This is a genomic window from Methylobacterium sp. J-078, assembly GCF_022829285.1.
Taxonomy (GTDB): Bacteria; Pseudomonadota; Alphaproteobacteria; order Rhizobiales; family Beijerinckiaceae; genus Methylobacterium.
The window spans coordinates 1-56041 of the sequence record NZ_JAKSYI010000054.1; the positions used below are offsets into that span (position 1 = coordinate 1).

Consider the following 56041-nt stretch of genomic DNA (forward strand, 5'->3'; position numbering starts at 1 on the left):
GCAAAACCCGTCACGGACTGACGGGTCGCGTCCTCACGGGGAGGCGACGTGCTTCGTGAGGGCGGACCGGAACCGACCCGCGATCCGCATCGGAGGGCGTCGCTGGGCCGTCACGAGCCCGTTGGCGACCCGGACGTGCGGGGATGCCGGTAGTCGTCGAGGATCTCGCTTTCGAGCGCTCGGCGCTGAAGGTCCTCAAGCCCGGGGAGGATGTCGTCGTCCGAGGTGTCGTGCGCCGAGACCAGCCGGACCCCGTCGGCCATCGTCTCGAACGTGACCAGGACCTCGGCCTGGGCGTACTGGTCCTGGGGGTCGATGCAGGCGTGGCTCGGCATGGTCGATCCTCCGGTATCGCCAATGGGTCGAGGCGGTGATGCCTCGACCTGCTCAGGGTGAGCCGAAGCCCCGTCTCGTCATTTCGCGGACTTGGTGGACCCGGTGACGATGTCCTCGTCGGAGAAGCGGATCATTCCCGCGGCGATCACCAGCTTGTCGCCCTTCTCCACCGAGCGGCCGTATCCGGAACCCGCGACGCGAAGCTCGCAGCCCTCCTTGCACTCGACTTCGGCCGAGGCCCCCGCCGCCAGCTTCTGGGTCGCCTGGGCCTCGCCCTTGTCCACCGTGAGGGTGTGTTCGCCCTTGTCCTGGTTGGTCACCGTGATCGCGAGCGCCGGGGTCGCGACCAGGATCGTGCAGGCCAGGAAAGCAGCCGTGATCGGGGTAAGTCTCATGTCTCGTCTCCGTCAGTTGGCGTGATGCCGTCGTGACGGGGATGTAGGGTCCGGCTGCTGCAACCCTCCCTGCAAACACCGCCATCGGCCGGAGTGATTTCGCGGAGCGGCTATCCGAATTTGAGCAGCCTCCGTGACAAGTGTCGACGACGTTCGTTCCACGGGGATTGCGAGGCGGGCATGGAAGTCCCTCTCAACCTGAGCGTTCGTGACCGCCGTACCGCTTAAATGTCTCGACGGGACGGTCCAGACGCGCCGCCGCAATCAGCGCTCCAAGGACTTCAGGTAGGCCACCACGTCCGTGATCTGGTCGGGTTCGAGCTGGAACTCCGGCATCGTCGGATGTCCGGTGGTGATGCCCTCCGCCAGGGCCTCGCCGAGGTCTTCGACCGGATACTTCGTATGGAGGTCCCGGAACGCGGGCGCGACGGCCAGCGGGCTGACCCCGATCCGTCCGACGGCATGGCAGCTGGCGCAGTTCGCCCCGACGAAGGTCTTCCCGCGTTGGATCTGCCCCTCGGTGGCGGCTGCCAGGTTTCCCATGAGGCCGGTGAGGAGAAGCGACGACAGGGCAAGGCGTAGGGACACGGGAAGGCTCCGGGTTCGGTGGGGCACGGGATACGGCGACGGCCATCGGCACGACGGGCCGGGGCGCATGCGCCACCGAACCGCGTCGCGAGGCCTAGGACCTCTGGATCTCGGGGCCGGTCTCGTATTCCACGACATCCCTGACCATCCGCAGGTCGACCGAGGCGGTGGCCATCCTCGCCGGACCGGGCGTGAGGGGATGGTCCACCCAGGCCCAGTCGCGCACCTGCGGCAGGTCCTCCCCTGTGGCGCAGACGTGCTCGCGGTGCAGGGCCAGCAGGTCGCGCAGTTCCTCCTCGGCATGCTGCACGGCTGACCCCAATCCGGACGTCCACTTCAGGGCGGCCAGGGCAAGGTGGTAGCGGTCGAGGCCGTTCAGCACCGCCATGTCGAAGGGGGTGGTGGTGGTCCCCTCCTCGACGAAGCCGTGGACGTGGATGTTCGTATGGTTGATGCGCCGGTAGGTCAGCCGATGGATCAGCCACGGATAGCCGTGATAGGCGAACACCACTGGCTGGTCGCGGGTGAACAGGCTGTCGAAGGTGGCGTCGTCGAGCCCGTGCGGGTGCATGTCGGGCGACGGCAGTTTCATCAGGTCGACGACGTTGACGACCCTGATCCGGATCTCCGGAATGCGTCCGCGGAGCCAGGCGACGGCGGCCAGAGTCTCCATGGTGGGCACGTCCCCGGCGCAGGCCATGACCACGTCGGGCTCGGTCGTGCCGTCATTCGAGGCCCATTCCCACACGCCGATGCCGGCCGTGCAATGCCGGGCCGCCTCGTCCACGCCGAGCCACTGCAGCGCGGGCTGCTTGCCGGCGACCACCACGTTGATGCGGTCGTGGGTGCGCAGGCAGTGGTCCATCACCCAGAGCAGGCAGTTGGCGTCCGGCGGCAGGTAGACCCGCGCCGTGTCGCCCTTCTTGTTGGCGACGAAGTCGATGAAGCCCGGGTCCTGGTGGCTGAAGCCGTTCTGGTCCTGGCGCCAGACATGCGAGGTCAGCAGGATGTTGAGCGAGGCCACGGGCTTGCGCCAGGCCAGGGCGCGGGACGCCTTCAGCCACTTCGCATGCTGGTTCACCATCGAATCGACGATATGGATGAAGGCCTCGTAGCAGGCGAAGACGCCGTGGCGGCCGGTGAGAAGGTAGCCTTCGAGCCAGCCCTCGCAGAGGTGCTCGGACAGCACCTCCATCACCCGGCCCTGGCGCGCGAGATGCTCATCGGTGGGAAGGATGGCGTCGCGCCAGACGCGGTCGGTGACGTCGAACACGGCGTCGAGCCGGTTGGAAAGGGTCTCGTCCGGACCCATGACGCGGAAGTTGCGGGCGTCGGCATTGAGGGCGAGCACGTCGCGCAGGTAGCGGCCGAGCACGCGGGTACCCTCGGCGATTGCCGTGCCGTGGGACGGCATCGCGACGGCGTGGTCGGCGAGGTCCGGCAGGCGCAGCGGCCTTGGATCGCGTCCGCCATTGGCATGCGGGTTGGCGCTCAGCCTGCGGTCGCCGCGGGGATGCAGCGCCACCAGCGCCGGCACGAGACGGCCGGCATCATCGAAAAGCTCCTCCGGGCGGTATGACCGCATCCAGCGGTCCAGGATCGCGAGGTGCTCCGGGTTCTCCCTCAGGGCGGCCACGGGCACCTGATGCGACCGCCAAGTCCCTTCGACGGGCTTGCCGTCAACCATCTTCGGCCCGGTCCATCCCTTCGGGCTGCGCAGCACGATCATCGGCCAACTCGGCCGTCCGACATCGCGGTTCGGGGCAAGCTCGCGTATCTCCGCGATGCGGTCGAGGGCGTAGTCGAGGGCGGTCGCCATGGCCTGGTGCATCGGGCCGGGCTCGTCGCCCTCGACGAACAGCGGCTCGTAGCCGTAGCCGACGAGGAGGCTGCGCAGTTCGGCTACAGGCATCCGCGCCAGCAAGGTCGGGTTGGCGATCTTGTAGCCGTTGAGGTGGAGGATGGGCAGCACCGTGCCGTCGCCGACGGGGTCGAGGAACTTCGAGGCGTGCCAGGAGGCCGCCAACGGTCCGGTCTCGGCCTCGCCGTCCCCGATCACGCAGGCGACGATGAGGCCCGGGTTGTCGAGCGCCGCCCCGAAGGCATGGATCAGCGAGTAGCCGAGCTCGCCGCCCTCGTGGATCGACCCGGGCAGTTCCGGCGAGGCGTGGCTCGGGATGCCGCCGGGGAACGAGAACTGCCGGAACAGGCGGCGCATTCCGTCGGTGTCGGGGCCGACATCCGGGTAGACCTCGCCGTAGGTCCCTTCGAGCCAGGCGTTGGCCACGAGCCCGGGTGCGCCGTGCCCCGGTCCCCAGACGGCCATGATGTCGAGGTCGCGCAGGACGATGGTCCGGTTGAGGTGCGCGTAGATGAAGTTGAGGCCAGGCGTCGTGCCCCAGTGGCCGAGCAGGCGCGGCTTCACCTGCCCGAGGGACAGGGGCTCGCGCAGCAGCGGGTTGTCGAGCAGGTAGATCTGCCCGACCGAGAGGTAGTTCGCCGCCCGCCAGTAGGCGTCGATGGCGTCGAGGCCCGCCGGTCCCAATGGGCCGGGCACGAAGTCGAGATGGGCCGGCGTTTCGCCGAGATACCGGACGACGGCAGGCTTCGGATCGCTCGCGACAGGCATTCGGGATTCCCGGGCATTGCGGGACGACCCAGCGCCCCATGGAGGCCGTCGTCGCATTCCCTGGGTGGCGGTTCTTTGATCTGGATCACGTCACGCCCGACTGGGCCGTGCCACTCAGGGGCCTTCCCGGAGATGTGCGTGATCCTCGTTCTCAATGCTGGCTCGTCCAGCCTGCGCTGTGCCCTGTTCCAGGATGCCGAGGACACCGCCGTATGGCGCGCGCACGTCGCAGGGATCGGCGGTGTCGCCGAAGTGACGGTGAAGGGTGACCTCGACCTCGGTGGCGACGTTCCGCCGGATGGCGACTTGGGCGTCGTCGTGGACTGGCTCTTGGCGCGCCTGCGGGGCATGCCGAACCTTAACCTTCGGGCGTTCGGCCACCGTATCGTCCATGGCGGCGCCCGCCATATCGGCCCAGCCCGCATCGACGGCCCCTTGTTGGCCGAGTTGGAGACCCTGGTGCCGCTGGCACCCGGCCACCAACCGCAGGGTCTTGCCTGCATCGCGGCCGTCAACGAGGCGTGGCCCGGCCTGCCGCAGGTCGCCTGCTTCGACACCGCCTTCCACCGGACCCAGGACCGGTTGGCCCAGATCGAGGCGATCCCGCGCGCGCTGACGGAGGACGGGCTCCTACGCTTCGGCTTCCATGGCCTGTCGTACGCCCACATCGCACGCGCGCTGCCCCGGCTCATCGGCAAGACGGCGAAAGGTCGTATCGTCGTCGCCCATCTCGGCCACGGCGCCAGCCTCTGCGCCCTGGCCGGGGGACGCAGCGTGGCGACCACGATGGGGCTCACGACCCTGGGTGGCCTGATGATGGGGACCCGATCCGGCACCGTTGATCCCGGCCTCGTACTCCACTTGATCCAGTCGCGGGGCATGGCCGCATCTGCGGTAGCCGACCTGCTGGAACGGCGCTCCGGCCTTCTCGGCGTCTCCGGCATCAGCGACGACGTCCAGGTCCTTGAGGCGAGCTTGGCGCCCGAGGCACGCGAGGCCCTCGCCCTGTTCGCCTACCGGATCGCGCGCGAGACCGGCTCCCTTGCCGTTGCCCTGGGCGGCCTCGATGCCTTCGTCTTCACCGGCGGGATCGGCGAGAACGCCGCGGCCATCCGGGCCTCCGTCTGCGCGAGGCTCGCCTTCCTCGGTATGGACCTCGACCCGGAACGCAATGCCGAAGGTCGTTCGCGCATCGACCGGTACGGCTCGACAGTCCCGCTCCTCGTAATCCCGGCCGACGAGGAGCGCGAGATCGCCAATGAGGCGGGATGTCTCGTCGGTCCGATACCCGACGAATAGCCCGTTCACGGGCGCCATCGCCGGCAGATCCATCTCGGAATAGGTTCTACCCTGGCTGATCGTTCGGCGCGCCCGCTGGTCGATGGGGGGCTATAAAGGGTCGGTCATGACGTTCACGAGTGTGATGGTACCGTTGGACCTGGGGGCGTCTTCATCCGCGCGCCTGAGGGTCGCCGGCACCTTGGCCAAGCGCTTCGGGGCCCGGCTGATCGGCGTCGCCGCCCGACAATCCCTGCCGCAGAACCTGTATGGCCGGTGCGCCTACATCAACAGCCAGTTCGTCGATCAGGCCACCGCCCGTGCGACCGACGAGCTTTCGCAGGTCGAGGCGCGGTTCCACGAGGTCACGGCCGAGGCCGGCGAGACCGAATGGCATTCGGCGAAGGCCGATCCCATGGCGTTCCTAGTCCAGCAGGCCAGGTCCGCCGACCTCGTCGTGGTCAGTCGATACCGGAGAGCAGGCGTCGAGGACTGGTGCTCGTCCATCGAGCCCGGCGAGTTGGTGCTGCGTCTTGGCCGGCCGGTACTCATCGCCCCGCCTTCCGTCGAGACGCTCACCGCGAGGCGGATCGTCGTGGCCTGGAAGGATACCCGGGAGGCGCGTCGCGCCGTCTCCGACGGCCTGCCGTTCCTGAGGATGGCTGACGAGGTGCTCATCGTCGCTCTCGGCGACGATGCCGACTGGAAGGGCGCCGGCGAGACACAGGGCTATCTGTCCCGGCATGGCGTCACCGCTACGACCATCCTGCGCTCGCCATCGAAGCTCGGCGTGGCCGCCGAGCTGCTCGTAATCGCGCAGCAGGAAGGTGCCGACCTGATCGTCGCCGGGGCCTACGGCCACGCCCGCATGCGGGAAGTGATCTTCGGGAGCGTCACCCGCAACCTGCTGGATCACGTTCCCGTCTGTTGCCTCCTGAGCCACTGACCGTCGCTTGCGAGGAGCTCAGGTCATGCGAGTTCGACACCGGGCTTAATCCAGGTAGCGGTGTCCGCAATCCTGCGGATCAGGCGACGAACGTCCGCCTCGGGAAGCGCAAGAATTAGGCTTTCCGGCGACTTTGCTTTGAGTGCTACTAGCTGGAGCATTCGGCATACGGGAACTGAATCCGGACCGCTGGCGGTGGAAATCCGAAGGCTTCGCACCCGCCCCGAGCGTCGGCTTAGGGGCGGCGCCCTTCCGTCAGTTCTGCGACCAGGGCGGGCGGTTTCAGAACGGCCCGCTACCAAGTCGCAGTGCGATTAAAGCGGATATCGCCGTCTTGTTCGCATGACGTCTGAGCCATGCCGTGCAAATTTCTGCTTGTCGGAAGCCATCTCGTGTAAGAACCGCCATAGGTCTTTCGCACGTTACTCAGGCGATACAGACAGGCCCGCGAGAAGCGGGGCGTACGCGGCGAGCCTGCGGGATACGAACTCGGTGAAGATCCGCACACGCTTCGTCTTGCGTGCCTCTCCCTGGGTAAGAAGCCATAGCGTTCCTTGCATGTGCAGGTCGGAACCCGGCACTCTCGCCAGCAGGAGATAGGCATCTCCGATGAAGCACGGCAATGTCGTAATCCCCAGCCCTTCCCGTGCTGCAACGATCTGCGCCGCGCCGTCCGTGGTCCTGAACGGAACCCCCGTGGTCGGGACCTCACCCTGGCGGGCCCAGTCCGGGATGCCGTGAGTGCTTATGACGATCCACCGGATCGGATCCGGCTCACCTGCATGCCACGCGGCTAATCGATCACGGGACATGTAGACGCCGCTGAACAAGTCCGGCCCCTTCAGGCCGTGAAGGTTGAGCGGCAAGGTCTTGCGGTCATAGACGACGCGGATTGCGACGTCGGCTTCTCGGTTGGTCAAGTTTGCCAGCTCGCCAAAGGACAGGATCTCCATCTCGATGTCCGGATGGAGCCGCGCGAACTCGGCGAGGTCCGGCATAAGAAGGTGTGTCGCGAGGGTCGGTGTCAGCGTCACCCGTAGAAGCCCGCGCACGCTCTGGTCGCGACCGAAGACGCGCGTTTCCAGCTGGTGCGATGACGCTTCCATGAGCTCAGCGGCCTCAAGCACCTCCTCGCCGGCTGCGGTGATCCGGTAGCCGGAGGGCAGCTTCTCGAACAGATGCGCCCCCAGCCGCTCCTCGAACTGCGCGATGCGTCGCAGCACGGTCGAGTGGTTCACCCCGAGGCGCTCGGCGGCAGCCCGCACCGAGCCCCCGCGCGCGACGGCCAGAAAGTAGCGAACGTTATCCCAGTCGAACATGGTGCATTCCAGCACCGCGCGGTGCGCCTTCCATGGCCCCCATCGAACATATCCAACAGCGGTACGGACGGTCATCATAGTTCATGTCGACGGGCGTGGCGCAACTTCGAATGGGACACAACGACCGTCGTAGGTAGCGTCGATCAGCTGGCCGGATCGTTTTCGCACCACCGATGTGCGTGCCCTCTCACTCAACACCTGACCTCGGCGGACATAGCTTCAGGTCATCGGGGCCATCCCGGACAACCCAAACGGAACCTGAATGGAGAAGGCCGGGGAAGGCTTGAGTGCAAGCATTCCTTCCGCTTCCGCCCAGTCCCACAAAGGATGCATGACATGAACAGATTGAATGGAAAGACCGCCGTTGTCACCGGCGGCGCTACCGGCATCGGCCGCGCTGCGGCAAAGCGCTTCATCGAGGAGGGTGCCTTCGTGTTCCTCTTCGGCCGCCGGCAGGAAGCGCTCGACGCCGCCGTGGCAGACCTGGGGCCCAATGCCCGCGCGGTGAAGGGCTCGGTCTCCGATCAGGCCGACCTCGACCGACTCTACGCGGCGGTTAAGACCGAGCGCGGGACCCTCGACATCGTCTTCGCCAATGCCGGGGCGGGAAGCCCGCTCAAGCTCGGCGAGATCACCGCCTCGCACATCGACGAAACCTTCGACACCAACGTGAAGGGTACGATCTTTACGGTCCAGAAGGCGCTGCCGCTGATGGCCGAGGGCGGCTCGATCATCCTGACCGGTTCGAGCGCCGGCACCACGGGCGCCCCGGCGATGAGCGCCTACAGCGCGAGCAAGGCGGCCGTGCGCAATCTCGCGCGGACCTGGGCGGAGGAACTGAAGGGCACCGGCATCCGTGTCAACGTACTGTCGCCGGGTGCGACGGCAACAGACCTTGCGAAGGAAGCGCTCGGCGAGGAGGGCCAGAAGGTCTTCGCCTCGATGACCCCGCTCCAGCGCATGGCCGATCCGTCGGAGATCGGGGCGGCGGCCGCCTTTCTCGCGTCGCCGGACGGCAGCTTCATGACAGCCAGCGAGCTCGCCGTCGACGGCGGCTTGGCGCAACTCTGACGCGCCAAGCCCAGGCTTCGGGGCGAACGGTGAGAGCAATGGCGTAGATGACGCCTAGCTCGAAGGTCGCCACGCAACAAAACAATTAACCCAGGGCCTTTGAAGGCATGGGATTCAATATCGACCTCGATTGGAGATGTATGATGACCTATGCGATTATAGGTTTCGGTAAGATAGGCGAGGCTCTCGCCCACGCCTTTGCCCGTAAGAACATCGACGTGACGGTTGCAGGCCGCCGGGCGCCCGAGGCGTTGGCGCCACAGGCTCAGGCGATTGGACCAACGGTCGTGGCCAAGTCGCTGCAGGAAGCCCTCAAGGCCGACACGATCATTCTGGCGGTCCCGTTCGGGGAGCATCGCGAGGTTGCGAGGGGCTTGCCGAGTTGGGAAGGCAAGACGGTCATCGACGCCATGAATACCTATGGGGTGTCTCCTGAGGAGCTGGACGGCCTGCCGTCATCCGCCTTCGTCGCGAAGGCGTTCCCGGGCGCCAAGTTCGTGAAGGGCTTCAACCACCTGATTGCGGCGACCCTGGCGTCCGATCCGGTCATCGAGGATGGCCACCGGGTCGTCTTTCTGTCGAGTGACGACGAGGACGCGGTCGCCCCCGTGGCAGATCTAGCCAAACGGCTCGGGTTCGCACCCGTGAAGCTGGGAAAGTTCGACGAGGGTGGCGCTCTGGTGCACGCTTGCGGTCGCACCTGGGGCCCACTGATCTTCCAGGACCTGTTCAAGAAGGTTCAGTGACGGATACAATGTACAAAATCGAATGCGCCGCTTACCTGGGCCCTTCCTTGAGGGCCCAGGCGTGCTGGATCGTTTTCCGAGAAACCCCTGATCCGACACTGGACGAAGGCTAATCTACGACTGCTTATGGGAAGCGCCGACGATCCTCGTGACGCCCGGCCGGGGTCGTCGGCGGGACGACCTCTTCTAAATGAAGGGTCAAGGTCCGTCACTCAGCCGTCACGGACGTTCGGCGTGGGCACAAAGCATCGAATTTCTTCTGCTACGGCCTCACGAGGGGAACCCGGACTTCGATGCGAAGGCCGTCGGCCTCGAAGACCACGTCGACCTTGGCCGCCGCCTGGGCCGTCAGGATCCTCTTGAGGACCCGCGTGCCGAACCCCTCGCGGGTCGGCAGGCTCGGCGGTGGTCCGTCGTGCTCGTTCCAGACCCAGACGAGACATGGCCCGTCCGTTTCATCCTCGACGGTCCAGGTCACGACGATCCGTCCGCCAGGGTGGGCCAGCGCGCCGTGCCTAAGGGCATTGGTGGTCAACTCATGCAAGGCCATGCCGACCGGAACCGCCAGCTGCGAGAACAGCAGCAGGGCTGGTCCCCGAAGCGAGATCCGACCATTCTCGTTGTAGGGTTCGAGCTCCGCCCTTAGCAGACCCTCGAATGACGCGACCTGCGACTCGTCCTCCGTGATCAAGGCGTGCGTTCGCGCGAGCGAGATGATCCGCCCGCTGAAGGCCCGCCCGAACTCCGCCATGGACACGGAGGAGCGCAGGGTCGCGTTGAGGACGGCCTGCACCGTGGCCAGGGTGTTCTTCACGCGATGGTGGAGTTCCCGCACCATCATCGCCTGTCGGTCCTCGAAGGCTCGGCGCTCGGTGACGTCTCGCTGCACCGAGACCCAATGGGTGATGATACCGTCCGCATCGTGGACCGGGGTGATCAGCCACTCGACCACGTAGGTCGATCCGTCCCGGCGATAGTTCAGCGCCTCCCCCTGGAAGGATTTCCCGACCGCCAGCGCGTCGTGCATCCGGTCGATGATGCCGCGGTTGGTTCCCGAACCTTGAAGGAAGCGCGGGCTGCGTCCGATGACTTCGTGCGTCTCGTACCCCGACAGACGCGTGAAGGCCGGGTTCGCGTAGACGATCCTCGGTCCGTCCTCATGGACGTCGGCATCGGTGATGAGGATGGCCTCGCCGGTCGCATCGACCGCCGCCTTCAGCAGACGAAGCTCGATCCCCTCAAGCCCCTCCGCATCGCTACGCGTCACACGTGTTGTTTCCAGTACGGTCACGCAGACGAAACTCTTCCGATGGGGCTGAGACTGCGGCGGGCCGAAGGATGGAACCATCGGTCAACGGTGAATCGGTTTCTCGGTTGCATGAGCGGCGCACGTCTCTCAATCCCTAGTCCACTGGGGCAACAATCGGGTCGGCGAGAACGAGCCGCGGCCGAATGCGGTCACAGGGCGCGACGGCTCGAACCGCATCGAGGAGGACGGGCCCCGCTTTGTCCCAGGGCCAGTCGAGGCACAGCAGCGCCCACCCCGTCGTGGGTCCGTCCGGGTGTAGCGAAACCGGAACAGCGTTGTCGTATGCCCGAGAGTTGCGATGACATCGTCGGGACGCGGCCCTTCATTGGATGGCCGCTTGCGCTCGGCCCCGCGTGTTCAAAGGCACCATCGCACGACGGTTTTCCGTGACTGTATTTCCCATTCAATCGCCGTGCTCCGTGCTATGAATGAAGCCTAGGTTCCCGAGCGTCCGCCTTCACCCACCTTTGGGTGGCAGGGATCATGGTCTCGGCTCATGCCGGTGGTCATGGCTGGCGAACGCGGGGAACGATGGCATGACCAAGCACCTCGTAGCACGCGCAAATTTCTTGATCCTCGCGGTCCTGCTGGTCATCCTCGCCCTCGTCGGCGCGATGACCTGGGAGCGGCTCAACGCCTCCCGCGACGCGCGGCAATGGTCGCAGCACAGCTACGACGTCCTCGGCACGCTGAAGGACCTTTCCATCGCCCTGCGTGACGCCGAGACCGGCCAGCGCGGCTACGTCCTGACCGGCAAGGACGAGTACCTATCACCCTACGATGCTGCCCGTGACCGCATCGGCGTGCTCCAGGGCGAGATGCAGAAGCTTACCGCCGACAATCCGGTGCAGCAGCGGCGGTTGCGCGACCTCGCCCCCGTGATCCAGCACAAGCTGGAAGAACTCGCCCAGACCGTTCAGGCGCGCCGCGATTCTGGTTTGGAAACGGCGCTGCGCATCATCAACGCCGACACCGGCCGCGCCTACATGAGGGATGCCGAGGCATCCCTCACTGCGATGCTGGCCGACGAGGAGAAGCTGCTCACCGAACGCGTCGCCCAGAACGACGCCCGCGCCGGCTGGGTGCGCTGGATGGTCATCGGCGGCTCCGGGCTCGCCATCCTTGTCCTGTTGGCTGCGGCGCGCCTTCTGAACCAGGCATGGTCGCGCTCCTACGAGTCCGAGGCCAGCCAGCGCGATCTCGCCTTGCGCCTTCGCACCACCCTCGACAGCCTCAGTCAGGGCGTCGGGGTGTTCGGACAGGACCAAAAGCTCAAGAGCTGGAACCACTGCTTCCAGGTCCTGCTCGACCTCCCGAAGGCCATGGTGCGGCCCGGCACCGCCTACGCCGCTTTCGTGGAGCACACCGCGGAGCCGGGGCGACCCGCGCTGGAGACCGAGGATCAGATCCGACATGGTAGTCAAAGGGCTGGTGAGGCGGTCACCTACGAGCGCCAACGCGCCGACAGCCACCACCTTGAGATCCGCCGCACCCCGATGCCGGACGGTGGGTTCGTGCTGACCCTTTCCGACATGACCAAGCGCGTCCAGGCCGAGGGGGTGCTGCGGGAAGCCCAGAAGATGCAGGCCATCGGGCAGTTGACCGGGGGCATTGCGCACGACTTCAACAATCTTCTGCAGGTCATCGTCGGGAACCTTGAGTTCGTGCGCGCCAAGGCGGGCGACGATCCCAAGCTGCAGCAAAGGATCGAGCGCGCGGCCTGGGCGGCCCAGCGCGGTGCGACGCTGACCGGCCAGCTCCTGGCCTTCGCCCGCAAGCAGCCGCTGGCGCCGGCCGCCATCGACCTTGCAGCCACCATGCCCGACCTCGTGCCGCTCCTCCGCCGAACCCTCGGCGAGCACATCGACGTCCGCTACGTCGAGACCGCCGGGCTCTGGCCGGCCATGGCGGACCCGGCGCAGTTGGAGAGCGCCGTCCTCAACCTCGCCTTGAACGCCCGCGACGCGATGCCGGGCGGCGGCCGCCTCACCATCGAGCTCGGCAACAAGGTGCTGGACGAGGCGTACGCCCGCGACAACACCGAGGTGACGGCCGGCGACTACGCCATGGTGGCGGTCTCGGACACCGGCCACGGCATGACGCGCGAGGTCGTAGCGCGGGTGTTCGAGCCCTTCTTCACGACCAAGCCCGACGGCAAGGGTACCGGGCTCGGCCTCGCGATGGTGTTCGGCTTCGTCAAGCAGTCGGCTGGGCACGTGAAGATCTACTCCGAGCCCGGCCAGGGCACGACGGTGAAGATCTACCTGCCGCGCGCCATGGAAGCCGTCGCGGTCGTTGCGACCCGCACGTCCGCCCCCATCGACCTGCCCCGCGGTTCGGCGACGGTGCTGGTGGTCGAGGACGAGGCAGCGGTGCGCGAGATCGCCTGTGCGATCCTCTCCGACCTCGGCTACCGGGTGCTGGAGGCGGCCGACGGCGAGGAGGGCCTGCGGATGTTCGGGCTCCACGCTTCGCAGGTTGACCTGCTGCTGACCGACGTGGTGCTGCCGGGAAAGGTGCGCGGACGCGACCTGTCCGAGAGCATCGCCGCCATCCGCCCGGAGGTGAAGGTGATCTTCATGTCGGGCTACACCGAGAACTCCATCGTCCACCACGGTCGCCTCGACGACGGGGTCCATCTTATCGGCAAGCCGTTTAAGCGGGAGCAACTCGCCCGAAAGATCGCCGACGTTCTCGGCCCGCCTACGACCGCCGGCATCGAGGCCCCGAACATCGTGGAGTTGCGACCGCGTCGAGATGCCTAGTGGGACCGCGAGAGCTTTCGGGCAAACCGCTGAACGACCGTAAGGTTGGGTCGGTAGCCGACGGTACCTGGCGTCGGCTTCCGACCGATAGGCTATGGTCGGCCCGATCCCAGACCGAGTTTCACGAGCTCGATCACCACGAACGGCGTGAGGGCACCCAGCCCGACGACGCCCCAGTCGGCCATCGTCAACGGCACCGTATGCAGCACCTGCCTCAGGAACGGGACGTACACGGCGGCGAGTTGCAATCCGACGCATGTCGCTGTCGCCCCCCAGAGCCAAGCGTTCGTGAACAGGTTCGCGGTGAGGGCGGACCGACACCGCGAGCGGGCGCTGAAGGCATGCACGACCTGGGTCATCGCCAGGGTCATGAAGGCGACCGTCACCGCGTGCCGAAGGCCTTCCTCGCCGACGCCGTACCATTCCATCCCGACGGCGATCACGGCGAGCGTGCATCCCGCGAGCAGCAGGCCCTGCCAGACGATCAGCCAGGCGAAGGCCGGCGTCATCAGGGGCTGCTTCGGGTCGCGCGGCGGCCGCGCTATCACGTCGGGATCGGACGGCTCCAGCGCGAGCGCCATCGCCGGGAAGATATCCGTGACGAGGTTGAGCCATAGGATCTGCATCACGCCGAGCGGCATGGGCCAGCCGATCATGACGGCGGCGAACATCGTGACAATCTCGGCGAGGTTGCACGAGAACAGGTAGTGGATGAAGCGCAGGATGTTGCTGACGATCACCCGCCCCTGCTCGACCGCGCCGACGATGGTCGAGAAGTCGTCGTCGGTGATGACCATGTCGGCGGCGTCCTTGGCCACCTCGGTGCCCCTGATGCCCATGGCGATGCCGATGTCCGCCTTGCGCAAGGCGGGAGCGTCGTTGACGCCGTCGCCGGTCATGGCGACCACGTTCCCGCGCCGCTGCAGGGCGTCGACGATCCGCAGCTTGTGCTCGGGTGACACCCGGGCGAACACGGCGGCGTCGGCCACCACGGCGAGCCAGCCGGCATCGTCGAGACCGGCGAGGTCCCTGGCGTGGACGGTCCTAAGGGCGGTCCCGTCCGGGGCGACGTCCAGATCGAGTTGATGCGCGATCTCGGCCGCCGTCGCCTCCTGGTCTCCGGTGATCATGACCGTGCGGATTCCCGCCGCGCGACATGTGGCGATGGTGGCCTTGACGCCGTCCCGCAGCGGGTCGGTCGACCCGACGAGGCCTACGAAGGTCAGGTCGCGCGTGAGGTCCGCCTCGACGAACCCGTCAGGCAACACGCGATGGGCCAGCCCGAGGACGCGCAGCGCCGACGACGCCAGCACCTCGTTCGTGGTTTCTATGCGCGTGCGTTCGGCCGATGACGAAGACGCGGTGCCGCCCGCCCTCAGGACCGACACGCTGGCTTTCAGGACTTCCGCCGGCGCGCCCTTCACGTAGGCGACGTGCGTGCCTTCCGGCGTGGCGTGCACCGTCACCATCAGCTTGGTGTCGCTGTCGAACGGTATCTCCGCGATCCGCGGATAGGCACGCGCGAGGTCGGCGAGGTCCAGCCCGGCTTTCTCGGCCGCCACGATGAGCGCGGCCTCGGTGGGGTCGCCGAGGGCCGTGGCGACCTCGCCGGACCTGTCCACCCTGGCGTCGTTGCACAGGACGCCGATGCGCAAAGCGAGCCTCAGGGGTTCGTCATGCACGATGTCGACGGCTTCCCCGTCGAGGGTGAACCCACCCGCCGCCGCATACCCCGCCCCGGTGACCTCGTACCGCCGTGCGGCGACGTCGTAGGCCCGAACCGTCATCTCGTTGCGGGTGAGCGTTCCGGTCTTGTCGGTGCAGATCACCGTGGTCGACCCGAGGGACTCGACCGCCGGCAGCCGGCGGACCAACGCGTTCATGCGGGCCATGCGCTGCATGCCGATGGCGAGCGTCATCGTCGTCACCGCGAGAAGGCCCTCGGGCACGGCCGCGACGGCGAGCGAGATGCCGACCTCGACCATGTAGAGAAGCGCGTTGCCCCGGAGCCACCCGACCAGGATGATGACGAGGCAGAGGGCGAGGACGATAACGAGGAGGGCGCGGCTGAGCTGGGCGAGCTTCGCCTCCAGTGGCGTTCCGTGCTCGGCGACCCCCGCGATCAGCGCCCCGATACGGCCGATCTCGGTACGCGGGCCCGTGGCGGTGACGATGTAGCGACCGCGGCCGGCGGTGACCGCCGTGCTCCCGTGAACCATGCTCGTCCGGTCGCCCAGGGCCGCCCCGTCATCGGGAACCGGATCCGCGAACTTGGCGACGGGCAGGGACTCGCCCGTCAGCGCGGCCTCGTCGACCTGGAGGCGGGCCTGCTCGACGACCCGTCCATCGGCATGCACGCGGTCCCCCTCCGAGAGGAGCACGACGTCGCCGGCGACGAGGTCGGCCGTCTCGACCTGGTGGTCCCTGCCGTCCCGGACGACGCGGGCGAGCGAGACGGCCTGCTTGCGCAATCCGTCGAGGGCGGCGGCGGCCTTCCATTCCGTGACGAAGCCGATGGCGGCGTTGAGAAGGATCACGACGAGGATGGCCCCGGCCTCGATGCGTTCCCCGAGCGCCAGCGCGACGCCGCAGGCGGCGATGAGCAACGCCACCATCAGGCTCTGGAACTGATGCAGGAGGATTTTGACCGCGGAGGCGGGCGCCGCCTTCGGGAGCGTGTTGGGACCGTCGCGGGCCAGGCGCTCGGACACCTCCGCGCCGCTCAGCCCGTCGAGGATGTCGGTATGAAGGTCCCTTGCCGTCTCAACGGCCGAGCGGGTCGGGAACGGTATCGCCAGCGCGGTCATGCCAGTATCAGGCGGTCGACGACCGCACGCACGCCCGGTGCGGACCAGGCCGCCCGTTCGGCGACCTCACGCTCGTGCCAGGCGTTCACGAAGCCTTCGAGGGTGACCTCGTCATCGACGACGGTGACCCGGATCGCGTCGCCGTCCAGCTTGGCGTTTCGCTTCAGGGCCGCGAGGATCTTGGTCTTCACGTCGACAGCCTCGGCCGGGGGACGCACGGCGAGGAGGTTGAGCACGTCGGTCACGCCCGTCAGCCTCCGGACATCGGAGGCGGCGGCGATGCTCTGGAAGTGGTACGGGACCGACCCGTTGAGCGTGACGGCGCCCCGTTCGACCTTGACCTGGATGCCGTGCGCCTGGATGCGCGCGTCCCAGGCGAGGACGTTCAGCACGCGTCCGGCGATCTCGATGTCGCCGGTCCTCTCCGTCTCCGGTCCGCGCACTTCGAGCGCCTCGGTGATGGCGCGTACGCCGCGCACCCTCTGGACGACCTTCTCCGCCGCGATCCTCTCGGAATAGGTCCCGACGCATCCGGAGAGGCTGACGACGCCCTCGTCGACGGCGACGCCGATATGCGCCGAGCCGACGCTCGGGTCGAAGTCGAGTTCGTCGAGGATGTGCTGTCGAAGCAGGGTGTCGTCCATGGGGGTGCTCCCGGGTCGGCCGCATGCCGCGCCGAACAGGCCCCTTGATGGACCGGACGGCACCATCGAGCTTTGCGCAGGATCAAAACGCGGCGACCGCTCAAGCCGCGACAGGGTACGTCGACGGAGGGAGCGGGATGCTGATCGGGGCACCGACCCTGAGCGTCCGACGAACGTGCTCGACTGAGACAACCATCGCGTCGCCGCTCCTCAGGGTCGCGTCGAGGACGTTCCTCACGGGATCGACCGTGACGACGAGGTCCCGGCCCCGCCACTGCATCGGGAAGGAGAGCCTCGTCCAACAGGCCGGCAGCCGGGGCGCGAACGAGAGGCCGTCGTTCCGGACCACGAGACCGGCGAACCCGAAGACCGCCACCAGCCAGATGCCGCCAAGGGCCGCGATATGGACGCCGCCGGCGATGGCCACGTGGCTGTCGCCGAGATCGATGGCTGACGTCTCACGAAGGTAGCCCAGCGCCACCTCCGACCGTCCCAGCCGTGCGGCGGCGACCCCGTGCAGGGCGCGGCTGAGGGAGCTGCCGTGGCCGCAGCGCGGGGCGTAGTGGTCGAAGTTGACCATCCGCGCGTCGCCCGGGAACTCGTCGGGCAGCAGGGCAAGCAAGGCGACGACATCGGCCTGCTTGACCACCTGCGAGGCCTGGGTGCGCTCGCGCCCGAGGACGACGTCCATCGGCACGGAGCGCCCGGCGTAGGCCGACAGGTCGATGGGCTCTAGGTCGGAGTATCCCTCGAACTGCTCGAACAGGCCGGTCTCCGGATCGAGCCCGGTCGCCATTGCCGCGGCGGTCCTGCGCCAGCCTTCCAGTTCGTCGGCGGCCAGGCCGAGGCGTGTCGAGAGCGTCGCCCACTGGTCCAGCCAGCGCTCGCCCATCAGCGCCGCCACGTCCAGGCCGCGAAGGAGGTTCCACCGCGCCATCACGTTGGTGAAGGCGTTGTCGTCGACGGTCTCGTGGTACTCGTCCGGTCCGATGACGCCTCTGATGTGGTGGAGGCCATCGGCTTCGAGGCCCGCGCGGCTCCACCAGAACCGCGCCGTCTCCAGGATGATCTCGGCGCCGGCCTCCAGCAGGAACGCCGTGTCGTCGGTCGCCTGCCAATACTGCCAGATGGCGTAGGCCACGTCGGCACTGACGTGCTGCTCCTGGGTGCCGCACAGGATGTCGACGACCTTGCGGTCGGGACCGATGACCTGGGCCGGGGTCGCCTCGTCACCGGTGTCCGCGGACTCCCAGGCGTAGAGCGCACCGCGCCACCCCATCCCGGCGGCCTTGGCCCGTGCCGCGTCGAGGGTGCGGAAGCGGTACGTCAGCAGGGCGCGGGCGGCCTGCGGCCACGTCATCGCGTAGAACGGCAGCAGGAAGATCTCGGTGTCCCAGAAGACGTGGCCGAGATAGTCGTCCCCCGTCAGGGCTCGGGCGCCGATGGACACGCGCTCGTCACCGGGGTCAGCCGCGCCGTTGAGATGGAAGACGGCGAACCGCAACGCCCTCTGTGCCTCCGGGTCGCCCTTGACCACGACGTCGCTGCGGTCCCATCGCTCGCGCCAGGCGGTCTCGTGGCGTTCGAGGAGACCGCGCCACCCGAGCCCTGTCGCGATGGCGAGGTCGGAGCGAGCGCGTCCGCCCGGATCGTCCACGGGTTCGTCGCCGCGCGCCACGGCGAGGATGCGTTGGAGCACGACGGTCTGGCCGGCCTGGACGCACAGGCTCCAGGACCGCCTGCCGGCGGTTCGCACGGTGGGGAGTTGCGTCCGTCCATCGATGACTACCGCGGCATCGATGGCGATGGCCAGGGCCTTGCCGGATTGCCGCGTGTGCCAGACGCCGAGGTCGGGCTCCGCCGTGACCGGGATGAGAAGGGGTGACGCCTCCCCGGACGTCACGTCGAGGGTGATCTCACCCATACCCCGCTCGACGGCGAGCTCGACCCGTTGCAGGACGATGCCGCGCATATCCAGCGAGACAAGGCGAAGCGTGGACAGGCGGATGTCGAGGGCCGCCCCCGGAGGCTGCCGCACCTGGGTCAGCAGGAGGCCGCGTCGCATGTCGAGGGTCACGTCGCGGGACGACGGGTCGGGGCAGGCGAGGTAGGGGCCGTCCGGCAAGCCGATGCTAAGCTGGAGCCAGTCGGGGGCCGGAAGGCGTTCGGGGATTGGGGCGCCCACGAGGGCCGTGTCGAACAGCCCGGCAACGTAGGTGCGCGGGGGAAGCGTCCGGCACGCGCCGAGATCCGTCGCGAGCGCTCCCCGGAGGCCGAGGAAGCCGTTGCTGATCGCGAAGCGGGTCTCGAAGCTGCTCTCGCGCAGCGGGTCGTACCCGACCTCGCTGAGGAGCCAGGCCGGGTCGGCGGTCGGACGGAATGCATGGTTCATCGGGCGTGGTCCTGTCATGCGGCGGGCCGGTGCTTGGTGGATGCCGCCCGCTCGGGGATGAGGACCTCGTCAAGGCTCGCCACCACGCGCTCGGCGCCGACGGCGTGCAGGCCGTCGGCGTCATCGACCCTTGCCACGCCGAGGGTGGCCATGCCGCCGGCTAGCGCCGCCGCGATGCCGGCCGGCGCGTCCTCGACGACGATGCACCTGGTTGGGTCGACGCCGAGTTCAGCGGCCGCCAGCAGGAAGATCTCGGGATCGGGCTTTCCGCGCGAAAGGTCTCGGCCGCAGACCGTGACGGGGAATGCGTCGAACAGCGTCCCACCGGGGTCGAGGGTCACCGTGCGCATCATCGCTTCCGCATTCCTGGACGACGAGGCCGCGGCGATGGGCCAGCCCTCAGCCATGAGCCTGCGGACCAGGCGAAGCGCGTCCGGGAAGGCGACGACCCCTTCCGCCGCGAATATCTCCTCCAGGCGGCGCTGCTTGGCGGCGGCGTAGGCCGGACCGACACGCCCGACGTCCGCCACGCCCAGCGCTGTCAGGGCGGCGAGGGCCCCGTCCAGCCGCGAGCGGCCCGCGACGCAGGCCTGATACATCGCGGTGGTGAGGCGCGCCGGGTCGGCGATGCCATGAAGCGCCTCCCGCCAGGCGCGTTCGTGGGGCGATGCGAGCAGGACCCCGTCAACGTCGAAAATCCAGGCTTCGAGCCGCCTTGTCGGTACGGCGACGTCCGCTATGGCCCTCAGGATACGAGCCACATCAGGCATACGACGGCCGCCGATCCGACGACGGCGAGCCCCATCATGCGAAGGCTCTCGGCCAACGGGTCGAGCGGCGCCGAGATCGGCCTGACCCGGTCGTCGTCGGCGGCATCGGTCCACGGTGCGACGTGCGTGTTCATGACGGGAGAAACCCCTGATTGCCGGTCGTGCCCTGGTTCGACCGATCCCGACGCGAGGATGGCCGCATCGTCCCGACCGATCCTTGCGCTGGATCAAGGATCGGGTCCGCCTCACCGCCTACGTTGGCCGGATGTCGAAAGACCCCTCGCCGTGGACGCCGGGCAGCCCCGCCCGGCGCGGGGCCGCCAAGCCCTTCCCCATACCGTCGATTTCGGCAGCCCCAAGGAGACCGTCATGTCCTACGACACCAGCCTGCAGCACCGCGTCACGGCCGAACTCATCTGGGACCCGGCGGTGACGTCGTCGGAGATCGGCGTCACGGCCAAGGACGGCGTGGTCGCCCTGTCCGGCCAGGTCGAAACCTCCGACGAGAAGATCGCCGCCGAGTCTGCCGCCTGCCGCGTCAGGGGCGTGAGGGCCCTCGTCCAGGAAATCGAGGTGGTGGTGCGCTATGCCCGCAAGCGGTCCGACGAGGACATCGCCGCGACGGCCATCGCCCGTCTCGCCTGGAACGTCGCCGTGCCGCCGGACCGCGTCTTCGTGAAGGTCTCGAAGGGGATCGTCACCCTGACCGGCGAGGTTGACCACCGCTTCGAGGCCGAGGTCTCCGAACGGGAGATCCGACAGCTGTCGGGCGTCGTCGCGGTGAACAACCGCATCGCGGTCATGCCGCAGGTCGACGTCGAGGCCGTCAGCGACAGGATCAGCGAGGCGTTGGATCGCTCCTGGCTGTTCGACCCGAAAACCGTGACCGTCAAGGCAGATGGCGGGACCGTCTACCTCGATGGGACCGTGCGCACCATGCAGGAGCGCCGCGAGGCAATTGGGGCCGCCTGGGCTTCTTCCGGCACCACCGCGGTCGAGAACCGCATCAGCGTCGTCTGAGCGAAGCGCCGTCCCGACCGGTCCTCACGGGCCCGGCGGGGATATCAAACCGCGAAAAAGGAACTCGACCATGACGAAGCCTCACAACGAGCATCGCCAGTCCACGGACGACGAGGATACCGGCGTCGATGATGGTCGTCGCATTGAGGGGGGCGCGGACGAGATTTTTTCGCGAGCGAGCAACGCCGTCAGCGACGTCGCGGAACGGGCAACCCATCTTGCGCAGGACACCTTGGAGCGTGGGCGGGCCGGTATCCGTAAGGCCGAACGGTCAACGCGCGACGGGCACCGCGGGACGTCGCCCTTCGCCACCGCGCTTGCCGTCGGCGCCATGGGCTACGCCATCGCCACCCTGATCCAGGGCACCTTGCGGAAACGTCGTTCCACGTCGGTGGGCGCGGCGCCGGACAAGCCCCAGCCCGCGGCACCTGCCGAATGACCGCCGCAGTCCGTCCTCATCGACCATGACCCTTACGGAAATAGCGCATGCCCCCCGAGACGAGACCGACCCACGGCGAGATCCGCGACCGCGCCTTCCACCTTTGGGAGCGGCGCGACCGCCCGCATGGCCACGCGGACGAGTTCTGGCTCCAGGCCGAACGGGAACTCCACGGTGAGATGACCGGGCGGCCGGTGTTCCCCGACGGGGATTTCGTGAGGAGCGGGTCGGGGTCCGATTGCTGCTGCTGACCCAAGATCGCCATCACCCCGGTAAGAGGCGACACCCGGCATGACGACGACCATCACCTACCATGGGTCGTCACCGACGACGCGCATGGGCGGAGCCACCACGACGTCCGCGTTTCGGGACCGATGGCACGCTACGTCGAGACGTGTTTCGTCCGTCATGCCGATGCCGTGCGCTCGTCGGAGCATGACACGCCGGGTGAGATCAGGCTGGACGTCTTCGACCCTCCGACGGGATGGCTTGGCCGGCCCGCGGTGAGGGACATCCTGCTGCGGGCGAGGCTGGAGCGCCCGTGCGCCTGGAGCGTGGCCTACGTCGATCTGCGCGGCGCCCGCGATCCGTGGGACGACGTCATCGACCTGCGACGCCTCTGAGCCCTCCAAGTCATGTCCGTCGCCTTCCGAGTGCGGTCGTGCCCCCAACCGAAAGGAGACGACATGCCCCCACGACCGGACGTCTACGACCGTACCACCATCACCCTGCACTGGCTGACGGCCGGACTTGTCCTCGGTCTATGGCTGGTCGGCACCTTCCTGGAGGATGTCGTGCCGAAGGGCACGCTCCGCTCGGGGATCTGGTCGGCCCACTTCGTCCTTGGCTTCGTCTTCCTCGGGGTCATCGTCACGTCGCTGGCCTGGCGGAACACCAGGGGCCGTCAGCTTCCAGTTGAAGACCCCGGCCCGTGGCACACACTTGCCAAGGCGACCCACGCCGCCCTGTACCTGCTGCTCTTCGTCATTGCCGGACTCGGCATCGCCAACGCCTTCGTACGCGGGGTGACACTCGTCGGACCGATTGCGCTGCCGCAGGTCGGCGACCCGGAATGGCGCCGGCCACTCACGCATTGGCATGGGATCGCGGCGAACATCCTGATGGCGGTCGCCCTTTTCCATGCCTCCGCGGCCTTGGTCCACCACTACCTCTGGCACGATGTGGTCCTCGCCCGGATGCTTCCCGGACGCGCTTCCGCCACCCCCATCGAGAGACCCTGACGCCGATGCGCCCCACCCACAGGGAAAACCACCTGATCGACCGCATCGGCTGGTTGCGCGCCGCCGTACTCGGCGCCAACGATGGGCTCGTCTCTACGGCCAGCCTGATTGTTGGCGTCGCGGCGTCCTCCGCCGCCTCCGGTGAGATACTGGTCGCCGGCACGGCCGGTCTAGTGGCCGGGGCGATGTCGATGGCGGCCGGCGAGTACGTCTCGGTCAGCTCCCAGTCCGACACCGAGCAGGCCGACCTCGCACGTGAGAAGCGCGAACTCGAAGAAGACCCGGCGGCCGAGCGGGAGGAACTCGCAGGGATCTACGTGGCGCGCGGTCTTGATCGGGACCTCGCGCTGCGGGTGGCGGACCAACTCACGGCCAAGGATGCGCTCGGCGCCCATGCCAGGGACGAGCTCGGCATCTCCGAGTTCACCACCGCTCGCCCGATCCAGGCGGCGCTGACATCAGCGGCGACCTTCTCCGCCGGGGCGGCATTACCCCTGCTCGTCGCTGCGGTCTCTCCAACCAGCCTCGTCGTCTACTCGGTCTCCTCCGCCTCGCTCGTGTTCCTGGCCGTACTCGGGGCGCTCGGGGCCAAGGTCGGCGGAGCAGCGATCCCGAGAGCGACCGCGCGGGTGGCATTCTGGGGCGTTGCGGCCATGGCGGTCACCGCCGGCATCGGCCACCTCGTCGGCAAGGCCATCTAAGGCACGCTCGTCGGGTACGCTTCACCGCGGTTGATGGTCGATGCCCAACAGGCAGGCCCCCGCTGCGATGAGACCCATGCAACTCGCCCCCAGAAGCAGCCGACCGGCGACCATGAGGGCCAAGTCAAAAGCTCCCGCCGATGGTGGCGTCGCGCCATATCGATTGTCGTTCGCCGGAAGTCCGACGCAGGCGCCGTCATGGATCGTCGGGACCCAGGCCCGTGTCGGCGGTTCCCGACCCTTGGCCTGCGGGTGACGGATCGCGTTCATGACGGCATCTCCTATCGCTTGCCATGATGGTCCACCCATGCGACCCGCAACGCGACGGTTCCAGGCGTCGAAGGGAACTCCCCCAGGTCACCTCGTCCGGACCGGCCGACGCGTGGTGTCCATTTAAGCGATATGGGGGCTCATTCGATAGAATCGAACCGCTCGATGAACCGAAGCCCGTCCCATGGCTTCACGGCATGGCCGTCGATCAATGCCTTCGCCTGCGCGACAAGGGGGCTGGCCTGCGTTCCGCGTCCGAAATGCAGAAGGGCACGCCTGCATGGCGCAGGCGTGCCCTTCAACGTCAATCAGGCCCAGTCACGGACAGGAATGACGGGCGCCGTCGTAGCCCAGGTAGGTCCCTGAGCGGCGGTCATACGACTTGAAACGCTGGATGCAGTAGGCGACATCGCCGCCCTGGGGCGCAACTGCGGTTGCCCCGCCGTAATAGGTCGGCGCATATCCGCCGCCATAGTAATCATCACCGTAATAGCCGCCGCCATAGTAGTTGCTGCCGAGACCGTAGCCGATGCCGGCTCCGGCGAGGCCGAGCCCGAAGCCGAGATCCAGGCCGCCATAGCCGCGGCGATGGCCACGACCACCGTAATAACCGCTACGGTTGTTCGCCAAACCGTTCCCGTAGACGCCACGTCCGCCGTAGCCCCGGCCGCCGCCGAAGCCCGCTGCGCCGCCCAGGGCCGCACCGCGCCCCACGCCGCCAATCCCGAGCCCGCCCCGGGCCAAGCCGCCGCGCCCGCCGACACCGAAACCGCGCCCGGCCAATCCGGCGTTCCCGCCGCGGAACCCGCCGCCGGCCATGCCGCCGCGGAAGCCACCGCCGCCGCCCCGGACCCCGCCACCACCATGGAAGCCGCCGCCGCCGCCACCCGGTCGGGCCTCAGCCGAGACCGGAAGAAGGGAGAGTAAGCCGACCAAGGCGGCCGACGCGAAGAGAATGCGCTTCATGAGACATGTTCCGTCGATGAGAGGGAAAGACCGGTTCGGGCATATGCCGAGAAATCGCCCGGTCCTCCCGGATGGTCCTCCGCAGGGGCAAGGTCGGATACGCGAAGGTCCGGCATGGCTTCCTCCCTCTCCCGACCGTCAGCCTCCGCGGCATCAGGACCAGGGACCACTGACCATATCGGTCCGAGGGCCGCCTTGATCTGGATCATCGCCGAATAAGCACCTTGCCGCGGCCGATGACGCGGAGGCGGAAGGCGTCCTCACAAGTCCGGCCGACCGAACGGACGCGTGCCGGGTGCATCGGGGACACCTTTCCAGGCCGTGGCGGCGCCTTTAAGGGCACCAACACCACCGCGCCCTGGAGCAGTCTGGACTGATGCGCCGCGATGGCTTCGGCAATGGGATACGTGTGCGTACGGGTAGGGCCGAGATAGGCCATGAGCGCCTGAGGGGGTCGGGCGTCGCATCGCTTTCCAGATGGTGGCGGAAGCGCACGACTCTCTCAGTCACCGGCGCCAAGGATCGCGAGCCGATGAGGGGCAACCTAAGCCGTCTTGTATGGCAATGCACCGAGGGCGGCTTTGACACGCGATCTAAAGCCGGCCGCCAGTGTGGAGGCGCCGTCGCAAGCGGGTACAAGTTTGTGGTCTGGCCCGAATGACCATCTGCCGGGGGTGATCATGCGGCGCTACTGTTTTGTAGCGCCCACTTTTAAGAGGTCAGGGGCGGACGACCATCGGGAATTTGGCCGCCAGGGTCTGGCAGAGTACATCGCGATGGCGGACGGCCTGCCATCGTTCGAATTCCGCAGCCCCCGCGTAAAGCTCCTGGGCGCCATGGTTACTGCCGACGGCATCGAAGCAGGTACGTGCCCGATCAGCGATGGTTGGGTTGTAGGCAGTGAAGCCGCAGGCCGCCGACGCCTTGCGCAGCATCCCATGCATCCTCAGGAATCCGGCGCAATCGAAGTCCGCCGCGGACGCCGGTCGAGCACCCGGAGCGAGGATCAGGAGACCCGCGAGGGTCGTGGCCCCGATGGCGGCCCGGACGCCCTTATCCATCTGCCCTGGCCCTCTGGTCGCCTTTCGCTTCCAGCCCGGATCGCTCGTCATCGCGTCGGCGCCACGGCAGCCGCAGATGCGCCAAGTAGGGATAGACCGCCGGCAGCACGATGAGGGTGAGCAGGGTCGCGGTGACGAGGCCGCCGATCACTACCGTGGCCAGCGGGCGCTGCACCTCGGCGCCGGCACTTGTCGAGAGCGCCATGGGCAGGAACCCGAGTGCCGCCACCAGCGCCGTCATCAGAACGGGTCGCAGGCGCATCTCGGCGGCCCGGGTCGCCGCCTCGCGGGCATCGAGGCCGATCCGTTCGAGGTCGCGGATGTAGCTCGTCAGCACCACGCCATTCAGGATCGCAATGCCGAAGGTCGCGATGAAGCCGATGGCAGCCGAGATCGAGAACGGCAGGTCACGTAGGTACAGGGCGACGATGCCGCCGGTGGCGGCCACGGGCACGTTGAGGAAGATCAGCCCGGCGAGGCGGATGTCGCCGAACATCACCACGAGCAGGATCAGGATCGCCGCCATAGCGGCCGGGACGACCACGGAGAGCCGGCCCGTCGCCTCCTGCAGGTTCTGGAACTGCCCGCTCCATTGCAGCGAGTAGCGCGGCGGCAGGGTCACCTGCGCCTTCACCGCCGCTTGCGCATCGCTGACGAAGCTCTGGACGTCCCGGCCGCGAACGTTGGCCTGCACCGAGATCCGACGCTGGAGCTTCTCACGGCTGATCTGGGCAGGACCCGTCGCCACGTCGACGGAGGCAACCAACGACAGCGGCACCAGCGCCTTGCCGTTCCGGCCGACCGGTAGGTCGCGGATGCGCGCGATGTCGCTACGGTCGGCGGACTTCAGCCGGACCACGATGTCGGTGATGGAGTTGTCGTCGCCGTAGATCATCCCGGCGGTGCGCCCGCCGATGCTCTCGACCACGTCGAGGATATCGCTGACGTTGACGCCATAGCGGGCGGCCGCGCCCCGGTCGACCTGGATGGAGAGCGCCGGCATGCCGGCCTGCGCCTCGGCCTTCACGTCCGCCGCGCCGGAGACACCCGAGACCGTGCGGACGATGGCGTCGGCCGTGTCCTTCAGCACCTTGAGGTCGTCGCCGTACAGGCTGATGGCGACGTCGCCACGGATGCCCTCCAGCAGGTCGTCCATCCGCATCTGGATGGGCTGCGAGAAGGCGTAGGACACCCCCGGCACCTCCGCGCGCAGGCGCTTGTCGAGGGCGGCGACGAGCCCCTCCTGGGTGGTCGCCGTCGTCCAGGTCGACGGGTCGGTCAGCGTGATGAAGCTGTCGGTGGATTCGACCCCCATCGGGTCTGTGGGGATCTCGGCGCTGCCCGTGAGCGAGACGACCCGCTTGACCTCGGGGAAGCCCTTCAGGGTCTGCTCGATGCGGTTCATGACCTTGAGCGAGGCATCGAGGTTGATGCCGGGCAGCTTCTCGGAGGTGATGACGATGGAGCCTTCCGAGAGCTTGGGCAGGAACTCCCCCCCGAGGCGGGTCGCGAGCCAACAGCTCCCGAGGAATAGACCGAGGGTGATCAGGAGGGTAGTCCCGGTGCGGCGCTCCGCGAGCCGGAGGACCGGGGTGTAGGCGCTCCGCGCCCAGTGAACGACGCGAGTCTCGCGCTCGCCGATCCCGGGCCCGGCGAGGACGATGGCGGCGAGCGCCGGCATCAGGGTCATGGTCAGCACCAGGGAGCCGGCCAGCGCGAGGATGACGGTGAGCGCCATCGGCCGGAACATCTTGCCCGCCACCCCTTCGAGGGCGAGGATGGGCAGATAGACCATGATGATGATGGCCACCGCGAACAGGATCGGGCGCGCCACCTCCACGGTGGCCTTGCGGATGACCTCCTCGGCCGGGCGCTCGGGATGCTCGCCGCGGGCGCGCAGGACGTTCTCGATCATCACCACCGCCCCATCGACGATGAGGCCGAAGTCGATGGCGCCGAGACTCATGAGGTTGCCCGAAAGCCCGAACAGCCGCATGCCCGCGAAGGCCATCAGCATTGATAGGGGAATCGCGGCCGCCACCACGAGCCCGGCCCGGAGGTTACCCAGCAGCAGGAGCAGCACGACAATGACGAGCACAGCCCCCTCCATGAGGTTGTGCTCGACGGTGCGGATGGTTCGCGCCACGAGGGTGCTGCGGTCGTAGTACGGGACGATCTCGACGCCCGGGGGGAGCTGCTGGCGCAGGGTCTCGATGGTCTGCTTCACGGCCACGACCACGGAGCTGGCGTTCTCGCCCTGCTGCATCATTGCGATGCCGACCACCGTCTCGCCGGCGGCGTCGTGCGTCACGGCCCCGAGACGGACCTTTGGCGCCTCGACGACCTCGCCCAGGGTCGCGACCGTCACTGGAACGCCGCCGGGGCCCGTCGTCACGACGATGTTTGCGAGATCCTTCGTGTCCTTGGCGAGCCCGAGGCCACGGATGACCTCCTGCTGGTCGTTGTGCTCGATGTAGGCGCCCCCGCGCGCGGCGTTGTTCTCGGCAAGCGACGTGTAGACCTGCGCCATCGTCACGCCGTAGCGGTGAAGGCTCTCGGCGGCGATGCGCACCTCGTAGGTCGGCATCTGGCCGCCGTAGATGTTCACGTCGGCGATGCCCGGGGTCAGCTTAAGCTTCGGCGCGATGGTCCATTGCAGGATGCGCTTGAGCGCCATCGGCGAGTAGCCCGGGCCGCGCACCTCGAACTGGTAGATCTCGCCCAGCCCCGTCGCCATCGGACCCATCTCGGGATCGCCGACGCCGGCCGGCATCATGGTCTTCGCCAGCGGCAGGCGCTGGAAGACTTGGGACCGCGCCTCGGTGATCGACATGGAATCGTCGAAGGTGACGTAGACGGCCGAGACCCCGTAGCGTGAGGTCGAGCGTATCCCGGAAAGTCCCGGCGCCCCCGCCATGGCGTTCTCGACGGGGAAGCTCACGAGGCGCTCGACCTCCAACGGACCCAGCCCCGGCGATAGGGTCAGGACCATCACCTGTTTCGGCGAGACGTCCGGGACCGCGTCGATGGACAGGCCTTCGAGGTTGACGATGCCGCCGACCGCGCCGGCGAACGCGAGGATCAGCACGAGCCAGCGACGGCGGATGAGAAGGGCGAACCAGGCGTTCATCGCGGCCTCAATCCGTCGAACCGAGCAGGGCGCGCAGCATGATGGCCTTGAGTCCAAAGCTGCCCTGTGTCGCCACCGTCTCCGCCGCCGCCACGCCGGACGTCACCTCGACCCAGTCGGTGCGCTGGACCCCGAGCTTGAGGTCCCGTTTTTCGAAACGGTCGTCACCGGTGCGCACGAAGGCGATGGGGCCGCTCTCGGTCTGCTGGATCGCCGCGGCCGGAACCGTGACGCCCTCGCGCCCGAGATCGGCGGCGATCTCGACGGAGACGAACATGTTGGCGCGCAAACTTCCGTCCGGGTTGGCGATCTCAATGCGGGCCGGGGCGGTGTTGGTCATCGGGTCGATGGCCGCGTTGACCGAGCGCACCCGGCCCTCGAAGCGCGGATGCGCCGTGACGGGGGCTTCGATGGTCGCCCGGTCGCCTTCCTTCACGGTGGCGATGTCGTGGCCGTAGAGGTTGGCCAGGACCTGGATCTGCGACGGATCCGCCACGGTGAAGGCGTCGCGGTTGGTATCGACCACCTCGCCCAGGGTGATCCCCGCCATCGTCACCACGCCGTCGATGGGCGAGACGATTGCGCTGGTGCCGGGGGCCTGCCCAGGCGCGGGGGCAAGGCGCTCGTACTGCGCCCGGTAGAGGTCGACCTGCGACTTGGCGGACAGGGTGGCGGCATGGGCCTTGGCGAGGTCGACCTGGCGCCGGTCGACTTCGGCCTGGGCAACCCCGCCGAGCTTCACGAGGTCGCTGCCGCGCTTCAGGTTGGTCTCGGCGACCTTCTCCGTGGCCTGCGCCTCTCCGAGGCTGGCCTGGGCAGCTGCAAGGCCGTTACGGGCGTCGAGGACGCCGGAGGCATCGAGCGTGGCCAGCGTCTGTCCAGCCTTCACCCGGTCGCCGGGCTGGACAGCGAAGCTAAGAACCCGGCCCGAGGTCCGGGGCTTCAGCCGGGTGACCCGGCGCTCGTCGAAGGCGACCATGCCGGGCGTGCGCACGGGCAGGATGATCCGGCGCATCTCGGATTGCCCGAATGCCAGGCCAAGACGCCGTTGTCCCTCGGCATCAAGCCGCACGACGTTGTCCTCGGCCGGCTGTTCGGGAGCGGCTGCGTTCGTCGTCGTGGCCGTTTCGGTCGCGGCGGGTACCAACCCGACCGACTCCAGGATCGGCTCGATGTACGGCCTTGCGGCATCCCGATACCACCAACCGGCCAGCCCGAGCGCGACCAAGCCGATGACCACGGCCCAGATCGAACGACGCTTGATCTTCGAGGACGCTGAACTGGAATTTTGCGCCGTGCCCGATGGCACCGCATTCAGGCGCTCGCGCGCCTCTTCGCGGCCGGCCATCCCTGCCTCACCGTTCGTGGGCACGCCTGTCTCCGCCTCCAGCAGCACGATGTCGTCCATTGGTTATATTAGAGCCGTTCTAAGACATAAGCCGGGTGATGACCGGTGCCATTAAATTCGCGTTCACACTCGTGGTCGTGGGACCGGCTCCGAACCACATCACGAACGGGACAGGGGCGAGGGCCCGAGAGAGGACCGGGTGGCGAAGCTGCTTCTGATCGAGGACGATGCCGCCACGGCGGAGGAGGTCCTCGGCGACCTGCGCGGGCGCGGACACGAGGTCGCCTGGGCAGCCACGGGACCGGAAGGTGCGACCGCCGCTCGTACGGGGTCCTGGAACGCCATCATCCTCGACCGGATGCTGCCCGGCCTGGACGGACTCACCCTGCTGCGGGACCTGCGCGGCGCCGGGGACCGGACACCCGCCCTGGTCCTGAGCGCGCTCGGCGACGTCGACGAACGCATCCATGGCCTGCGCGCCGGCGGCGACGACTACCTGGGCAAGCCCTTCGTCCTCGCGGAGCTCGCAGCCCGGATCGAGGCCCTTCTGCGGCGGCCCACCGACACACGCGAGACGGTGCTCAGGGTGGGGACCCTGGAGCTCGACCTCATCTCCGGGACCGGGCGCCGGGGCTTGCGCGACCTCGATCTGCTGCCGCGCGAACTCAAGCTCCTCGAATACCTGATGCGGAGACCCGGACAGGTCGTCACCCGGGCGATGATGTTCGAGGAGGTCTGGAACTACCGGTTCACGCCGAAGTCGAACCTCATCGACGTCCATGTCGGGCGCCTGCGCAGGAAGCTGGAGGTCGGGGGCGAGCCGATCCTGATCCACAACGTCCGTGGAGAGGGCTTCACCCTGACGCCGGATGTCTAGGCTCACCCGCTCCTTCGCATTCCGGTGGGCGCTGGGCATCGCCCTGTGGTCGACCCTGCTTTCGCTGGTGCTGTTCGCCTTCGTGTACTGGCAGACCGCCGCGTTCCTGCAGGACGAGCTCTCCCAGGTCCTCCGACATGAGGTCAGGTACGCCGCCAGCGATCCCTCGAAGGTGGGTGCCCGCATCGAAACCTGGGTCAGCGAGGACCTCCACAGCGTGCATTTCGCGGGCTTGTTTAGCCCTGACGGCCGGAAGCTCGCCGGCAATCTCGATGCGCGGCCGCAGGCCCTTCCACTGGACGGCGAGGTCCATCGGATCGGCACGCAGGTCGCCATCGCGGGACGGCGGCTGCACGAGGACCTCTGGTCCGCGGGGATCGCCCTGAGCGACGGCAGCATCGTGGTGGTGGCGCACGACACCGACGAGATCGACCGCGCCCAGGCCACGGTGATCCGTGCCCTGGGTCTCGCGCTGGGACCGACCCTGGCCTTCTCCATCCTCGGTGGCGTGCTGCTCGCCGGGCGCGCCAAGCGCCGGCTTGCGTCAACGGAGGCGGCGGTCGCGCGGGTGATGCACGGGGACCTGCGCCAACGGCTTCCCGTCGGGACGGCGGGGGACGAGTTCGATCGCCTGGCACAAAACGTCAACGGCATGCTCGACGAGATCGAGCGCCTGGTCGAGGAGGTGCGAGGCGTAGGTGACGCCGTGGCCCACGACCTCCGGACCCCACTCACACGCCTGCGGCTGCGGCTGGAGCGCGGCCGCGAGCAGGCCCGCGACATCGACGAGTTGCGCGAGGCGGTAGACCAGGGGTTGGTCTGGATCGACCAGACCCTGGAAATGGTGACGGCGGTGCTACGCATCGGCGAGATCGAACATGGCCGACGCTGCGCCGCTTTCGGTCCGGTTGACCTCGGGGTCGTGGTGAGCGAGGCGGCGGAACTGTTCGAGCCCCTGGCCGAGGAGAAGGGGATCGTCCTCGCCCTGGATGTCGAGGGGACGATGCCCGTCATAGAAGGCGACTGCAGCCTGATCTTCGAGGCTGTGTCGAACCTGCTCGACAATGCCATCAAGTTCACGCCGATGAATGGCCAGGTCAGGGTCGGCCTCGGTCGACGTGGGGACCTGTCCGTGGTCTCCGTCGAGGATACCGGACCTGGAATCCCCACGGCCGAACGCGAACAGGTGTTCAGGCGGTTCTATCGCGCGGAGCGAGCCAGGCAGACGCAGGGCAATGGCCTTGGCCTCGGCCTCGTCGCGGCCATCGCCAAGCTGCATGGGTTCTCGCTGGCCGTAACGGAAGGTTCCGGTGGAGGTTGCCGCATGGAGATACTCTGCCCCGCTACGCACCCACGGTAAGCCAGGAGGGGCGTTCGACCATCGGCCGATATGCGCCCGGGTGCATCCAGGTCGTTCGATATCGTGAATGGCGAGCGAACCCTCCTTTGCATGGAGGATCTGTGCATCGCCCCGCGGTCGGGACGTGATGTCGGGCGTCACGCGTTGCCGCCGAGCACGCGCATGGCATTGAGGACGACGGCGACGTCGATGACTTCCTGGATCAGGGCGCCTTGGAGGGGTGACAGGTATCCGAAGGCCGCGGCCACCATGCCGAGGGTCGACATGCCGATGCCGGCGAACACGCATTGCAGGGCGATGGCGCGTGCCCGCTTGGCGATGTGGATCGCCTGCGCTAGTCCATCGATGCGGTCTACCAGGAGGACGACACCGGCGGCTTCCGCGGCCGCCGCTGCGCCACGCGCGCCGAGTGCCACGCCGAGATCGGCCGCGGCGAGGGCTGGGGCGTCGTTCACCCCGTCGCCGACCATCATCACGACTCCGCCCTTGCGCTCAGCCGTTATCAGGGTCGTCTTGCCACCCGGGTCGAGGTCGGCCACCACCGCATCGATTGGCAACCCCCTCACCAACCCATCGGCGATGGCCTTGCGGTCGCCGGTTGCGAGGACGATGCGGCGGATGCCGGTGGCGCGGAGGGCTTCTAGGGCTGCGCCTCCTTCCGGCCGCAGGGGATCGGCGAAGCCGAGGACGCCAGCGGCGGCGCCGTCGATGGCGACGAGGACAGTTGCTGTCACCGAGGGACGTCCCGTTCCCGAAGGCGGCGGTGTCATGACCGGAAAGTCGACACCCTGGGCCTCCATGAAGCGCGGGCCGCCGACGAGAACCCGTTGGCTCCCGACCACACCCTCGATGCCCTCTCCGGGCGTCTCGACCACGTCCGATGGTTGTACGAGGACTAGGGCCCTTCCGTGTGCCGCCTGCACCAGCGCGCGGGCGGTGGGATGAACCGAAGCCTGATCCAGTGAAGCAGCGGCTCGGACGACGTCGTTTTCGTCCAGCCTGACCAAGGTCTGAACAGTCTGAAGCCTCGCTATCCCATGGGTGAGGGTTCCGGTCTTGTCGATGACCAGGGTGGTAACCCGGGCCAACGTCTCAAGCGCCGATCCGCCCTTGACCAGGACGCCGATCCTGGCGGTCCGGGACATGCCCGAGACAAGCGCTACCGGCACGGCGAGGATCAGCGGGCACGGGGTGGCGATGACGACCACGGCCAGTGCCCGCAACGGATCGCCGGTGAGGAACCAGGCTGCGCCGGCGATGACGAGCGTCAGGGCAAGGAACGCGAGGCCATAGCGATCCGCCAGGCGCGCCATCGGCGCCTTCTCGGCTTGGGCAGCCTCCACGAGGCGGACGATGCCCGCGTAGGTGCTCTCGGCGGCGACCCTCTCGGCCACGAGCGTGAAGGCCGGCCCGACGTTGATGGCGCCGCTGAGAGCGGCGGCCTTCGCCTCGACAATAACCGGAAGCGCCTCGCCGGTGAGCGAGGCCTGATCCAGGACGGCGCGCCCGGCACCCACGAGCCCATCGACGGGCACGACGTCGCCGGTTCGGATCAGCAGGCGGTCGCCGGGGACCAGATCCGCGATGGGGACCTCTCGAAGGCCGCCATCCTGCTCCCTAAGGGCTGAGCGTGGCTGCCGTGCCAGCAGGGCTGACATCTCACGACGGGCTCGGCCGTCGGCATAGACCTCCAGCGATTGGCCGCCGGCATACATCAGGGCCACGACGACCGCAGCGAGGGACTGACCAAGGGCCAGGGCGCCGCCCATCGACAGGGCGGCCACGACGTCGAGCCCCATATCGCCGCGCAGAAGGCTGGTGACGATCTGCCAGAGTAGCACGGCAAGGACGAGGGACGTCGCGGCGGTCCAGACCCAGGATGCCCAATCCGCACCCGTCGCCTGTACGGCGAGCCCCACGCAAAGACCCATGAGCGTCACGACGACCAGGCCGATCCGAAGCCAGCCCAAACGGTTTATGGTGAACCCGGTTGCCGCGGTTGGTGCGGACGCCGCCGACAGCCGTTCCTGGGTACCCTGATCGGACACCGCCATCGCCGGGACCGGCATGCTCGGGTTCGCCTTTTCTCGAATGTCCGCCCGGGTCGGGGCGAAGGACGCGAGGCCACCGTTTGCCAAGGCAGCGGACCGACCCGCCGCGGTCGACGGACCGCGAGCCGAATGACGTCACGGAAGCCGCGACCATTCCTTGCGCTGGATCAAGGACGTGGGCGTCCGATGCCTGCAAGCCACCCGGGACGCGCTGGAGGGGTTCCATGGCCGCACCGATGCACATATCCGACATCCTGGTCGCCCTCACCCAAGAGGGGCAGGAGAGCGAGCCTTCGAACGCCATCGGGTACGGGCTCTCACTCGCCTCGGCTGCAAAGGCACACCTCACGATTCAATCGGCCTCGCTGCGGATGTTCGTCGAATTCGCCTGGATCTCGGAGTTCGCCGATGGAGGCGTCGCCCGGGAGAACCATCGCCTGGACATCCTGGCCGAGGCCGTGGCGGACAAGGCCCGCGGCGATGCGGTCCAATACGGCGTCGCCTGCACCACCGAGACCCCGCATCTCGGCTACCCCGAGATCATCGCGACTCTCGCGGCTCGGTCACGCCTTCACGACCTGACGATCCTGGATGCCGAGATACACACCGTCGATCTTGACCGGGAGCTGATTGAGGCGGTCCTCTTTTACAGTGGGCGGCCGCTCATCGTCGTGCCGCCAGGCCGCGCGACCTTCGCCGGCCGCCGCATTCTGATTGGCTGGGACGGCAGCGCCCAGGCCGCCAGGGCGGTCAATGACGCGCTTCCGTTCCTACGCTTGTCCGAGGCGGTGGAACTCGTCTCGGTCGTCGGCGAGAAGGACCTTTCGCGATCCGTCGCGGGCGCCGAGTTCGCGCCGCATCTGGCGCGCCATGGCGTACCCGTGACCGTCACCGTCCTTCCGGTCGCCCGGGACCACGACGTCGCGGCGACCCTGAGGGACCATGCCGCCCTCACGGGAGCGGACATGATGGTCATCGGCGCATTCCGGCATTCCCGCATCCGCGAATGGCTGGTCGGCGGCGTGACCCAGTCCCTGCTGAAGCAATGCCCCGCGCCGCTCTTCATCACCCATTGAAGGGTGCGAGATCGAGCCTGTGCCCAAAGCCATCGGAAGCTCTTCCAGCATAAGCAAATGAATATCCCTCACGAACGCCCGTGTCGGGACCACCATTCACAGGCCATCGGGCAATCGCATGCGTGCCATGAACACGATCCCCGTCACGGGAACCGCGCTCGGCGCGTGGGGCGCCGCATCGATCACGGTGAGGTTTGGGTATGCACTTCCATCGATGCCATGGCGGCCGAACATCATCACGCGTCGAAGGTTGATTACCCTGCTTTCCATCGCGGGTCTTCTCTCGACCGCAGTGGCCGCGCCATCGCAACTGGGGCAGGACGCTCCCGCCACCTTCATCGAGCCCGTCGACACCCCCCACAAGCATTGCGCGGGGTCATGCATCAGCAGGGGCTCTGTGCAATGGTACTGCAAGCCGGACCAAGCCTGCTCGCTGAATTGCTCGACCGCTCCACCGACCATGCAATGCCATGGAGGTAAAGACTGAAGGCCATGGCGTATCAGGAAGCGCTTCTTCAGGGTACACCACAAGAGCGCGTCGGGGAGCTGCCTCGGCTTGGCCATCGCGGAGATGGGCTTGCGCCGGAGCGGGCTGGAGCTACGCCTGCGCAACCGGTCGGACCGTCCGGGGCTTGAGGTAGAGATCCTAATACGAGCATTGTGACCCGTCGCATCGTGCCTTGAGCGACGGGGAGTCCCACCGGTTGGCCTACGCGGACAGGCGGATGGTCCCGAGGGGTAGCAGCGACCTTCACTGCAGGTTCGGACGCACAACCTCGTCGGTGACGTCCTGCCCGGTCGCCGCATCGCGCACGCTTACCCGAACCCCTTGCCGGACCAGAAGCTCAAGGTCGCCGACCGAGAGGTAGGCCTGGCTGCCGGGATCGAAGAGCCGGGTGCCGGCATAGCGCCTCAGGCTGCGGATCGGGGATGCGTTCTTGCTTGCCATTGTCGGTATGGTTCGGCCAGGATCTCTTCCCGATACCGGGAAGTCATATTGAGATTGGAATGATTAAAATCTATGAGGCCAGTCGCGCAAGCCCCCTGATGGAGTGAAACGGCCCACACTTTGCCGGATGTGGACCCGCGCTTCCCAGAATTCCAGCTCTCCCCCGACGCCGTCATCGAGGTCTGGGGCGTCGTCTCCGGGTCCGTCTGCGCACGCCGCCGCTGCGAATGAGCGCCCGGGCCTATGTCCTCTCCGACGGCAACTCGTTCTACTGCTCTTGCGAGCGGGTCTTCGACGCCCGCCTGGCGAAGGTGCCGGTGATCGTGCTGTCGAACAACGACGGCTTCTGTAATCGGGCTTCTTCTGTCAAGTAGTTTGACCCATCCACAGGCTTTCAGATCGAAGTTTGGGGGGAATGATTTTTTGTGCTGCGGTAGGTTCGACGAGCGACCCATAATGCGGCGAACAGGCTAACGGTCGCCGAGAGCGGAATTGTCGCTAGAGTAAACACTAATCCGAATCCGAGCGAATCGCTCCAAGGACGGAACAATATCGCCCAAATTGCTGTCTGCAAGAAAAACAGCGAAATGGCAGAAAGCATGAACACAATTGTAGTTTTAGTGACTTTCGGTATTCTCATATTGAATTCTTCCCTCCACATAGGGGCCGTTAGTGCAGCTATGAATTCGTACTCACGGGGCTCTTGGCTTCTGTCCGTGGTCGGCACGAAGACCGCCACATGATCGCGTTCCGATGAGAGGCGAGCCTATATGCGACAGCGGACTTGGCCCAGAGGCCAGCACACCCGTCATTCCGGCTTCACCTCCCGCCCGTCCCCGTGAGGACGACCCTTCGAGGCTGAGCGTACTCCGCCTCGATCCCTGCGAACCGTGGAACGCTTACCCGGCCGTGGCGGCCGGAACCTCAACCGCGCTGAAGCGGAAGGTCGTGCCGTCCACCCACATCCGGTGCATTACCACCGCCATCTTCCTCGCCAGCGCCACTGTCGCGCGCTTGTTGCCCTGGCGCTGGGCCACCTTCGTGGCCCATGCCTTCAGCCCGGACCATTTCTTGACCCGGTGCAGCATCACGTGCGCCGCCTCGAACAGTGCGGTCCGCGCCTCGGTGTCGCCAGTCTTGGTGATCCGCCCGTTCCGGTCGACCTCGCCGGACTGGTGCTTCCGCGGGACCAAGCCGAGGATCGCCCCGACCGAACGCGATTTGGCGAAGCGGGCCGGGTCTTCGATGGCGGCGATGAACGTCAGGCCGACAACTGCACCGACGCCTGGCACCGTCATCAGCCTCCGGCAGACCGCGTGCTCGCGGGCGAGCTCCAGCACCATGCGGTTGAGTCGGTCCAGCGAGAGCAGCATCGCCGCGTGCGCGTGCAACAGAACGTCGAGGATGGCGGCCACGCGCGGCAGGTCGGCCGTGAGCTCGCGGACCCGTTCGGAGAAGGTCCGGCGCTTGGCGGTGCCGAGCTTGATCCCAAATAGGCAGAGCGAGCCGCGGATCTGGTTCTCCACGTCGCCGATCTTCGATACCAGCGTCTTGCGGCTGGTGAGCAGGGTCCGCAGTTCCATCGTCCGGCGTGCCTTCACATGCACCTGTCGGAACCAGCCGGTGCGCAGCATCTGGGCGAGACCGCGCGCATCGTTGCGGTCGGTCTTGTGGGTCATAGCGACCATCGCGGCGCGGGCGTGCCGAGCGTCCATGCAGACGATGTTGAGCACGCCGAGTTCGGTCATCTCCTCGCACAGCCAACCTGCCAGCGCCCCGGTCTCCAGGCCGACACGGGTCAGCGGTAAGCCGAGAGCGCCGAGCCACGTCGCCAGCGCTTCCGGTTCGCTTGCGACCTTGGCCTCACGGAGGATTTTGCCCTCCTCATCGATGACGCACACCGACGTCTCCGCCAACGAGACATCCAGACCGGCGTAGTAGCGCATGATCCTGCTCCCGGATGATCGGTCGCGGGCATCACGCCGGCTGACCGGATTGAACCACCGAGCAGCTTGCCACGATCCGCGACGGGGGGAAGGCTGGCGACGGCCCGATTACCCGATCTGCGCGATTGCCCGGACCAACGAGGCCAAGGCGCTCGGCATCCGGATGGGCGAGCCCTGGTTCAAGACTCCGGGACATGTGCTGCCAGCAGGGCGTCCGGGTCTACTCCTCGAACTACGCCCTCTACGGCGACATGTCGGCCCTGGTGAACGCGGTCTACCGGAGCTTCTCCCCCCGCATCGAGGTCTACTCCATCGGCGAGAGTTTTTTGGACATCTCCGACGTGCGCGAGTCGGATCGCGAAGCCCTCGCCCGTGACGTGCGGGCGACCGTGCGGGCCTGGACGGGCATCCCGACCTGCGTCGGGATCGGCCCCACCAAGACGCTCGCCAAGCTCGCCAACCACGTCGCCAAGAATAACCCGGAGCTCGGCGGGGTTTGCGACCTGACCGATCCCGAGCAGTACGACCACTGGATCATCCGCGTGCCGGTGGGCGATATCTGGGGCGTCGGGCCGGCCAACACCCGGCGGTTGGAGGCGCTCGGATGCGACAGCGCCGCGGACGTTCGCGATCTCGACACGCGCGTGGCGCGCAAGGCCATGACCGTGGTCGGCGAGCGTCTCGTCCGGGAGCTCCGTGGCGAGGCGTGCCTTGACCTAGATACGTTGGCGCCCACCCGGAAGGGATGCGCGGTTACCAGGAGTTTCTCGAACCGCGTCGAGGATCTCTCAACCATGGAGGAGGCGGTCGCCGCGCACGCCGCCAGGCTGGGTGAGAAGCTGCGGGGAGAGCGTCTCGGGACCGATCATGTCAAGGTTTTCTTCCACACGTCCGAGCGTGACCGCGACCGGCCTCAGCGGTCGGTATCGACGGTGGTGACGTTGCCCGAGGCGTCGAACGATACCCAGATGCTTGTGAAGGCGTGCTTGCACGGCGTCAGGAAGACCTGGAGGGACGGGTATCGCTACTCCAAGGCCGGGATCGTCGCTACCTACCTTGTGCCCCTGGTGGCCTCGCAGCGGGCCTTCCCGGGGCTCGGGCAACTCGACCGCGAGCATGGCGCGGCGCTGATGGCGGCCCTCGATGCCTGCAATCGTCGGTTCGGGCGCGGGGCCGTCGTACTGGGAGCGGCCGGGTTCGCCTCAAGGCGGGACTGGTCCACAAAATACGAGATGCGGTCGCCGCGTTACACGACGCGGGTGGACGAGGTGCCGGTGGTGGTTGCGGCCTAAAATAGCGGGTTACGGTACCAATGGTGGGTCGTTCATTTTAAATCTAATTTCGAGATCCCGCTCCCCAAAAATTAGATGAAAGTGTACGGTGAGAATTGATAATTGTAAATAGCTTATTTGGTAAAAGTCGCAATAATAAATATCATTTTACTTTACCAATTTTTATGATCGTCCGAGCTAGCCGCCCATCACGGCAATCTCCACCCCAAGAAAGCTCACTTGAGCGACCCGATTCACGAAGCTGAACTGTTGCGCACCAAATTTCCGACTCTCCGTCAAAGCTGCCAGCTTCTTGCCGTATATGGACGGAATGTATTTTGGACCTCTTGTGGAGATTTCGCACCTCGCGGCGAAGGAGCCGTTCTGCTGCATCGACAAAACTTTCTGCTCGCACAGCTTGATACGGTGACCCGAGAACGTTGTAGCGATGAATTGATTGAGCCATTTCAGGAACCTTGCAAATCTTCTCGTGTCGTAAACTGCGCAAGATAATCATCTGTTATCCAGCCATTACCATCGGCTGCACGCCTTTGAAGCCCTCCCATCCACCAATTTACACCATCATCCGTGACGCCGTCACGCCTTACAATTGGTGTATACTTACGCGATTTCAAATCTCTGCGCGCTACTCTGCTGAGAAACCTTTTTGCCGCACTTTCGTGGTCTTCTGCGCGAATTCGCTCTCCAAGACCACGACCTTGTAGTCTTACTAAGTAAGTTTTAAGATTGATTGAGCCGGACTTTCCTTGTGTTTGCACAGTGACAGTTGGTGGCATTCCATTCTCCTTTTCTATTGTGATCGCCTAGGCATTGCTACGATGCGTAGCTGACCCTCGTCAATTTTTGAAAGCTCGCTTGGTTAAAGCGTCCTTTGGGTAAAGTTCTCGTGTCTCTCACACGACGCCGTCGAGCAGGATCGCCATGGGTGCTGAACTACGGTTCGGGGTGGGCCAATGCGCAGGGGCATCGGATCGGCAGCCGCGTGTTACTCCAGGGTAGTGATAGTCGGAACTTTGGGGTCCGAAAGCCGATGTTTGAGCTGGCTTTATTTTGGAAACGCTGACTACCCAGTCCCGATGGAGCGGTGGAATCGTCCGTCCTTACGAAAATACAGCTAGGCCCAGGGAACGGATCAAGCTGCGCCTTTGTTCGGAAACCGGCCCGCCGACGTTCTCAAGGTACGGGGGCTGGGGGGAACGCACGTGACGCTCGGAGCCCATCCCGGCACCCGTTGGATGAGGGTCGACTTCCAATGCCATACGCCGCGCGACCGCGGCTGGAAGGGCTCGCCCCCGTTGCCGGGCGGCACGCCGGAACTGGAGGATCGGCGCCACGCCTGGGCCGACGCGTTCGTCGCCGCGGCCGTCGCGAAGGGCCTGCACGGCATTGCCGTAACCGATCATCATGACGTCGCGCTCCTGCCATATGTGATCGCGGCGGCGGGAAGGAGCGGGCACCCGCTCGTGGTCTTCCCCGGGTTGGAGATCACCTGCAAGGACGCGGTGCAGTGCCTCGCGCTCCTCGACCCGTCCTCCCCGAGGGAGACCTGGCACCGGCTCATCAACAAGCTGGTCGAGGTCCGCCATGCGCCCGACCACGCCGAGTGGGGCTGCGAGGTGCTTTCGTGCGGGCACACCGTCGCTGAGGTGATCGCGCTGGTCGCCGACGATCCCGTCCTTCGCAGCGACGCCCTCATCCTTCCGCATTTCAGCAACGAGGGCGCGCACAAGTCCCTGAACCAGAAAGGGCATAGCGCGCGCTTCAAGGACCTGCCGAGCGACGCGGTCTACATCGAGTGCCACCACCACGAGCTCGAAGAGGCGACGCTGGACAAGATCCAGGGGCGCATCCGCGAGTGGGGTACCCGCAGGCGCGCGATCCTGCCCACGGGCGACAACAAGCGCGAGACCTACGCGCGCCTCGGGCACCACGAGTGCTGGGTGAAGCTCGGCGAGAACACCGTCGAATCCCTGCGCCAGGCACTCCTGGCCGACGAGGCGCGCGTCTCGCATGGGGCGCCCCAGGTCCCGACCGAGCGGGTCACCGAGATCGAGATCCAGTCGAGCCTAACCGGGGAGACACCGCTTAGGATCACCCTGAACGACGGGCTGACCGTGCTGGTCGGCGGCCGCGGGTCAGGCAAGAGCGCCGTGATCGAGTTCCTGCGCTTCGCCCTCGGCAAGTCAGTCCAAGACCTCAGGCGCGAGGACCCCAGGAGGGGCGGCGGGCGTGAGCGCGAGCACAAGCTGATCGAGGAGACCCTGGAGAACGGCTGGGTCTCAGTGCGGTTGATGCGCGGTGGTGTCGGGGAAGTCTGGCGCAGGGACGGCGCGAACCCGGAGACCATCACCGTCACGACCGCCGGCGGCGTCGAGACGCTGACGGTGCCGGAGGCCCAGCAGCGTTTCCCCGCGCGGGCCTTCCACCAGAAGGAGCTCTCCACCACGATGATCGATCCGGCGATGGCGGCGGAAAACATCACCGGCATCGCGGCGGCGGAGGTGATCGACGAGCGGCGTCGCATCGACGCCGAGATCAACGAGGCCAAGCGCACCCTCACGACGGCCCTGCAGGACGTCGCGGCCCACTGGCAGAGCGAGCTCGCGCTCGGCCAAGCTAAGAGCACCGTCGAGGACATCCGGCGCCGGCTGTCGGCGGTCAGGTCCCAGATGGAGGACGGCGGGGTACTGCCGGAGGATCTCGCCCTGCTCGCGGACGAGCCGCGGTACGGCCGCGCCCGCAATTACCTCGACAAGGTTTCGTCCCAGCTGACAGAGGACCGTGGACGGATCGAGGCGCTCTCGACCCTGATCCTCGACGTGCCCGCCGACCGCTATGCCGGTGCCTTCGACTTTCCGGAGATTGCCGGGTTGCGCGACGCCCTGGCGGAGTCACGCGTGCGGCTGCGGGCCGAGCTCGACGCGATGATGGGGGGCATCGACGTCCTGGCGTCGGGTCATGCGACCGCCTCCGGGGCCTTCGAGGCGACCGGTGCGGCGTTCCGGTCCGGATACGAGTCGGCCAAGGGGCGGCAGGCGGCCCACGGGGCCTTGATCACCGAGAGCGAGAGGTTGGCCTCGCAACTCCGGGAGGCCGAGGCGGTCGAGGCAAGGGAGGCGGCCAAGGAGGCCGCCACGCGGATTGCCGCCGTGGCCTTCGACAGGGCCCGCGACAGGCTCGCCGATCTCGTCCAGGCGCGCCTGGAACTGCTTCGCCGTGCCGCCTCGCAGGTCGCCGACAAGTCGGGCGGGACCCTCCAGGCGTGGGAGAGGCGTGACGCCGGTCCCACTGAGTGCGTTTCTGCGTTCTGCTCCCTGATGGAGGGCACGGGTGTCCGCGGCGCCGATCTCGGATGCGAGGACTGGGTCAAGGCGCTGTTCAAGGTTCCCGGCGGCGCCGACTGGAAAGCGCTGTGCGACGAGATAATCGGGATCTACCGGGGAAGGATCCTGGCCGGAAGCCCGACCGAGCCCGGCGCGGACGCGGCCCGGGTGCTGAGGGAATGCATCTTCAGGGGACAGCCGGCGGAACTGACTGACAGGCAGGCGGCGCGGCTCTACGCCAAGCTGACCGACCAGTCCATCGGGCTCGTCATCTCCGCGGTGCCGAAGGATTCGATCCAGCTCACCTACGTCAGCCAGGGCCAGCGCATCCCCTTCGAGCGGGCGTCCCCCGGGCAGCAGGCCTCGGCGCTCCTCGAACTGCTGCTGCGGCAGACGGCGGGCACCCTCATCGTCGACCAGCCCGAGGACGACCTCGATAACCGGGTGATCATGCACATCGTGAACCGCATCAAGACCTCGAAGGCGGCGCGGCAGATCATCTTCGCGACCCACAACGCCAACCTCGTCGTGAACGGCGACGCCGACAAGGTGGTGACCATGGTCGCGACCGTTCCCGAGGACCGTGCGCCGGCCGGCACCGGCAGGATCAAGGTGCTCGTCGACGGGGCCATCGACACCCCGGCGGTGCGGGACGCCGTGACCGATATAATGGAGGGCGGCCAGGCGGCCTTCGACCTCCGGGCCAGGAAATACGGTTTTGAGGGCGTGGGCCGCTGAGAGGACATGCCGCGGCACAGCCTATCCCGTGCGGCCTTCCATGCGATCCGCGGTCTCGCGCAATCGCGTGGCGATGCTCGCCGGCAGATGATCAATCCTCGCCAGCGTGTCCGCATGACCGAGGTCGATAAGGTCGTTCGCGGTGGCGACCTTCGCAGCCAACCGCTAGTCGCCGTGTTCAGGCCCCGCGCTAACAGCGTGCAGCATGGCCACGACGAGACGTTCAGGTCGTACTTTAATTGCGAGATTGAACAGTAGCGGATGGCGAGCGACGACACGCACTTCGATGCCTGGACCAGCAGGGACTAGGCCGAGTGGATCTTGATCTCGCCCCCGGAGAGGCGGGAGCCGGCGCCGCTTCTCGACTGGGAGAACGCCCCCCGCCCGTTCGCCGAGATCGCAAGGGCATGGGCCGCGCACCGGGGGCTCTCGCTGAAAAGGCGTTAAGGCGCTGCGGGTGTCGACCGACGGGTTCGACGGCCGGTTCGGGATGCAGGAGGAGATGGTGCGCGGGCTGATGGCCACGACGACCAAGCTCGGACGCTAGGCCACGGATTCAATCTCGGCCTCGATCCGGGCGATCAGGTCGGCCCGCACGCTGGCCATGCCAACCAGGACCGGATCGGGTGCGTCGCCGGTGGTAGCGTCGTTGAGGCCCTCGATGGCGGCCTTGCAGGCCAGCAGGGCCATCGCAACGGTCGCCCGCCGCCTACCAGGCGCCGTCGGTTCATTCGGTTAGGCGTAGCGCTTGGGGGCTGGGGCGATCTCCAGCAAGCGGTCGAAGACTCTCTTCTTGGCCTCCTTGAAGCGGGACTTCCCACCGAGGAGATACGCCGCCGGCCGACGACGTTCGCGATGTCGACGTGGCTCTCCTTGCCGACGAGGCGGTGCTGGGCGGTGACGAACGCGCCGGCGTCCAAGAGCAGGGCACGGACGATTGCCGCATCGGTCTCGCGCTGGGTCTCGCGCCAGCGGCGGGCACGGTCGGCGGCGTGACGGCGAACGCGGGCGGACCGGGCGGCGGGGTGCTCCGCGGGGAGCTCGGCGGTTGTGACGGTGCTCATGCCGGTAGAGTGCCAAGGGGGCCAGCAATCCACCATGGGATATCGCGCACGGTGTGAAGGACGGTCGATCAGTTCCTTCCGGTGGCGTCCCGATCACGCACGTTCCGTTACGGGGTATGGGGGCTTGGCGTAGCCAAGGTCGGGAGGCGGAAAAAAAGTTCTGGACCGATCCCGCGTCAATCCTCGTCCCCAAACGGCAGCCCCCTCCAGGGAAGGCCACTAGGGCACCGTGCCGGGCAGGATGTATCCTTACCCACGCCACCCCCAACGGACCGCCACAGCCTACCTCCCTGTGCCTCACAGGCGGCCGATACCCCCTCGACCCCGGGATTATCCGAGCCCCTTCATCAAGTATTGACTCGCGTTACAGAAGGTCAGGCCCTTGGTTGACCTAAGCCTCGCCGCACGTATCCTGATGACGTTGACCTCGGCCTGAGTTGCGGACGTGCTGCCCCGCGACAGGCCCCAGTAGAGGACCGTCGTGACAACCTCCCCCATCTCCCCGGCCGCCACGCGTTGGCCCCAGCCTGCCTCCCTGGTCCGTCCAGTGCCCGTCCACTGCTGCGAGCTCCGCCCCCTAGACTACGCCCGCCTCGTCCACCCCAAGGGCGGCACGGGCAGCGTCATGTTCGGCGACCGCGTCCCTCCGATGCGTCCCCGCCAGGACGGCTCCTTGGAGCCCCGCTGGTCCGACCTACGCTACTCCTCCCACGCCCTCGCGACCCGTGACGTCGACCTCAAGGGCCGGCGCTTCATAAGCTTCGCGACGTACCCGTACTCGAAGCCCGGCGAGCCGCGGGTGGCCAAGGACGCCGCGAACGTCACGAGCATCGGCGCCTCGTGGCTCGACCTCGACTTCTACGACCGCCCGGAGTGGGCAGGTGTCTCCCCCCGCAAGGTCATGGAGGCAGTGCGGAACCTGTGCGAGGACAAGGGCTGGCCTGCCCCGTCGTACGCGACGTTCTCGGGCCGCGGGATTCTGGCGGTCTGGCTCTACACCGCCTCCCAGCCAGCCCAGCGCGTCATGGCCCGCCACCGCGCCCTGCAGCAGGTCCTCCACGAGATGTTTCTGCCGTTCGGGTCTGACGCCTCCGCCAAGGCCATCACGAAGCAGTTCCGGATGCCGGGCACTTACAACGAGAAGAGCCGCCTCCCGGTGGCCGTCATCTTCCCGGACCTGACCGCCGAGATCGAACGCGTCGACTTCGACGAGCTCTGCCGCGTCGTGCTCCCCTTCCAGCGCCAGACCAAGGCCCAGCGGGAGGCCGCGAAGGCCGAGGCCAAGGCGAAGCGGGTCGCCGCCCAACTCGCCAACAGGACGCCCCGGGAAGGCCACCACGGGGCCAAGCTCACAGGCGGCTCGTACTGGAACACCATCGCCGCCGATCTCGACCGGCTCTACGCCCTCCGGCACGGCAAGGCCGGGATCAAGGACACGGCGGCCCGCGAGGACACCGGCGCCGGCCGGAACTCGTGGCTCGTGGCGCTGACGTACGTGGCGTCCTGGCGCCTTCCGGCGTCCGACCTCGACGGGTTCGTCATCGAGACCGCCGACCGCCTCGGGCTCGACCACGCTTCCGCCCGATCCAAGGCGTGCAGCATCGTCGGCCGGGCGAAGGAATCCGCCCGAGGCGTCCGCCGATCCTACCGCGGTTTCACCGTCGACCCCCGCTACAAGCCGAGCCCGGCGCACCTCCGCGACCTGCTCGTCATCACCCCGAGGGAGATGCGCCGGGCCGACCTGCGCATCCTGATCGACCAGGCGCGCCGGTCCGAGAACGCCGTCGGACGCGTCGTCGCCTCCCGCCGGGCCGCCGGCGTCAGGGACCGCTCCGCCCAGCAGAAGCACCGCCTGGAAGTCGGCCAGCAGGCCATGGAGTTCCTCGCCGAGGGGATGACCGTCAAGGCCGTGTCCGAGCTCTACGGGGTCTCGCCGCGGTGGCTGGACAACGCTCTCCGGGACGCTCGCGCCGTCGCCGGCATCACCACCGCCAAGGCCGATCCCGCGCCCCAGAACGAGCCGGTGGTGGTTCCGGTGGTCACCGTCGACGACGTCGGCGACACCCTCGACGTGCCCGCCGACGCCCCCGCCGTGATCGCGCACGAAGTGTTACGGGATATCATAGAGACCGCGCGCGAGGCTGTTGTCGCAGGCCGCCGTACGCAGTATGTTCCTCGGGTCACGACGAAGGGCAGCACTCTTCTAGGACAGACGCCCGCTGCGCACCCCACGGCCCGGCGGGCGTCGACGTGTCCGGCCTCCGAGATGGAGGTGGCGTGACATGACCGAGTCTCACCCGAACCTGGTCGCGTCCCGCATCCGCCAAGCCGCCGCCGACCGCATCCTCGCGTGCTGGTACAGCTATCCGCCGGGCGACAAGGCCGCGCGGTTCGCCGCCGAGCGCTTCATCAAGGGGCGCCGCATCTACACCTCGGCCCCTTGGATCTACCACGGCGGCGAGGCGGAGGGACCGCACGGCGTCCCGCCATCCCACGACGTCGGCCGCGAACGCCTCAGGGCGATCCTCACCGGCTGGCGCACCCCGGAGTGGAAGGACGCCCCAGCCCGACGACGAGACCGGTGGTGGTGCCCGCCGTGCCCTGAAGGCTGCCGGCGTCGCCCTCGGGGATGCGGGGCAGGACGGGATCGAGCGGGCCGACGCCCTGGTGCTCATGGCGTCCAAGTGCGTCGGACACCCGTCCGTCACCGCCGAACGCATCGACAGGTTCATCGCCTCCCTCGCGGCCCTGCCCAAGGGGCACTGGCGCGCCGACCTGATCGGGCTGCGGTGTCTGAAGGAAGAGCCGCCCGTCAGAGAAATCTGACCAAAGGACGGGTTGCCCTGACCTTGGGCGCCCGTCCTGCACGAAGGCGCTGATGGTGGAGAAGGCAAAGGTCGCCGAGCTCGGTCAGGCCCTGGTGGTTGTCGAGGTGCGCGCCGAGATCGCAGAGGCGCACGTCGCCGCCGTCGCTCCCAAAGCGGATTTCTTCGACAAGTTCGCCAATGCCGACGGGCTCTATGGCCTCCACAACGCGGCCCGGGCCATCGGCGCGCCCCCGCAGGGGTTCACCGACGGGCTCAAGCTCGGATTCCTGTTCTACCAGGGCGGCGAGCTCATGCCGAAGGCGACGTTCGTGAAGATCGGCGTCTTCACCGTGAAGCTGCGCATGGTCGAAGAGAAGGCGCGCTCCCGGACGTTCATCACGCCCCGCGGGCTCCAGTACCTGGCTCGCGCCTGGCAGAAGCACCTGCTCAAGTCGGGCAAGGCCGGGCATAGGACCCTGCTCGACGACGCCGCCTGACCCCCTGCACGTCAAGGATACCGAAGGCCCTTCCGGTATCTTTTTGGCCGGTTCCCCCGATTGGGGAGCCGGCCTGCCAGGGCGTCCCGTACCACGAATTCAGAGCCGCCCCATGACCGATCCCGTCCTTGCCCGTGCCCGGTCCGCCGGCGTCCGCGACATCGAGGAGCTAATCGCCGAGGCCCCACCGGCCGCCTCCGGGGGCAACGGCGGCCCCTCGCTAGAGCCATCCTTCGCCACCCTGGAGAGGATCGGTCGAGCGGTGTTCCTCGACAGGTGGATCGGGAAACTCGGCGAGCAGATCAACGTCCACGACAAGACGATCCGCCGCTGGGGCGAGGGCGAGGGCGCGGTCAGCGAGCGGGCCATGACGAAGGCGAGGACGTGGGCGTTGACGACGGCACAGGCGCTTCTTCGCGCCGTCGGCGAGGACGATCTCGCCGCCGATGTGGGCGCAGTCCTGCGTCGACATCTCGCCCCGGACGAGACCACGGTCGCCGCGACGTGGGCCGAGACGCAGGCCCGCGTGAACGCCAAGCTGGCGGCCGACGCCGAGGAAGGCCGCGACGGCTGGGCCGAGATCGACGCCAAGGCCGAAGCGAGGCGCGCTGCCCGGGCCGTGCGGTTGGCCGAGAAACCCTGATCGGTGGACTATGCCGCTCGGCATAGTACCCCTCCAGAACGACCTTTTTCTGCCGAGCGACCGAACCGTAAAATTCGATCAATCGCCGGTCGAAAGGTCGCCCCGCCCGCTCGGGCATACACGGTCCTCGGCCTCGACGACCTGATTGAGGATGCCGTCGCCGTGTTGGCGGATGCCCCATCCCGTGGTGGCGCGCCCCGGCGACGTCGCCGTCCCCCGAGCGTCCCCCAGCGCCCGATCCGATCCCGCGGTAGGACACGGTCTCGCGGCCGGTGGTGAGGCTGACCGTCCCGCACGTCAGCCTGACGTCCAGCCCGAGCGCGTGGCCGGCGTCGCCTCCAGCCTGAGGAATCGCGCCGTGCCGCCGCGGGCCGGGGCGCGCCCCTCGTAGTGCCAGCGTTCGCCCTCGGATGGGAAGCGATCCGCCGCGGCGGCGGGAGCGGCAACGAGCAAGGCCAGGGCGATCAACAACGTGCGCATCACAGCACTCCCCAGCATGAGCCGTCGGCAAGGAAATGGACGAGGGACGCCTCCCTCACGATGAAGTCCCCCATCTCGAAGTTGGCACTGTCGAACGGATTGAACCGGATCCTTTCCGAGGAACCCTGCAGGGGCGCCTCGAACAGGATGCCGCGGGCCCAAGCCATGACGGCCCGTTGCCCGAGACGGATCGCCCGTTGCCTCGCGGCCTCGCTGACGTGGAACGAGACCTGCCGCATGCACGCCGCGTCCACGTGGGCGACCACGATCCCGCCCTCTCGGACCGACCAGCACGCCTTGTTCAGATTCCTGTAGATCTCGGTCACTGCTGCCTCCCGGGGATCGGGCCGAAGCTGAACGACACGGCCTCGGCCTCGCTCGCGATGGCGACAGCCCGGTCGAGGGGGAGGTGCCCGGAGAGCCACGCGCGCTCTGCCGCTCGGACGCGGGCAGACATCCCCCGGGAGACGAGGCGGCACGTCCGGCCGGCTTGCCAGCCGGACCGGATGCGCTCGCGGGAGGCGGCGAAATCGAACTGCATCGTCGCCTCCATCAATTCCGAGTCGCTAGGGTCTCGCGCGAGGCGAGCACGGTTTCGATCAGCCGGCGCAGGACACGGACGCTGCCGCCCTGCCAATTCTCGGCCAGCACCCCGGCCTCCTCCTCGTCGAGGGCAGGCAGCCAGACCTCGTCGAGGCCGCGCTCCGCCCGGATGTCCCGCAGGATGGCAGCCGTCAGGGAGGGCAGGCTCGCCGGTGTCCGGGGGTCCAACTCCAGGACGCGGAACCGGGACAGCAGGGCCGGATCGAGGCCGGCGGTGGTGTTCGACGTGGCCAGCCAGGAAACGGCGCTGAGGTCCGTCGCACACTCCAGGAAGGGATCCTGGTACCGCCTCGACGTCTCCGCCTCCGTGAGGGCCAGGACGCCGTCGACGAGCCTGCCGTTGTCCGACCGAGTCCCCGCGCGGGAGAGCTCATCGAGGACGACGAGCACGCTCGCCGCCCCTGCCTGCTTGATCGCCTGGAGGGGCACCGTGGCCCGGCCGGTGCTCCACTGGCGGGACGTCCCGATCAGGCTGGAATCCGCGACGCCCCCGCACGAGTAGACCGTCACGGCCAGCCCCAAGACCTCGCCCAGCCGCCGCGTCAGGCGCGACTTGCCCGTGCCCGGGGGACCTAGCAGGAGCGTCGGCGGCAGGTGCACGAAGCTCCGCCCGGCCAGCGGAACCAAGATCGCGTCGATCACGGACGCGTCGTCCGGGAACTCGGACACCAAGGTCGCGCGCGCTTCGGCCAGGTCGGGGACGCGAGCCAGGGGGAGCGCCTTGCCAGCGAGGGGCGCCCACTCCGTCCGGGCAGTGCTGCCCGTGGATCGGCCCGCCTTGGAGCCGTTCTCGGCGCTGCCCGGAAGGTGCTCGACACTCGCCAGCACGACGAGGCTCGGCCCGGCCGCGGCACGCTCTCGCTCCGCCTTCTCGCGGGCCGACTTGGCCCTCGCCTCGGTCAGCCATGCCGTCTCCGGCTCGTCGGGCTCGGGCGAGCTGGCCCGGACAGAGTGGTGGATCGTGGCGTCCCCGGACTGCAGGGCGCTGGCCAGGGCGCCCAAACCAGGGTTCCCCGGTCGCCACGTGTACCGCGCGTCCGCCGACAGGCCCACCAAGGCGGACGCGTAGCGATGCCCGTCCAGGCCGTGCTCGACCTGATAGGCTGCACGCTCGCGGCAGTAGTCCCGCCCGGCGACGTCTCCGCACTCTGCGAGACAGCCGGCGGCCGCTCCTGCAAGCTGCTCCAACTCGACGCGGAGCACCACCGCGTCCTCCAGGTCGTCCGGTTCGAGATCGAGGCGCTCGTCGAGCTCCTGCAACCGGCGCTCGCACGTCTCCAGCAGGGCGAGAAGGCGGACGTAGCCCGTGTGGGCGCGCCTGGGATCAGTCCAGCCCTTGTCGCGGACGTCCTCGGCAGTCGACCAAGCGGCCTGCCAAAGCCCCAGCACGCCATCATCGTCGCCGAAGCGCAGCAGGTCGCGACGGCGCGGCCGGTCTCTCGGGCAGCGGACGGTCAGGATGAGTTCCAACAGCCGGAACGGCGAGTCGTGTCGGCTGGGGGGAGGCAAGGTGCCGTTCAGGACGGCGTCGAGCGTCACAGCGGACGCGGCACCGCGCGAGGTGTTCTTCATCGTTCGGTTTCCTGCATCCGTGATGGACGTCCGGCATGAGCCGAGACAGTCCCGTGTGGTCGGTTCTACACCACCACCCGTTAACGGATGGTTACTCTCCGTCGAGTGCCGGAGCGCGGTGCGTGGACCGCTGTTCCGCCAGCCAAGTCACCAGCCGCTTCGCCTCTTTGACGGTCGTCAACATGGGGCCGTCGGTGTCGATGACAGCAGGTATTCCGCTCTCGCCGCGCGGCCGCTCTCGCCCTCCGTCGCCGGCTATCGCCTTGGCGAGCCGCGCAGTCGCCTGCATGACGTCCCCGAGCGCACGGGCGTACGGGTACGCGGCCCCTTCGGCCAAGGCGCGAAGGATCGGCGCCGGCAGGCCGAAGCGGCCTATGCGGTCGCGCTGGACGGTGCGTGGATTCAGGCCCGAAACGAGGGCGAGGCTCTGTACCCACTCAGGCCCGAACACAGCCCTGGCCTTCTCCTCGACGGCTGCCAGGATCTCCGTGGCGATCTCCTTCGCCTCGTATTGCCGGTCGCCCACGGTAGCGACGCGACCGTGGAAGACGCATGGTAGGCCGTCGAACGTTCCGACGGCGACGCCCCCGTCTTCGGGCTGGGTCATGGGCTGGAGCACAAGGCGCATCGGGGATCCTCGAATCAATAGGGCGGCCCGGATGGACCGCCCTTGGAATGGCAGGGTGAAGGATGGCGGGCGTGACGGGGCGGTCTGCCTCGTCACCAGGGCTGGGAAGGGTTCCTGGGAACCAGCGAGAAGCGCGGGCCGGTTTGCTGCTCGACGAGCGCGTGGCACTCATCCCAAGAGAAGATCCGCTTGACGGGATGGCCTGCGCGCCACGTCGGCCTGTCGCCGCCGAATGTAGGCAGGTTGTCCAGGTCGGCACCGCCCTTGTCGATGGAGAAGATCTGCGCGTCGCAGATGTCCGCGTACGTCTTCAAGGCGTCCCAAAGAGCGGGGAGCGAGCAGGCGTTGCCGACACGGATCACCGCGGTGATCCGCGCCAATCGGGCGACGCAGCCCGGGCACGACGCCGGTTCCACTTGCTCGCGTGACCACCCACCGGATCGGTTTCCGGATACGGACCCGCAGATCGCGTCGCCGTCGACGTCCCCCTCGGCGACGATGTGGAACCGGGTCCCACCACCAAGCTGGTAGCCGTCGGCGCATCTCCCGGTGAGGCGATGGGAACGCCCGAAGCGACCGTCGCCGAGGTCGTAGCGAGGCAGCGAGGCGAGGTGGGCCGCGGCCCTCTCGGCAGATACGCGGCGATACACGTCCTGGGCGGTCTCAGCACCGGCGTCGTCGGATGGCGTCGGCGACGGATGACGGGCGCTGTAGGCATTCATCGATGCCGTGAGCGCGTCGAATGTCCCGGGTCTTGGCGTCATGATGCGGTTTCCTGCGTCCTGCGTTGCGAGGGCCGGCGGTGCCGTGCCTCTCCGGAGCGGCGCTCCCCGCTCCCCCGGTGGGCGGACCCGCCCGGGGGAGAAGGTAGCGCCGCTTAGCCGAGGATCGCCTCAAGGTCGTCGGCGGTGGTATCGTAGGTGATGTGCTCGGCCCCGCAGCCGATCCAGATCACCCGGTCGCCCTCGTCGCGACGCTCGAACACATCGTACGAGTGCGGGCCGGTGTAAGTATAGCGGTAGATGTCGTTGCCGGAGATGTGGAAGAACTGTTCCGGGAGCGTGGCGTTGCTGACGAGGGGCTCCTTACCGGACAGGTCACCGAACAGCGACGTGGATGGCGTGCCTTCCTCGGCAGCCTCGGCGAACGGCGCGTTGATGTCGTCGAGATCGCGATCCCGGAGGGCGTCCTCGACGGCATACCAGGCTGCGTTGACGTCGAGGTTGTGGTCCCGGGCGAACGCCCTCGTGTCGTCGCCGGTCTTGCCCTGCATGCACCAGGCAGCCCACGCCTTGGACGACTCGAACGCATCCTCGGCGCCGTCGGCATCGACGTCTGACGCCAGGGTCTCGTCGATGATCTCGGAGAGGGCCTCTCGGTACGAGACGGTGCTGACGGTCAGGTCGGATTTCGCCTCGTCGACGCTCTTGCCGAGCGTGGAGGCAAGGTCGGCGTAGCTGTCGTAGCCGACGGTCGCGGCGAACTTGTCGAGGGCGGCCGACTCGGTCTCGACGGCGTAGAGGTACGTGGCTTCCTGGGTCTCAATGCGGATGAGGGTGGCGTCGGTCATGATGCGATTTCCTGCTGTCTGAGCGATGGAGGCCGGAAGATACCGAACCCGTCCATGTCCTATATGATAGGAATGGCGCGACCGAACGCAAGCACAAAACGCGATCCTGAAACGAAAAAGGGCCCCCGTGAGGGAGCCCCGATCCGTAGTCCGCACCCGCACAAGGGGGTGAAACCGCGGCCAACTGGCCGGCGGGGTCGCTCAAGAAGGTTTGCCCCTCCGAGAGTCGGAGGGAGATACGGTCGCAATACCTGCTCCGCACCTGGAAATGGAGTCGCCCTCCCGAGACTGGGAGGAATCGTGAGCCTGCGGCGACCGAGCGGACGATCGTAGGTTTGCGCCAACAACGCGTCGGCTGAGCTCAAGATAGACCCCGTCGCGCCCCCGTCAACGGGGCTCGTGCCACCTCGGTTAACGCCCCCGATTTCGTGCTCGTCCTGGCCCGCCGGTAGACTCTCCCTCGGTGGATTCGGGGGGCCTGTCGTGGGTGAATGTTGGCATGTGCCGGAGGGTGTGGGGTCGCTACCGCCGGGCCTCTACTGCGAGGATCGAGCGACCTTCGACCTTCTCGTGGCGGACCCCAGCGTCGAGACCGCCACGGTCCCCGCGGGGTTGCCGTCGCCCCTGCTGCACAGCATGCGGGTTTGCATCGCGACGCCGGCGCAGGCCGCGATCCTGCGGGCCATGCCAGCGCGGACGGGCGCCACGCAGCCAGGTCCGGACTGGAAGGCCATCCGTGGCCAGGCCGAGAGGTTCTTGCTGGACTTCTGCCAGCCCCCGGCCTGGGACCCACCGCCCCTCCGCGGCCGACGCATCGGCATGCCTGAGCCTGCCCGCCGCCCGATGACGAGCACGCTGTCGGCCGGCGCGCTCGCCGCGCTGCTGGCGAATCCCGGCGTGCCGGTGACGAGCGGTCTGGCCCGGGGGCGCCGGCGCCGGGACGCTGCCAGGTCGAGGAGGGGCGCATGACCGAGGTGCCAGAAATGGACGGCATGCTGGAGGTAGTGACCTTCCGTCGCCGCGGCGTCGCCGAGATTGCCGAGGCGATGCGGGTGCCGTCGTATGGCAAGGCCGACGTCCGCTTCGCCAGCGAGGGTGTCGAGGTTCTGCTTGAGGAGGAGCCTGAGCGTCCCGTCTTCGAGGGCAACCGCCGGGCTCGCCGGAAGGCGGCCGCCGAGGCGCGCAAGGGCGTCGCTGCGGGGCAGCCGGCGAGGATCGACCAAAGCCAGGCGGCCCTGGAAGAAGACGTGCGCACCGCTTTCGCCCACGCCTGCGAACGCTCGGAACGCGCCCGGGACGAGCGGCTCGCGGAGATGCTGTCGAGACACCACCGCAACCGCCAATACACGTGGGAATGGATGCGCGTCCAAGCCCTGGAGGGCCGCATCATCGACACGCTCACGCCCGAGGAGCGCGCCGCCCGGATGGTCGCCTTCGACGAGGAGTGCCGCCGCATCGAGGCGCTGAAGCGGGCGGCCGAGGCTGCGTCCGGCCGGCTCACCGACGCCTACGGCAACCGCTTTTTCGCCGTCGGCGACCTGGTGACCCGTGACGGCACCGACGTCCACCGCGTCGTCGACCACAACGGCTCCGAGGGGCACGCGCCGGATGGGATGACCGTCGTGTGCGTGAAGGCCCCGGCGAGTGGCTGGACCGAGGTCGGCGAGGAGGAGTTCAACGTCTGCCGGCGGTACGAATGGATCGAGCCGGTGGAGTGCCCTGCGTCCGGTCGGGACGCCGATTTGTCGGCGGTCGGCTGACCCGGAATCGAAAGGGCCCCGGCATTTCTGCCGGGGCCCTCTGGGACGCTCGACTACGTCGTCACCCTGATACAATCCAGGGCGTCGACGACCTCGTCGAGGCTGTCCAGCCAGTCCGAGACTTCCGCAGCGCGGTCGCCTTCCTGCCAGCGCTCGCTCATCTCGCTGAACGCACCTCGCTCCTCCTCTACGAAGTCACGAAGCGCTTCCTGCGAGTGTTCGACCACCTTCAGGAGCTCCTTGGGGAGCTTAGTTCTGACAGACATACCTGGTTACCTCGCACTTTAGCCCGTCAAAAGCGACGAGCATCGAGATGCGCCGCTTCCGGAGTACGAGAGGTCTGCCTGACCGTAGGTGTGCCACAGGCCAGCTTGCCGCCGGGTTAAGGCGGTGATTCCCGCGTGACCTGGAACGGGACACGGAGGCGGTGGCAGGCTGCTCCCGTGACCGCCACGGACGGAGCCGCGAGCCCCGATCCCGAGTCGCCGACAACCCCGCCGGAGAGCCTCCGAGTGGGGTCAAAACACGTTTGCGGTTCCGGTTTCGGTTCCGGCCGCCCCGGGAAGGCTCCGCCGACGGGTCGATTTCGAGTGGTCTACAGAGGGGAAAAGGTGGTGGGCCCGGCAGGACTCGA

Annotated in this window: 52 protein-coding genes and 2 pseudogenes; 23 read left to right on the forward strand and 31 right to left on the reverse strand. The window is 67.6% G+C overall.

The genetic code is table 11. The features are described from left to right. Positions 1-110 precede the first annotated feature (110 nt). The 4 genes from MKK58_RS06095 to MKK58_RS06110 form a co-directional block, all read right to left on the reverse strand. Positions 111-335 (reverse strand): hypothetical protein, encoded by a 225-nt coding sequence (locus MKK58_RS06095; protein ID WP_243911217.1) that lies wholly within the window; start codon positions 333-335, stop codon positions 111-113. A gap of 78 nt (positions 336-413) precedes the next feature. After that, the gene (locus MKK58_RS06100) at positions 414-731 is read right to left on the reverse strand and encodes a hypothetical protein (RefSeq protein ID WP_243911218.1); all 318 of its coding nucleotides are present in this window, start codon (positions 729-731) and stop codon (positions 414-416) included. Positions 732-995: 264 nt separating this feature from the next. Continuing rightward, positions 996-1274 (reverse strand): c-type cytochrome, encoded by a 279-nt coding sequence (locus tag MKK58_RS06105; RefSeq protein WP_243911265.1) that lies wholly within the window; start codon positions 1272-1274, stop codon positions 996-998. 139 nt (positions 1275-1413) lie between these two features. Further along, the gene (locus MKK58_RS06110; protein ID WP_243911219.1) at positions 1414-3948 is read right to left on the reverse strand and encodes a phosphoketolase; all 2535 of its coding nucleotides are present in this window, start codon (positions 3946-3948) and stop codon (positions 1414-1416) included. 132 nt (positions 3949-4080) lie between these two features. Between MKK58_RS06110 and MKK58_RS06115 the strand changes: the two genes are divergently transcribed. Both MKK58_RS06115 and MKK58_RS06120 read left to right on the forward strand, forming a co-directional pair. Beyond that, positions 4081-5247 (forward strand): acetate/propionate family kinase, encoded by a 1167-nt coding sequence (locus MKK58_RS06115; RefSeq protein WP_409565193.1) that lies wholly within the window; start codon positions 4081-4083, stop codon positions 5245-5247. A 181-nt stretch (positions 5248-5428) separates the two neighbouring features. Further along, positions 5429-6172, forward strand: coding sequence for a universal stress protein (locus MKK58_RS06120; RefSeq protein ID WP_243911221.1), 744 nt, complete (start codon positions 5429-5431; stop codon positions 6170-6172). 422 nt (positions 6173-6594) lie between these two features. Here the strand turns inward: MKK58_RS06120 and MKK58_RS06125 are convergent, their stop codons facing one another. Then, positions 6595-7491, reverse strand: a complete 897-nt coding sequence (locus tag MKK58_RS06125) for a LysR family transcriptional regulator (protein ID WP_243911222.1) — start codon at positions 7489-7491, stop codon at positions 6595-6597. Between the two features lie 336 nt (positions 7492-7827). On the opposite strand from MKK58_RS06125, the gene MKK58_RS06130 reads away from it, so the two are divergent. Together MKK58_RS06130 and MKK58_RS06135 are read left to right on the forward strand one after the other, a co-directional pair. Then, positions 7828-8562: an SDR family NAD(P)-dependent oxidoreductase gene (locus tag MKK58_RS06130; RefSeq protein ID WP_243911223.1), complete on the forward strand. Its 735-nt coding sequence runs from the start codon at positions 7828-7830 to the stop codon at positions 8560-8562. A gap of 143 nt (positions 8563-8705) precedes the next feature. Beyond that, on the forward strand, positions 8706-9308 hold the full coding sequence (locus MKK58_RS06135; protein WP_243911266.1) for an NADPH-dependent F420 reductase: 603 nt from the start codon (positions 8706-8708) through the stop codon (positions 9306-9308). Positions 9309-9570: 262 nt separating this feature from the next. Here the strand turns inward: MKK58_RS06135 and MKK58_RS06140 are convergent, their stop codons facing one another. After that, on the reverse strand, positions 9571-10575 hold the full coding sequence (locus MKK58_RS06140) for an HWE histidine kinase domain-containing protein (protein ID WP_243911224.1): 1005 nt from the start codon (positions 10573-10575) through the stop codon (positions 9571-9573). A gap of 578 nt (positions 10576-11153) precedes the next feature. On the opposite strand from MKK58_RS06140, the gene MKK58_RS06145 reads away from it, so the two are divergent. Beyond that, a complete protein-coding gene (locus MKK58_RS06145) occupies positions 11154-13382 on the forward strand; it encodes a CHASE3 domain-containing protein (protein ID WP_243911225.1) in 2229 nt (742 codons plus the stop codon). A 92-nt stretch (positions 13383-13474) separates the two neighbouring features. On the opposite strand, the gene MKK58_RS06150 is transcribed toward MKK58_RS06145, so the two are convergent. The 5 genes from MKK58_RS06150 to MKK58_RS06170 form a co-directional block, all read right to left on the reverse strand. After that, positions 13475-16189, reverse strand: coding sequence for a cation-translocating P-type ATPase (locus MKK58_RS06150; RefSeq protein ID WP_243911226.1), 2715 nt, complete (start codon positions 16187-16189; stop codon positions 13475-13477). Then, positions 16186-16833 carry a BON domain-containing protein gene (locus MKK58_RS06155; protein WP_243911227.1) on the reverse strand — a complete coding sequence of 216 codons (648 nt, stop codon included), beginning with the start codon at positions 16831-16833 and terminating at the stop codon, positions 16186-16188. Before MKK58_RS06155 ends, MKK58_RS06150 begins: the two co-directional genes overlap by 4 nt. A 100-nt stretch (positions 16834-16933) precedes the next feature. Then, positions 16934-19225, reverse strand: a complete 2292-nt coding sequence (locus MKK58_RS06160; protein ID WP_243911228.1) for a glycoside hydrolase family 65 protein — start codon at positions 19223-19225, stop codon at positions 16934-16936. Positions 19226-19239: 14 nt separating this feature from the next. Further along, positions 19240-19995 carry an HAD family hydrolase gene (locus MKK58_RS06165; protein WP_243911229.1) on the reverse strand — a complete coding sequence of 252 codons (756 nt, stop codon included), beginning with the start codon at positions 19993-19995 and terminating at the stop codon, positions 19240-19242. After that, a complete protein-coding gene (locus tag MKK58_RS06170) occupies positions 19971-20129 on the reverse strand; it encodes a hypothetical protein (protein ID WP_243911230.1) in 159 nt (52 codons plus the stop codon). The genes MKK58_RS06165 and MKK58_RS06170 overlap by 25 nt, the downstream gene beginning before the upstream one ends. A gap of 235 nt (positions 20130-20364) precedes the next feature. On the opposite strand from MKK58_RS06170, the gene MKK58_RS06175 reads away from it, so the two are divergent. The 6 genes from MKK58_RS06175 to MKK58_RS06200 all read left to right on the forward strand — a co-directional run bounded on the left by MKK58_RS06175 (position 20365) and on the right by MKK58_RS06200 (position 23396). Continuing rightward, entirely contained in the window at positions 20365-21015 is a 651-nt protein-coding gene (locus MKK58_RS06175; RefSeq protein ID WP_243911231.1) for a BON domain-containing protein, read from the forward strand. A 70-nt stretch (positions 21016-21085) separates the two neighbouring features. Further along, positions 21086-21454 (forward strand): hypothetical protein, encoded by a 369-nt coding sequence (locus MKK58_RS06180; RefSeq protein WP_243911232.1) that lies wholly within the window; start codon positions 21086-21088, stop codon positions 21452-21454. A 47-nt stretch (positions 21455-21501) separates the two neighbouring features. Then, complete coding sequence (locus MKK58_RS06185) at positions 21502-21705, forward strand: DUF2934 domain-containing protein (RefSeq protein ID WP_243911233.1); 204 nt, start codon at positions 21502-21504, stop codon at positions 21703-21705. 123 nt (positions 21706-21828) lie between these two features. Next, positions 21829-22077: a hypothetical protein gene (locus MKK58_RS06190; RefSeq protein WP_243911234.1), complete on the forward strand. Its 249-nt coding sequence runs from the start codon at positions 21829-21831 to the stop codon at positions 22075-22077. 63 nt (positions 22078-22140) lie between these two features. Further along, positions 22141-22695, forward strand: coding sequence for a cytochrome b (locus MKK58_RS06195; protein ID WP_243911235.1), 555 nt, complete (start codon positions 22141-22143; stop codon positions 22693-22695). Between the two features lie 5 nt (positions 22696-22700). Beyond that, on the forward strand, positions 22701-23396 hold the full coding sequence (locus tag MKK58_RS06200; protein WP_243911236.1) for a VIT family protein: 696 nt from the start codon (positions 22701-22703) through the stop codon (positions 23394-23396). Positions 23397-23984: 588 nt separating this feature from the next. Here MKK58_RS06200 and MKK58_RS06205 read toward each other — a convergent pair. From MKK58_RS06205 to MKK58_RS06220, 4 genes are all read right to left on the reverse strand, one after another. Further along, positions 23985-24632, reverse strand: a complete 648-nt coding sequence (locus MKK58_RS06205) for a BA14K family protein (protein WP_243911237.1) — start codon at positions 24630-24632, stop codon at positions 23985-23987. Positions 24633-25351: 719 nt separating this feature from the next. After that, a complete protein-coding gene (locus MKK58_RS06210; RefSeq protein WP_243911238.1) occupies positions 25352-25567 on the reverse strand; it encodes a hypothetical protein in 216 nt (71 codons plus the stop codon). A 118-nt stretch (positions 25568-25685) separates the two neighbouring features. Then, on the reverse strand, positions 25686-28823 hold the full coding sequence (locus tag MKK58_RS06215; protein ID WP_243911239.1) for an efflux RND transporter permease subunit: 3138 nt from the start codon (positions 28821-28823) through the stop codon (positions 25686-25688). A gap of 7 nt (positions 28824-28830) precedes the next feature. Next, positions 28831-30231, reverse strand: coding sequence for an efflux RND transporter periplasmic adaptor subunit (locus MKK58_RS06220; protein ID WP_243911240.1), 1401 nt, complete (start codon positions 30229-30231; stop codon positions 28831-28833). 139 nt (positions 30232-30370) lie between these two features. Between MKK58_RS06220 and MKK58_RS06225 the strand changes: the two genes are divergently transcribed. Further along, a complete protein-coding gene (locus tag MKK58_RS06225) occupies positions 30371-31048 on the forward strand; it encodes a response regulator transcription factor (RefSeq protein WP_243911241.1) in 678 nt (225 codons plus the stop codon). A 67-nt stretch (positions 31049-31115) separates the two neighbouring features. After that, positions 31116-32408, forward strand: coding sequence for an ATP-binding protein (locus MKK58_RS06230; RefSeq protein ID WP_409565196.1), 1293 nt, complete (start codon positions 31116-31118; stop codon positions 32406-32408). A 137-nt stretch (positions 32409-32545) separates the two neighbouring features. Here the strand turns inward: MKK58_RS06230 and MKK58_RS06235 are convergent, their stop codons facing one another. After that, positions 32546-34477, reverse strand: coding sequence for a heavy metal translocating P-type ATPase (locus tag MKK58_RS06235; RefSeq protein WP_409565197.1), 1932 nt, complete (start codon positions 34475-34477; stop codon positions 32546-32548). Between the two features lie 206 nt (positions 34478-34683). On the opposite strand from MKK58_RS06235, the gene MKK58_RS06240 reads away from it, so the two are divergent. After that, entirely contained in the window at positions 34684-35535 is an 852-nt protein-coding gene (locus MKK58_RS06240) for a universal stress protein (protein WP_409565199.1), read from the forward strand. A 96-nt stretch (positions 35536-35631) separates the two neighbouring features. Here MKK58_RS06240 and MKK58_RS06245 read toward each other — a convergent pair whose 3' ends face one another. Further along, the gene (locus MKK58_RS06245) at positions 35632-36099 is read right to left on the reverse strand and encodes a hypothetical protein (protein WP_243911243.1); all 468 of its coding nucleotides are present in this window, start codon (positions 36097-36099) and stop codon (positions 35632-35634) included. On the opposite strand from MKK58_RS06245, the pseudogene MKK58_RS06250 reads away from it, so the two are divergent. Next, positions 36035-36199, forward strand: a pseudogene (locus MKK58_RS06250) (two-component sensor histidine kinase); the annotation flags it as partial. The gene MKK58_RS06245 and the pseudogene MKK58_RS06250 overlap by 65 nt on opposite strands. Positions 36200-36286: 87 nt before the next feature. Here MKK58_RS06250 and MKK58_RS06255 read toward each other — a convergent pair. Next, positions 36287-36484, reverse strand: a complete 198-nt coding sequence (locus tag MKK58_RS06255) for a polyhydroxyalkanoate synthesis regulator DNA-binding domain-containing protein (RefSeq protein ID WP_243911244.1) — start codon at positions 36482-36484, stop codon at positions 36287-36289. A 227-nt stretch (positions 36485-36711) separates the two neighbouring features. Here MKK58_RS06255 and MKK58_RS06260 point away from each other — a divergent pair, with 227 nt between their 5' ends. Next, complete coding sequence (locus MKK58_RS06260) at positions 36712-36858, forward strand: hypothetical protein (RefSeq protein WP_243911245.1); 147 nt, start codon at positions 36712-36714, stop codon at positions 36856-36858. Positions 36859-37383: 525 nt separating this feature from the next. On the opposite strand, the gene MKK58_RS06265 is transcribed toward MKK58_RS06260, so the two are convergent. Beyond that, positions 37384-38430 carry an IS110 family transposase gene (locus tag MKK58_RS06265; protein ID WP_243911246.1) on the reverse strand — a complete coding sequence of 349 codons (1047 nt, stop codon included), beginning with the start codon at positions 38428-38430 and terminating at the stop codon, positions 37384-37386. Between the two features lie 118 nt (positions 38431-38548). On the opposite strand from MKK58_RS06265, the pseudogene MKK58_RS06270 reads away from it, so the two are divergent. After that, positions 38549-39722 (forward strand): annotated as a pseudogene (locus tag MKK58_RS06270) (Y-family DNA polymerase); the annotation flags it as partial. Positions 39723-39899: 177 nt separating this feature from the next. On the opposite strand, the gene MKK58_RS06275 reads toward MKK58_RS06270, so the two are convergent. Both MKK58_RS06275 and MKK58_RS06280 read right to left on the reverse strand, forming a co-directional pair. Further along, positions 39900-40094: a hypothetical protein gene (locus MKK58_RS06275; protein WP_243911247.1), complete on the reverse strand. Its 195-nt coding sequence runs from the start codon at positions 40092-40094 to the stop codon at positions 39900-39902. Positions 40095-40168: 74 nt separating this feature from the next. Further along, positions 40169-40498: a hypothetical protein gene (locus MKK58_RS06280; protein ID WP_243911248.1), complete on the reverse strand. Its 330-nt coding sequence runs from the start codon at positions 40496-40498 to the stop codon at positions 40169-40171. A gap of 459 nt (positions 40499-40957) precedes the next feature. Between MKK58_RS06280 and MKK58_RS06285 the strand changes: the two genes are divergently transcribed. Continuing rightward, the gene (locus tag MKK58_RS06285) at positions 40958-43783 is read left to right on the forward strand and encodes a TrlF family AAA-like ATPase (protein ID WP_243911249.1); all 2826 of its coding nucleotides are present in this window, start codon (positions 40958-40960) and stop codon (positions 43781-43783) included. Between the two features lie 543 nt (positions 43784-44326). Here MKK58_RS06285 and MKK58_RS06290 read toward each other — a convergent pair. Continuing rightward, on the reverse strand, positions 44327-44473 hold the full coding sequence (locus tag MKK58_RS06290; RefSeq protein ID WP_243911250.1) for a hypothetical protein: 147 nt from the start codon (positions 44471-44473) through the stop codon (positions 44327-44329). Between the two features lie 855 nt (positions 44474-45328). On the opposite strand from MKK58_RS06290, the gene MKK58_RS06295 reads away from it, so the two are divergent. Continuing rightward, positions 45329-47128 carry a hypothetical protein gene (locus MKK58_RS06295; protein WP_243911251.1) on the forward strand — a complete coding sequence of 600 codons (1800 nt, stop codon included), beginning with the start codon at positions 45329-45331 and terminating at the stop codon, positions 47126-47128. 245 nt (positions 47129-47373) lie between these two features. Here MKK58_RS06295 and MKK58_RS06300 read toward each other — a convergent pair whose 3' ends face one another. Beyond that, positions 47374-47544 carry a hypothetical protein gene (locus MKK58_RS06300; RefSeq protein ID WP_243911252.1) on the reverse strand — a complete coding sequence of 57 codons (171 nt, stop codon included), beginning with the start codon at positions 47542-47544 and terminating at the stop codon, positions 47374-47376. A 181-nt stretch (positions 47545-47725) separates the two neighbouring features. Here MKK58_RS06300 and MKK58_RS06305 point away from each other — a divergent pair, with 181 nt between their 5' ends. Both MKK58_RS06305 and MKK58_RS06310 read left to right on the forward strand, forming a co-directional pair. After that, on the forward strand, positions 47726-48151 hold the full coding sequence (locus MKK58_RS06305) for a phage antirepressor KilAC domain-containing protein (protein ID WP_243911253.1): 426 nt from the start codon (positions 47726-47728) through the stop codon (positions 48149-48151). 112 nt (positions 48152-48263) lie between these two features. Continuing rightward, complete coding sequence (locus MKK58_RS06310) at positions 48264-48794, forward strand: hypothetical protein (protein ID WP_243911254.1); 531 nt, start codon at positions 48264-48266, stop codon at positions 48792-48794. 297 nt (positions 48795-49091) lie between these two features. On the opposite strand, the gene MKK58_RS06315 is transcribed toward MKK58_RS06310, so the two are convergent. From MKK58_RS06315 to MKK58_RS06345, 7 genes are all read right to left on the reverse strand, one after another. After that, on the reverse strand, positions 49092-49274 hold the full coding sequence (locus MKK58_RS06315; RefSeq protein WP_243911255.1) for a hypothetical protein: 183 nt from the start codon (positions 49272-49274) through the stop codon (positions 49092-49094). Beyond that, positions 49274-49600, reverse strand: coding sequence for a hypothetical protein (locus MKK58_RS06320; protein WP_243911256.1), 327 nt, complete (start codon positions 49598-49600; stop codon positions 49274-49276). Before MKK58_RS06320 ends, MKK58_RS06315 begins: the two co-directional genes overlap by 1 nt. Then, positions 49597-49815 (reverse strand): hypothetical protein, encoded by a 219-nt coding sequence (locus MKK58_RS06325; RefSeq protein ID WP_243911257.1) that lies wholly within the window; start codon positions 49813-49815, stop codon positions 49597-49599. Before MKK58_RS06325 ends, MKK58_RS06320 begins: the two co-directional genes overlap by 4 nt. Before the next feature lie 11 nt (positions 49816-49826). Continuing rightward, on the reverse strand, positions 49827-51449 hold the full coding sequence (locus tag MKK58_RS06330; RefSeq protein ID WP_243911258.1) for an AAA family ATPase: 1623 nt from the start codon (positions 51447-51449) through the stop codon (positions 49827-49829). Positions 51450-51540: 91 nt separating this feature from the next. Further along, positions 51541-52077, reverse strand: a complete 537-nt coding sequence (locus MKK58_RS06335; RefSeq protein WP_243911259.1) for a hypothetical protein — start codon at positions 52075-52077, stop codon at positions 51541-51543. A gap of 92 nt (positions 52078-52169) precedes the next feature. Beyond that, complete coding sequence (locus tag MKK58_RS06340) at positions 52170-52841, reverse strand: hypothetical protein (protein WP_243911260.1); 672 nt, start codon at positions 52839-52841, stop codon at positions 52170-52172. 113 nt (positions 52842-52954) lie between these two features. Beyond that, entirely contained in the window at positions 52955-53647 is a 693-nt protein-coding gene (locus tag MKK58_RS06345; RefSeq protein ID WP_243911261.1) for a hypothetical protein, read from the reverse strand. A gap of 513 nt (positions 53648-54160) precedes the next feature. On the opposite strand from MKK58_RS06345, the gene MKK58_RS06350 reads away from it, so the two are divergent. Beyond that, positions 54161-54616 (forward strand): hypothetical protein, encoded by a 456-nt coding sequence (locus MKK58_RS06350; RefSeq protein WP_243911262.1) that lies wholly within the window; start codon positions 54161-54163, stop codon positions 54614-54616. Beyond that, on the forward strand, positions 54613-55407 hold the full coding sequence (locus MKK58_RS06355; RefSeq protein ID WP_243911263.1) for a hypothetical protein: 795 nt from the start codon (positions 54613-54615) through the stop codon (positions 55405-55407). The genes MKK58_RS06350 and MKK58_RS06355 overlap by 4 nt, the downstream gene beginning before the upstream one ends. Before the next feature lie 53 nt (positions 55408-55460). Here MKK58_RS06355 and MKK58_RS06360 read toward each other — a convergent pair whose 3' ends face one another. Continuing rightward, the gene (locus MKK58_RS06360) at positions 55461-55673 is read right to left on the reverse strand and encodes a hypothetical protein (protein WP_243911264.1); all 213 of its coding nucleotides are present in this window, start codon (positions 55671-55673) and stop codon (positions 55461-55463) included. Positions 55674-56041: the final 368 nt, after the last annotated feature.

What these genes read in the sequence shown, in the direction of transcription:
- MKK58_RS06095 (WP_243911217.1), bottom strand. Translation starts at nt 335, where the DNA reads ATGCCGAGCCACGCCTGCATCGACCCCCAGGACCAGTACGCCCAGGCC.
- MKK58_RS06100 (WP_243911218.1), bottom strand. Translation starts at nt 731, where the DNA reads ATGAGACTTACCCCGATCACGGCTGCTTTCCTGGCCTGCACGATCCTG.
- MKK58_RS06105 (WP_243911265.1), bottom strand. Translation starts at nt 1,274, where the DNA reads ATGGGAAACCTGGCAGCCGCCACCGAGGGGCAGATCCAACGCGGGAAG.
- MKK58_RS06110 (WP_243911219.1), bottom strand. Translation starts at nt 3,948, where the DNA reads ATGCCTGTCGCGAGCGATCCGAAGCCTGCCGTCGTCCGGTATCTCGGC.
- MKK58_RS06115 (WP_409565193.1), top strand. Translation starts at nt 4,081, where the DNA reads ATGTGCGTGATCCTCGTTCTCAATGCTGGCTCGTCCAGCCTGCGCTGT.
- MKK58_RS06125 (WP_243911222.1), bottom strand. Translation starts at nt 7,491, where the DNA reads ATGTTCGACTGGGATAACGTTCGCTACTTTCTGGCCGTCGCGCGCGGG.
- MKK58_RS06130 (WP_243911223.1), top strand. Translation starts at nt 7,828, where the DNA reads ATGAACAGATTGAATGGAAAGACCGCCGTTGTCACCGGCGGCGCTACC.
- MKK58_RS06135 (WP_243911266.1), top strand. Translation starts at nt 8,706, where the DNA reads ATGACCTATGCGATTATAGGTTTCGGTAAGATAGGCGAGGCTCTCGCC.
- MKK58_RS06145 (WP_243911225.1), top strand. Translation starts at nt 11,154, where the DNA reads ATGACCAAGCACCTCGTAGCACGCGCAAATTTCTTGATCCTCGCGGTC.
- MKK58_RS06150 (WP_243911226.1), bottom strand. Translation starts at nt 16,189, where the DNA reads ATGACCGCGCTGGCGATACCGTTCCCGACCCGCTCGGCCGTTGAGACG.
- MKK58_RS06155 (WP_243911227.1), bottom strand. Translation starts at nt 16,833, where the DNA reads ATGGACGACACCCTGCTTCGACAGCACATCCTCGACGAACTCGACTTC.
- MKK58_RS06160 (WP_243911228.1), bottom strand. Translation starts at nt 19,225, where the DNA reads ATGAACCATGCATTCCGTCCGACCGCCGACCCGGCCTGGCTCCTCAGC.
- MKK58_RS06165 (WP_243911229.1), bottom strand. Translation starts at nt 19,995, where the DNA reads ATGCCTGATGTGGCTCGTATCCTGAGGGCCATAGCGGACGTCGCCGTA.
- MKK58_RS06170 (WP_243911230.1), bottom strand. Translation starts at nt 20,129, where the DNA reads ATGAACACGCACGTCGCACCGTGGACCGATGCCGCCGACGACGACCGG.
- MKK58_RS06175 (WP_243911231.1), top strand. Translation starts at nt 20,365, where the DNA reads ATGTCCTACGACACCAGCCTGCAGCACCGCGTCACGGCCGAACTCATC.
- MKK58_RS06180 (WP_243911232.1), top strand. Translation starts at nt 21,086, where the DNA reads ATGACGAAGCCTCACAACGAGCATCGCCAGTCCACGGACGACGAGGAT.
- MKK58_RS06185 (WP_243911233.1), top strand. Translation starts at nt 21,502, where the DNA reads ATGCCCCCCGAGACGAGACCGACCCACGGCGAGATCCGCGACCGCGCC.
- MKK58_RS06190 (WP_243911234.1), top strand. Translation starts at nt 21,829, where the DNA reads ATGGCACGCTACGTCGAGACGTGTTTCGTCCGTCATGCCGATGCCGTG.
- MKK58_RS06195 (WP_243911235.1), top strand. Translation starts at nt 22,141, where the DNA reads ATGCCCCCACGACCGGACGTCTACGACCGTACCACCATCACCCTGCAC.
- MKK58_RS06200 (WP_243911236.1), top strand. Translation starts at nt 22,701, where the DNA reads ATGCGCCCCACCCACAGGGAAAACCACCTGATCGACCGCATCGGCTGG.
- MKK58_RS06205 (WP_243911237.1), bottom strand. Translation starts at nt 24,632, where the DNA reads ATGAAGCGCATTCTCTTCGCGTCGGCCGCCTTGGTCGGCTTACTCTCC.
- MKK58_RS06210 (WP_243911238.1), bottom strand. Translation starts at nt 25,567, where the DNA reads ATGCTGCGCAAGGCGTCGGCGGCCTGCGGCTTCACTGCCTACAACCCA.
- MKK58_RS06215 (WP_243911239.1), bottom strand. Translation starts at nt 28,823, where the DNA reads ATGAACGCCTGGTTCGCCCTTCTCATCCGCCGTCGCTGGCTCGTGCTG.
- MKK58_RS06220 (WP_243911240.1), bottom strand. Translation starts at nt 30,231, where the DNA reads ATGGACGACATCGTGCTGCTGGAGGCGGAGACAGGCGTGCCCACGAAC.
- MKK58_RS06235 (WP_409565197.1), bottom strand. Translation starts at nt 34,477, where the DNA reads ATGCCGGTCCCGGCGATGGCGGTGTCCGATCAGGGTACCCAGGAACGG.
- MKK58_RS06240 (WP_409565199.1), top strand. Translation starts at nt 34,684, where the DNA reads ATGGCCGCACCGATGCACATATCCGACATCCTGGTCGCCCTCACCCAA.
- MKK58_RS06245 (WP_243911243.1), bottom strand. Translation starts at nt 36,099, where the DNA reads ATGGCCAAGCCGAGGCAGCTCCCCGACGCGCTCTTGTGGTGTACCCTG.
- MKK58_RS06255 (WP_243911244.1), bottom strand. Translation starts at nt 36,484, where the DNA reads ATGGCAAGCAAGAACGCATCCCCGATCCGCAGCCTGAGGCGCTATGCC.
- MKK58_RS06260 (WP_243911245.1), top strand. Translation starts at nt 36,712, where the DNA reads ATGAGCGCCCGGGCCTATGTCCTCTCCGACGGCAACTCGTTCTACTGC.
- MKK58_RS06265 (WP_243911246.1), bottom strand. Translation starts at nt 38,430, where the DNA reads ATGCGCTACTACGCCGGTCTGGATGTCTCGTTGGCGGAGACGTCGGTG.
- MKK58_RS06275 (WP_243911247.1), bottom strand. Translation starts at nt 40,094, where the DNA reads ATGCAGCAGAACGGCTCCTTCGCCGCGAGGTGCGAAATCTCCACAAGA.
- MKK58_RS06280 (WP_243911248.1), bottom strand. Translation starts at nt 40,498, where the DNA reads ATGCCACCAACTGTCACTGTGCAAACACAAGGAAAGTCCGGCTCAATC.
- MKK58_RS06285 (WP_243911249.1), top strand. Translation starts at nt 40,958, where the DNA reads ATGAGGGTCGACTTCCAATGCCATACGCCGCGCGACCGCGGCTGGAAG.
- MKK58_RS06290 (WP_243911250.1), bottom strand. Translation starts at nt 44,473, where the DNA reads ATGGCCCTGCTGGCCTGCAAGGCCGCCATCGAGGGCCTCAACGACGCT.
- MKK58_RS06305 (WP_243911253.1), top strand. Translation starts at nt 47,726, where the DNA reads ATGGTGGAGAAGGCAAAGGTCGCCGAGCTCGGTCAGGCCCTGGTGGTT.
- MKK58_RS06310 (WP_243911254.1), top strand. Translation starts at nt 48,264, where the DNA reads ATGACCGATCCCGTCCTTGCCCGTGCCCGGTCCGCCGGCGTCCGCGAC.
- MKK58_RS06315 (WP_243911255.1), bottom strand. Translation starts at nt 49,274, where the DNA reads ATGCGCACGTTGTTGATCGCCCTGGCCTTGCTCGTTGCCGCTCCCGCC.
- MKK58_RS06325 (WP_243911257.1), bottom strand. Translation starts at nt 49,815, where the DNA reads ATGCAGTTCGATTTCGCCGCCTCCCGCGAGCGCATCCGGTCCGGCTGG.
- MKK58_RS06330 (WP_243911258.1), bottom strand. Translation starts at nt 51,449, where the DNA reads ATGAAGAACACCTCGCGCGGTGCCGCGTCCGCTGTGACGCTCGACGCC.
- MKK58_RS06335 (WP_243911259.1), bottom strand. Translation starts at nt 52,077, where the DNA reads ATGCGCCTTGTGCTCCAGCCCATGACCCAGCCCGAAGACGGGGGCGTC.
- MKK58_RS06340 (WP_243911260.1), bottom strand. Translation starts at nt 52,841, where the DNA reads ATGACGCCAAGACCCGGGACATTCGACGCGCTCACGGCATCGATGAAT.
- MKK58_RS06345 (WP_243911261.1), bottom strand. Translation starts at nt 53,647, where the DNA reads ATGACCGACGCCACCCTCATCCGCATTGAGACCCAGGAAGCCACGTAC.
- MKK58_RS06355 (WP_243911263.1), top strand. Translation starts at nt 54,613, where the DNA reads ATGACCGAGGTGCCAGAAATGGACGGCATGCTGGAGGTAGTGACCTTC.
- MKK58_RS06360 (WP_243911264.1), bottom strand. Translation starts at nt 55,673, where the DNA reads ATGTCTGTCAGAACTAAGCTCCCCAAGGAGCTCCTGAAGGTGGTCGAA.